51 protein-coding genes and 1 pseudogene (2 of these 52 running past the window's edge) are annotated in these 57,513 nt (G+C 64.3%); 33 read left to right on the top strand and 19 right to left on the bottom strand.

Annotated features, from left to right (window positions below; translation table 11 throughout):
• Positions 1-254, bottom strand: partial view of a type III PLP-dependent enzyme gene (locus tag E5675_RS11150; protein ID WP_136174578.1) — the beginning only. The gene continues 940 nt to the left of window position 1, outside the view; 254 of the gene's 1,194 nt are visible here — the first part of the coding sequence; the start codon lies at positions 252-254; its stop codon lies off the left edge, out of view.
• Positions 255-510: 256 nt separating this feature from the next.
• On the opposite strand from E5675_RS11150, the gene E5675_RS11145 reads away from it, so the two are divergent.
• Complete coding sequence (locus E5675_RS11145) at positions 511-2,169, top strand: FAD-dependent oxidoreductase (protein ID WP_136174577.1); 1,659 nt, start codon at positions 511-513, stop codon at positions 2,167-2,169.
• On the opposite strand, the gene E5675_RS11140 is transcribed toward E5675_RS11145, so the two are convergent.
• The 4 genes from E5675_RS11140 to E5675_RS11125 form a co-directional block, all read right to left on the bottom strand.
• Positions 2,150-3,322: a carboxynorspermidine decarboxylase gene (locus tag E5675_RS11140; protein ID WP_136174576.1), complete on the bottom strand. Its 1,173-nt coding sequence runs from the start codon at positions 3,320-3,322 to the stop codon at positions 2,150-2,152. The genes E5675_RS11145 and E5675_RS11140 overlap by 20 nt on opposite strands.
• Before the next feature lie 14 nt (positions 3,323-3,336).
• Complete coding sequence (locus E5675_RS11135) at positions 3,337-3,690, bottom strand: DMT family protein (protein WP_136174575.1); 354 nt, start codon at positions 3,688-3,690, stop codon at positions 3,337-3,339.
• Positions 3,687-4,775 carry an alpha/beta hydrolase gene (locus tag E5675_RS11130; protein WP_210727514.1) on the bottom strand — a complete coding sequence of 363 codons (1,089 nt, stop codon included), beginning with the start codon at positions 4,773-4,775 and terminating at the stop codon, positions 3,687-3,689. Before E5675_RS11130 ends, E5675_RS11135 begins: the two co-directional genes overlap by 4 nt.
• A gap of 101 nt (positions 4,776-4,876) precedes the next feature.
• Positions 4,877-6,085: a saccharopine dehydrogenase family protein gene (locus E5675_RS11125; protein ID WP_136174573.1), complete on the bottom strand. Its 1,209-nt coding sequence runs from the start codon at positions 6,083-6,085 to the stop codon at positions 4,877-4,879.
• Between the two features lie 63 nt (positions 6,086-6,148).
• Here E5675_RS11125 and E5675_RS11120 point away from each other — a divergent pair, with 63 nt between their 5' ends.
• The 4 genes from E5675_RS11120 (at position 6,149) to E5675_RS11105 (ending at position 9,678) form a co-directional block, all read left to right on the top strand.
• Positions 6,149-7,138: a pyridoxal-phosphate dependent enzyme gene (locus E5675_RS11120; protein ID WP_136174572.1), complete on the top strand. Its 990-nt coding sequence runs from the start codon at positions 6,149-6,151 to the stop codon at positions 7,136-7,138.
• Positions 7,139-7,191: 53 nt separating this feature from the next.
• The gene (locus E5675_RS11115) at positions 7,192-7,650 is read left to right on the top strand and encodes a hypothetical protein (RefSeq protein WP_136174571.1); all 459 of its coding nucleotides are present in this window, start codon (positions 7,192-7,194) and stop codon (positions 7,648-7,650) included.
• Between the two features lie 144 nt (positions 7,651-7,794).
• Positions 7,795-9,012: a DUF3419 family protein gene (locus E5675_RS11110; RefSeq protein ID WP_136174570.1), complete on the top strand. Its 1,218-nt coding sequence runs from the start codon at positions 7,795-7,797 to the stop codon at positions 9,010-9,012.
• Positions 9,013-9,015: 3 nt separating this feature from the next.
• A complete protein-coding gene (locus E5675_RS11105) occupies positions 9,016-9,678 on the top strand; it encodes a class I SAM-dependent methyltransferase (RefSeq protein ID WP_247594580.1) in 663 nt (220 codons plus the stop codon).
• Here E5675_RS11105 and E5675_RS11100 read toward each other — a convergent pair whose 3' ends face one another.
• From E5675_RS11100 to hemA, 3 genes are all read right to left on the bottom strand, one after another.
• Positions 9,679-10,941: a YceI family protein gene (locus E5675_RS11100; protein ID WP_136174569.1), complete on the bottom strand. Its 1,263-nt coding sequence runs from the start codon at positions 10,939-10,941 to the stop codon at positions 9,679-9,681.
• Between the two features lie 75 nt (positions 10,942-11,016).
• The gene (locus E5675_RS11095; RefSeq protein WP_136174568.1) at positions 11,017-11,706 is read right to left on the bottom strand and encodes a nitroreductase family protein; all 690 of its coding nucleotides are present in this window, start codon (positions 11,704-11,706) and stop codon (positions 11,017-11,019) included.
• A complete protein-coding gene (hemA, locus tag E5675_RS11090) occupies positions 11,703-12,923 on the bottom strand; it encodes a 5-aminolevulinate synthase (RefSeq protein ID WP_136174567.1) in 1,221 nt (406 codons plus the stop codon). The genes E5675_RS11095 and hemA overlap by 4 nt, the downstream gene beginning before the upstream one ends.
• 230 nt (positions 12,924-13,153) lie before the next feature.
• On the opposite strand from hemA, the gene E5675_RS11085 reads away from it, so the two are divergent.
• Positions 13,154-13,675 (top strand): hypothetical protein, encoded by a 522-nt coding sequence (locus tag E5675_RS11085; protein WP_136174566.1) that lies wholly within the window; start codon positions 13,154-13,156, stop codon positions 13,673-13,675.
• 1 nt (position 13,676) lies between these two features.
• On the opposite strand, the gene murI is transcribed toward E5675_RS11085, so the two are convergent.
• A complete protein-coding gene (murI, locus tag E5675_RS11080) occupies positions 13,677-14,483 on the bottom strand; it encodes a glutamate racemase (RefSeq protein ID WP_136174565.1) in 807 nt (268 codons plus the stop codon).
• A gap of 152 nt (positions 14,484-14,635) precedes the next feature.
• On the opposite strand from murI, the gene plsY reads away from it, so the two are divergent.
• From plsY to E5675_RS11050, 6 genes are all read left to right on the top strand, one after another.
• Positions 14,636-15,238 carry a glycerol-3-phosphate 1-O-acyltransferase PlsY gene (plsY, locus tag E5675_RS11075; protein ID WP_136174564.1) on the top strand — a complete coding sequence of 201 codons (603 nt, stop codon included), beginning with the start codon at positions 14,636-14,638 and terminating at the stop codon, positions 15,236-15,238.
• A complete protein-coding gene (gene dprA / locus E5675_RS11070) occupies positions 15,235-16,320 on the top strand; it encodes a DNA-processing protein DprA (RefSeq protein ID WP_136174563.1) in 1,086 nt (361 codons plus the stop codon). The genes plsY and dprA overlap by 4 nt, the downstream gene beginning before the upstream one ends.
• Positions 16,321-16,510: 190 nt before the next feature.
• Positions 16,511-18,016 (top strand): vWA domain-containing protein, encoded by a 1,506-nt coding sequence (locus E5675_RS11065; RefSeq protein ID WP_247594579.1) that lies wholly within the window; start codon positions 16,511-16,513, stop codon positions 18,014-18,016.
• A gap of 130 nt (positions 18,017-18,146) precedes the next feature.
• The gene (locus E5675_RS11060) at positions 18,147-19,145 is read left to right on the top strand and encodes a hypothetical protein (protein ID WP_136174562.1); all 999 of its coding nucleotides are present in this window, start codon (positions 18,147-18,149) and stop codon (positions 19,143-19,145) included.
• A 103-nt stretch (positions 19,146-19,248) separates the two neighbouring features.
• Positions 19,249-21,801: a type I DNA topoisomerase gene (topA, locus tag E5675_RS11055; protein WP_136174561.1), complete on the top strand. Its 2,553-nt coding sequence runs from the start codon at positions 19,249-19,251 to the stop codon at positions 21,799-21,801.
• A 177-nt stretch (positions 21,802-21,978) separates the two neighbouring features.
• Positions 21,979-23,103 (top strand): lipase family protein, encoded by a 1,125-nt coding sequence (locus tag E5675_RS11050; RefSeq protein WP_136174560.1) that lies wholly within the window; start codon positions 21,979-21,981, stop codon positions 23,101-23,103.
• A 2-nt stretch (positions 23,104-23,105) separates the two neighbouring features.
• Here the strand turns inward: E5675_RS11050 and E5675_RS11045 are convergent, their stop codons facing one another.
• The 4 genes from E5675_RS11045 to lepB are packed head-to-tail and all read right to left on the bottom strand — an operon-like array spanning position 23,106 to position 26,033.
• Positions 23,106-23,519: a hypothetical protein gene (locus tag E5675_RS11045; RefSeq protein ID WP_136174559.1), complete on the bottom strand. Its 414-nt coding sequence runs from the start codon at positions 23,517-23,519 to the stop codon at positions 23,106-23,108.
• A gap of 53 nt (positions 23,520-23,572) precedes the next feature.
• Positions 23,573-24,466 (bottom strand): GTPase Era, encoded by an 894-nt coding sequence (gene era, locus E5675_RS11040; RefSeq protein WP_136174558.1) that lies wholly within the window; start codon positions 24,464-24,466, stop codon positions 23,573-23,575.
• Positions 24,463-25,143 carry a ribonuclease III gene (gene rnc, locus E5675_RS11035; RefSeq protein WP_136174557.1) on the bottom strand — a complete coding sequence of 227 codons (681 nt, stop codon included), beginning with the start codon at positions 25,141-25,143 and terminating at the stop codon, positions 24,463-24,465. Before rnc ends, era begins: the two co-directional genes overlap by 4 nt.
• On the bottom strand, positions 25,140-26,033 hold the full coding sequence (lepB, locus tag E5675_RS11030; protein WP_136174556.1) for a signal peptidase I: 894 nt from the start codon (positions 26,031-26,033) through the stop codon (positions 25,140-25,142). Before lepB ends, rnc begins: the two co-directional genes overlap by 4 nt.
• A gap of 124 nt (positions 26,034-26,157) precedes the next feature.
• Between lepB and pgi the strand changes: the two genes are divergently transcribed.
• Positions 26,158-27,663 carry a glucose-6-phosphate isomerase gene (gene pgi / locus E5675_RS11025; RefSeq protein ID WP_136174555.1) on the top strand — a complete coding sequence of 502 codons (1,506 nt, stop codon included), beginning with the start codon at positions 26,158-26,160 and terminating at the stop codon, positions 27,661-27,663.
• Between the two features lie 107 nt (positions 27,664-27,770).
• Positions 27,771-29,117 carry a glutathione-disulfide reductase gene (gene gor / locus E5675_RS11020; protein WP_136174554.1) on the top strand — a complete coding sequence of 449 codons (1,347 nt, stop codon included), beginning with the start codon at positions 27,771-27,773 and terminating at the stop codon, positions 29,115-29,117.
• Between the two features lie 28 nt (positions 29,118-29,145).
• On the opposite strand, the gene E5675_RS11015 is transcribed toward gor, so the two are convergent.
• Positions 29,146-30,555, bottom strand: a complete 1,410-nt coding sequence (locus E5675_RS11015; RefSeq protein WP_136174553.1) for a helix-turn-helix transcriptional regulator — start codon at positions 30,553-30,555, stop codon at positions 29,146-29,148.
• A gap of 211 nt (positions 30,556-30,766) precedes the next feature.
• Here E5675_RS11015 and E5675_RS11010 point away from each other — a divergent pair, with 211 nt between their 5' ends.
• The 8 genes and pseudogenes from E5675_RS11010 to E5675_RS10975 all read left to right on the top strand — a co-directional run bounded on the left by E5675_RS11010 (position 30,767) and on the right by E5675_RS10975 (position 39,945).
• Positions 30,767-32,299: an acyl-CoA carboxylase subunit beta gene (locus tag E5675_RS11010; protein WP_136174552.1), complete on the top strand. Its 1,533-nt coding sequence runs from the start codon at positions 30,767-30,769 to the stop codon at positions 32,297-32,299.
• A gap of 151 nt (positions 32,300-32,450) precedes the next feature.
• On the top strand, positions 32,451-33,200 hold the full coding sequence (locus tag E5675_RS11005; protein WP_136174551.1) for a hypothetical protein: 750 nt from the start codon (positions 32,451-32,453) through the stop codon (positions 33,198-33,200).
• A gap of 10 nt (positions 33,201-33,210) precedes the next feature.
• A complete protein-coding gene (gene mce / locus E5675_RS11000; protein ID WP_136174550.1) occupies positions 33,211-33,651 on the top strand; it encodes a methylmalonyl-CoA epimerase in 441 nt (146 codons plus the stop codon).
• A gap of 193 nt (positions 33,652-33,844) precedes the next feature.
• Positions 33,845-35,992: a methylmalonyl-CoA mutase gene (scpA, locus tag E5675_RS10995; RefSeq protein ID WP_136174549.1), complete on the top strand. Its 2,148-nt coding sequence runs from the start codon at positions 33,845-33,847 to the stop codon at positions 35,990-35,992.
• Positions 35,989-37,095, top strand: coding sequence for a biotin synthase BioB (gene bioB, locus E5675_RS10990; RefSeq protein ID WP_247594578.1), 1,107 nt, complete (start codon positions 35,989-35,991; stop codon positions 37,093-37,095). Before scpA ends, bioB begins: the two co-directional genes overlap by 4 nt.
• Positions 37,092-37,463, top strand: a complete 372-nt coding sequence (locus E5675_RS10985) for a hypothetical protein (RefSeq protein ID WP_136174548.1) — start codon at positions 37,092-37,094, stop codon at positions 37,461-37,463. The genes bioB and E5675_RS10985 overlap by 4 nt, the downstream gene beginning before the upstream one ends.
• Positions 37,463-39,469 (top strand): annotated as a pseudogene (locus E5675_RS10980) (acetyl/propionyl/methylcrotonyl-CoA carboxylase subunit alpha). Before E5675_RS10985 ends, E5675_RS10980 begins: the two are co-directional and overlap by 1 nt.
• A 104-nt stretch (positions 39,470-39,573) precedes the next feature.
• Entirely contained in the window at positions 39,574-39,945 is a 372-nt protein-coding gene (locus E5675_RS10975) for a tRNA-binding protein (RefSeq protein WP_136174547.1), read from the top strand.
• 90 nt (positions 39,946-40,035) lie between these two features.
• On the opposite strand, the gene rlmJ is transcribed toward E5675_RS10975, so the two are convergent.
• Positions 40,036-40,866: a 23S rRNA (adenine(2030)-N(6))-methyltransferase RlmJ gene (gene rlmJ / locus E5675_RS10970; RefSeq protein WP_136174546.1), complete on the bottom strand. Its 831-nt coding sequence runs from the start codon at positions 40,864-40,866 to the stop codon at positions 40,036-40,038.
• 171 nt (positions 40,867-41,037) lie between these two features.
• Positions 41,038-41,805, bottom strand: a complete 768-nt coding sequence (locus E5675_RS10965; RefSeq protein WP_136174545.1) for a cyclase family protein — start codon at positions 41,803-41,805, stop codon at positions 41,038-41,040.
• A gap of 115 nt (positions 41,806-41,920) precedes the next feature.
• Between E5675_RS10965 and E5675_RS10960 the strand changes: the two genes are divergently transcribed.
• Entirely contained in the window at positions 41,921-43,546 is a 1,626-nt protein-coding gene (locus tag E5675_RS10960; protein WP_136174544.1) for an MFS transporter, read from the top strand.
• A 43-nt stretch (positions 43,547-43,589) separates the two neighbouring features.
• A complete protein-coding gene (locus E5675_RS10955; RefSeq protein WP_136174543.1) occupies positions 43,590-44,636 on the top strand; it encodes an alanine racemase in 1,047 nt (348 codons plus the stop codon).
• Between the two features lie 86 nt (positions 44,637-44,722).
• Here E5675_RS10955 and E5675_RS10950 read toward each other — a convergent pair whose 3' ends face one another.
• The gene (locus tag E5675_RS10950) at positions 44,723-47,713 is read right to left on the bottom strand and encodes a TonB-dependent receptor (RefSeq protein WP_136174542.1); all 2,991 of its coding nucleotides are present in this window, start codon (positions 47,711-47,713) and stop codon (positions 44,723-44,725) included.
• Between the two features lie 530 nt (positions 47,714-48,243).
• Here E5675_RS10950 and phaR point away from each other — a divergent pair.
• The 5 genes from phaR (at position 48,244) to E5675_RS10925 (ending at position 53,659) form a co-directional block, all read left to right on the top strand.
• The gene (phaR, locus tag E5675_RS10945) at positions 48,244-48,780 is read left to right on the top strand and encodes a polyhydroxyalkanoate synthesis repressor PhaR (protein ID WP_136174541.1); all 537 of its coding nucleotides are present in this window, start codon (positions 48,244-48,246) and stop codon (positions 48,778-48,780) included.
• A gap of 42 nt (positions 48,781-48,822) precedes the next feature.
• Positions 48,823-50,349, top strand: coding sequence for a proline--tRNA ligase (proS, locus tag E5675_RS10940; RefSeq protein ID WP_136174540.1), 1,527 nt, complete (start codon positions 48,823-48,825; stop codon positions 50,347-50,349).
• Between the two features lie 70 nt (positions 50,350-50,419).
• On the top strand, positions 50,420-50,770 hold the full coding sequence (locus tag E5675_RS10935; protein WP_136174539.1) for a DUF6152 family protein: 351 nt from the start codon (positions 50,420-50,422) through the stop codon (positions 50,768-50,770).
• A gap of 10 nt (positions 50,771-50,780) precedes the next feature.
• The gene (locus tag E5675_RS10930; RefSeq protein ID WP_136174538.1) at positions 50,781-51,266 is read left to right on the top strand and encodes a DUF6644 family protein; all 486 of its coding nucleotides are present in this window, start codon (positions 50,781-50,783) and stop codon (positions 51,264-51,266) included.
• A gap of 62 nt (positions 51,267-51,328) precedes the next feature.
• Positions 51,329-53,659, top strand: a complete 2,331-nt coding sequence (locus E5675_RS10925) for a VacB/RNase II family 3'-5' exoribonuclease (protein WP_136174537.1) — start codon at positions 51,329-51,331, stop codon at positions 53,657-53,659.
• A gap of 1 nt (position 53,660) precedes the next feature.
• Here the strand turns inward: E5675_RS10925 and E5675_RS10920 are convergent, their stop codons facing one another.
• Entirely contained in the window at positions 53,661-54,449 is a 789-nt protein-coding gene (locus tag E5675_RS10920) for a helix-turn-helix domain-containing protein (protein WP_247594577.1), read from the bottom strand.
• A gap of 112 nt (positions 54,450-54,561) precedes the next feature.
• On the opposite strand from E5675_RS10920, the gene E5675_RS10915 reads away from it, so the two are divergent.
• The gene (locus E5675_RS10915; protein ID WP_136174536.1) at positions 54,562-54,951 is read left to right on the top strand and encodes a hypothetical protein; all 390 of its coding nucleotides are present in this window, start codon (positions 54,562-54,564) and stop codon (positions 54,949-54,951) included.
• On the opposite strand, the gene E5675_RS10910 is transcribed toward E5675_RS10915, so the two are convergent.
• On the bottom strand, positions 54,948-55,403 hold the full coding sequence (locus E5675_RS10910) for a universal stress protein (protein ID WP_136174535.1): 456 nt from the start codon (positions 55,401-55,403) through the stop codon (positions 54,948-54,950). The two genes, E5675_RS10915 and E5675_RS10910, sit on opposite strands and share 4 nt — an antisense overlap.
• A 159-nt stretch (positions 55,404-55,562) precedes the next feature.
• Between E5675_RS10910 and E5675_RS10905 the strand changes: the two genes are divergently transcribed.
• The 3 genes in view from E5675_RS10905 to lpdA are tightly spaced (at most 1 nt apart) and all read left to right on the top strand, a layout consistent with a single transcriptional unit that may run on beyond the window.
• On the top strand, positions 55,563-56,855 hold the full coding sequence (locus tag E5675_RS10905; protein ID WP_136174534.1) for a pyruvate dehydrogenase complex dihydrolipoamide acetyltransferase: 1,293 nt from the start codon (positions 55,563-55,565) through the stop codon (positions 56,853-56,855).
• A gap of 1 nt (position 56,856) precedes the next feature.
• Entirely contained in the window at positions 56,857-57,384 is a 528-nt protein-coding gene (locus E5675_RS10900; RefSeq protein WP_247594576.1) for a DUF559 domain-containing protein, read from the top strand.
• Positions 57,377-57,513: the 5' portion of a dihydrolipoyl dehydrogenase gene (gene lpdA / locus E5675_RS10895; protein WP_136174533.1), read on the top strand. 1,261 nt of this gene lie beyond the right edge of the window; the window shows 137 of its 1,398 coding nt (coding positions 1-137); it begins with the start codon at positions 57,377-57,379; its stop codon lies off the right edge, out of view. The genes E5675_RS10900 and lpdA overlap by 8 nt, the downstream gene beginning before the upstream one ends.

Below are 57,513 nucleotides of genomic sequence, written 5' to 3'. Positions count from 1 at the left end.
GCCTGCGGCAGCGTGCGCGCGACGAGGCGAACCTCGGCGATCGACGCGACGTCATAATGGGTGACACCCGAATCCCACAGTACGCGCAGCAGGTCGGGCGATGGATTCGCCTTGACCGCATACATGGTCGTGCCGGGAAATCGCTCGATGAAGAAACGCGCAGCGCGCCGCGCGGCATGCGGGCGGACAAGCGTAACAGGTTCGACCGGCGAAAGTGCCTGAATCAGCCCGTGGGCGCTATGATGCTGGTGCAATGCAAGGGACCCCCAAAGGTAAAGTTAAACATCCAAGGCTGCCTTGCGGTTATTGGAAGTCCCCCTGGGGCAGCGGAAAGCGCATATATGGAGGGGGGTCCCCCCTGTAAAGGCCCTATCGCGCAATTTTGTAACGCGGGCGTGGCGCGCGCGCCGAAGCGGGGTCTCTTCGCGCCGAGCGGGGCAAATACGAGACAAAGGCCCGCGGCGACGTTAGGGATAATCGACAAGCTACAGCCGAAAGGACTCACCCGTCATGGTTTCCCGCGCCGAGGTCAATCACACATTTTCCGACGCGGAGCTGGTCGAGTTGCGGGCGTTCGGCACGGTCGAATCGCGCGCGGCGGGCGACCTGATCGTCGAAGAGGGTGAGATGGCGCCCGACTGTATCGTCACACTGTCGGGCCATACCGACATTTTCGCGTCGACCGACGAAGGACGCAAGCGCGTCGGCTGGATGGAGCGTGGGCAGTTTGCAGGCGACCTGTCGGTGCTAACCGGGCAGCGTCACCTCTCGCGCGTCGAAATGGGCGCAGACGGGGAAATTTTGCGGATCGCCCATGCCGATTTCCAGCGGCTGATCGCGGGTAACAGCCATTTCTCTGATATCTTCATTCGCGTGCTGTCGGCGCGGCGCGAGTTCAGCAAGCATCGCGGCTTTGCGGTCACGATCATCATCGGCGCGGCGATGGACCGCAGCGTCTATGCGATGCGCGACCTGCTCATGAAGCATGGCGTTGCGCATCGCTGGTTCGACCCCGCCGACGGCCCGGTGGCGGCGCATCTGCTCGCCGAACGCGGGCTGACCGAGGATCAATTGCCGGTTGCTATTCTTGGCGCGGCCGAAGTGCTGGTCCAACCGACGCCCGAGCAGCTTGCCGCGGGGCTCGGGCTCGACCTTCTCCCCGATGGCGCGACTGCCGACGTGCTGGTCGTCGGAAGCGGGCCGGGCGGCTTGGCGGCCGCCGTCTATGCGGCATCCGAAGGGCTGACTGTCATCGCGCTCGACTCGCTCGCGCCCGGCGGGCAGGCGGGCACGTCGTCGAAGATCGAAAATTACCTCGGCTTCCCGACCGGCATTTCGGGAAACGAGCTGGCGCGCCGTGCGACGGTGCAAGCGCAGAAATTCGGAGCGCGGCTGGTATCGCCCGTGCGTGCGGCATCGATCAACCGCGACGGCGACGCCTATTGCCTCCACCTCGCCGATGGGCGCCAACTGCGCAGCCGGGCGGTGGTCGTCGCGAGCGGCGCCAAATATCAGACGCTGCCGATCGACGGGATCGAGGCGTATGAAGGCCGCGGTATCTATTATGGCGCGACGCCGATGGAAGCGCAGCTGTGCAGCGACGCCGAGGTGACGATCGTCGGCGCGGGCAATTCGGCGGGGCAGGGCGCCATCTATCTCGCCGGCGTCGCGAAGAAGGTCTACGTCATCTTCCGCCGGTCGAGCCTGCGCGACACCATGTCCGAATATCTCGTCAAGCGGCTGGAAGAGCACCCGAATATCGAGATCATCCCGTCGACCGACGTCATCGCGCTACACGGCGAAGAGCATCTGGCGGGCCTGACCTATCGTTGCCGCGATACCGGCGACGAGGGGCATTGCGATTGCGGTTTTCTGTTCCTTTTCCTCGGCGCCAGCCCGAATACGAGCTGGTTGCCCAAGGAGATGGTGTGCGACGAGCGCGGTTTCGTAAAGACCGGCACCGACATCGCGCCGCTGGAGCTCGTCAAGGCGGGCTGGTCGCTCGACCGCATGCCGACGCGTTACGAAACGAGCTGGCCGCGCATCTATGCCGTCGGCGACGTTCGTAAAGGATCGGTGAAGCGCGTCGCCTCTTCGGTGGGCGAGGGATCGGTTGTGGTCAGCGACATCCACCAGGCGCTGGCGGAGATCACCCCAGCCGCGTCTTGAAATCCTCGTAACCGAATTCGCGGATCAGCGTCAGTTCGTCGGTGTCGCTATCCCACAGCCAGATCGACGGCAGCGGAACTCCGTTGAATGTGTTGGTCTTTACCATCGAATAATGTGCCTGGTCGAGAAAGGCGAAGCGCTGGCCGATTCGCGCGCCGCCGGGCAGGCGATAGTCGCCGATCACGTCGCCCGCGAGGCACGACGGGCCGCCGAGACGCGTCGGCATGCCCTCGCTCCCTTCGTCGAGCATCGCCGGGCGATAGGGCGCCTCGATCACGTCGGGCATGTGGCAGGTCGCCGAAATGTCGGTGATGCCGATCGGCATGCCGTTATCGAACAGGTCGAGGATTTCGCCGACGAGGATGCCCGCGTCGAGCGCGATCGCCTCACCGGGTTCGATCATCACGTCGCAATCGGTCGCGGCGCGCACCTGCTTCAGAAAGGCAATCAGGTCGTCGACCTGATAGTCAGCGCGCGTCACATGGTGCCCGCCGCCGAAATTAATCCATTTAAGCTGGCTGAAGAAGGGACGCAGCATCGGTTGCACCGCGTTCCAGGTGCGTTGGAGCGGCGGGAAATCCTGTTCGCACAGGCTGTGCATATGGACGCCGTCGACGCCCTCCATATGTTCGGGCAGCAACTGGCTGATCGGGAAGCCGAGGCGGCTGCACGGCGCGGCAGGGTCGTATTTCGCGACCTCGCCCTCGCTGTGCATGGGGTTGATGCGGAGGCCGATGTCGAACCTCGCGCCCTGCGTACGAAGCTGATCGAGCAGCGGACGGAAACGCGCGATCTGACCGGGCGAGTTGAAGATGAGATGATCGGACAGCGCCGCAATCTCGGGCAGGTCGGCTTCCTTGTAGCCCGCGCAATAGGTGGCGACTTCGCCGCCATATTCGCTGCGGCCGAGCCTCGCCTCGTAAAGGCCGGAAGCGCATACGCCGTCGAGATATTTGGCGACGGTCGGCCCGAGCGACCACATTGAAAAGGCCTTGAGCGCCGCAAGCACGCGCGCGCCCGACGCGTCGCCGATGTGGCGCAGCAGCGCGAGGTTCGCGCGCACTTTCGCTGCATCGACGACGAAGGCGGGAGAAGGAACGCGGGTCAGGTCGAAGCGGGCAAAAGCTCCGGGGTCGCCGGCACGGGTTTCCATGTCGCTGTGATATCCTATGTGACCGCAATCGGTCCCTTGAAGATGAAGAACGCCCCCGCCGCGATCAGACCGAAGCCGACGAGATGGTTCACCGTCAGCTTCTCACCGAGCCAGAAGACCGCGAACCCCGCGAATATGATCAGGGTTATGACTTCTTGCAAGGTCTTGAGTTCGGCGGCGCTGTAAGCGCCATAGCCGATGCGGTTCGCGGGGATGACAAGGCAATATTCGAAGAAGGCGATGCCCCACGCGACCAGCACGGCAAGCCACACGGGCCGCGACACCGCGCCAAGCTGCCCATACCAGGCAAAGGTCATGAAGATGTTCGAGACGAACAGGAGGCCGATCGGCGCGAGATAGGCGGTCATTCGGGGTCTTTCGTCAGCGGCAGAACGTCGCGGAACAGCGCGGCGAAGAAATGGCCCGGCTCCTCGACCATTGGCATATGCGCCGAATGTTCGAGCCAGATAAGCTTCTTCGAGGGGGCCTGGACTTGTGCGAACCAGTTAGCCGCCACTGGCGAAGGAACAGTATAATCGTGCCGCCCGAGCAGGAAGATGATCGGTACGTCCATCTTGCGCACCGACTTGAAGCTGACGTCGGCGAGACGCGGCCAGAGCGTGGTGACCGAGAATTCGCTACCCTTGCCCCACGCCTGCACGTCGGCGGGTCCATATTCGGGCGAGAGGCGCGGCGTCTGGAAATAATATTTGAGGTCGGGCTTGTTGTAGATGAGCGAACCGTAAGGGATCGCATATTTGCGCCAGCCGTCGGCCTTTGCGATCGTGAACTCACCCTCTGGATAGGGCGCGAGCGCGTCGATCGCGGCGACGGCTTCGGCGTTGCCCGCGGCCAGCGCTTTCGCGCGCGTCCACGCCATGCCGGCCTTCTCGCCGTCGCGAAAATCGATGCCTTGGCCGACACCGACATAGGCGTAGAGGAGGTCGGGGCGCTTCACCGCGACCGACAGGCCGACGATCGAGCCCCAGCTGTGCCCCATCAGCACGACCTTGCGCTTGGCGTAGCGCTTCTTGAGCAACTCGATCAGCTCGATGGCGTCGTCACGGTAGCGTTCGGGGGTCATCGTCGGGGCGAGCTTCGCGGGATCGTTCAGCGGATAGCTGCGTCCTGCGCCACGCTGGTCGTACTGGACGACGGTGAAGACATCTTCCCATGGCCGCTGGAAGACCCATGCGAAGGGCATCTCGACCGCACCCGGACCGCCGTGGACGAAGATCAGGATCGGATTGTCGCGGTCCGATCCGCGGACATTGACGACCTGCCGCGCGCCGCCGAGCGTGACTTCGAATGTCTCCTGCACGCCGTTCGGGGCGACGATCTTGCCGATGTCGGCGACAATCGCGCGGGCAGGGGCGTAGGGGTCGTCGGTTTGCGCGGTGGCGGGGGTGGAAAAGGCCGCGAGCAAGGCAAGCGCGGCAATATGGAGCTTCATGATCTCAAACTACCCTTCGTCATCCCGCGAAAGCGGGAACCCAGTTCTACCGTCGCTACTGGGTTCCCGCTTTCGCGGGAATGACGAAAAGAGAATAGCGATCAGAAATCGAGCGGACCGTCCAGTTCCTTCACCTGCCAGGGCAGTCCGTGCTTGTTGAGCATGTCCATGAAGGGATCGGGATCCATCTGCTCCATGTTGAATACGCCGTCGCCCGACCAGGTGCCCGTGACCATCATCGCGGCGCCGATCATGGCGGGGACGCCGGTGGTGTAGCTCACCGCTTGGTTACCCGTTTCGGCGAACGCGTCCTCGTGATCGCAAATATTGTAGAGATAGAGCGTTTTTTCCTTGCCGTCCTTGCCGAGGCCGGTCGCGATGACGCCGATATTGGTCTTGCCCTTGGTGGTTTCGCCAAGGCTCGACGGTTCGGGGAGCACCGCTTTCAGGAACTGCAGCGGGACAATCTCGCGGCCTTCGTAGATGACCGGATCGATCCGCGTCATGCCGACATTTTGAAGCACGGTGAGGTGCTGGATATAGGCGTCGCCGAAGGTCATCCAGAAACGGATGCGCTTGATCTCGGGCAGGTGGGTCTTCAGGCTTTCGATCTCCTCATGATACATGAGGTACATATTCTTGGGGCCCACCGCCTCGAAGTCGAACGACTGCTTCACCGACATCGGCGGGGTTTCGACCCAATCGCCGTTTTCCCAGTGGCGCGCGACCGCGGTCACTTCGCGGATATTGATCTCCGGGTTGAAGTTGGTCGCGAAATGCTGGCCATGGTCGCCGCCGTTGCAGTCGAGAATGTCGAGCGTGTCGATACGGTCGAAATGATGCTTGCGAAGCCAGGTGGTGAAGACGCTCGTCACGCCGGGGTCGAAGCCCGAGCCGAGCAGCGCCATCAGCCCCGCCTCCTTGAAACGGTCCTGATAAGCCCATTGCCAGTGATATTCGAACTTCGCCTCGTCGCGCGGTTCGTAGTTCGCGGTGTCGAGATAATGCGCGCCGGTCGACAGGCACGCCTCCATGATAGTGAGGTCCTGATAGGGAAGCGCGAGGTTGACGACATGCGTCGCGCCGATCGAGCGGATCAGCGCCGCGGTCGCGTCGATATGGTCGGCGTCGACCTCGGCGGTCTTGATCGTGACGCCGGTGCGTTCCTTCACCGACTCGGCGATCGCATCGCATTTGAACTTGCGGCGGCTCGCGAGCGTGATGTCGGGAAAGATGTCGGGGTTCATCGCCATCTTGTGCACCGCGACCGAACCGACGCCACCCGCGCCGATCACCAATACCTTGCTCATGAAAAATCTCCTGCCCGCTATGCTGCGGCTTGTGTTGTATGCCCGGCCCTATAGGACGAAGCCATGACACAGCAAAGCCCCGATACCCTGATCGATCCGACACGCGCGCCGACGCTCGCAGGGGTCGAACGCGCGGCGGCGAAAGTCGCTGCATTGCTGCCGCAGACGCCGCTGTTGCCGCTCGAGGTCGACGGCAGGACGGTCTGGTGCAAGGCCGAATGCCTGCAGCCCGTCGGCGCGTTCAAGATCCGCGGCGCGTGGCACCGGCTGACCGACCTCAGCCCCGAACAGGCGAATGAGGGCGTCGTCGGCGTATCGAGCGGCAATCACGCGCAAGGCGTCGCTTGGGCTGCAAAGCGGCTGGGGATCAAGGCGACGATCGTGATGCCGAGCAACGCGCCGGCGATGAAGCTCGCCGCGACACGCAAGCTCGGCGCCGAGGTGGTGCTCTACGACCGCGTCACAGAATCGCGCGACGCGGTCGCTGCGAAGCTGCTCGCCGAGCGTGGCGGAACTCTGGTTCACGCCTATGGCGACCCGTGGATCATCGAGGGGCAGGGCAGCGCCGGGATCGAGGCGGCGGCGCAGATGAAAGCGCGCGGCATCGACGGTCCCGACAAGGTGATTGCCTGCTGCGGCGGGGGCGGTCTGTCGGCGGGGCTCGCGCTCGCCTGTCCCGATGCCGAGATCGTCGCGGTCGAGCCCGAGGGCTGGGACGATGTGACGCGCAGCCTTGCCGCCGGCAGGATCCTGTCGGTCGAAGACATGGCTTTCCCGACCGAATGCGATGCGCTCCAGACGCCCGAGACCTGGCCGATCAACTTCGCGGTCCTTCAGGCACGCGGCGTGAAGGGCGCGGCCGTGACGCGAAGCGAGGTGCGCGACGCGATGCGGCTGGCGTTCGAGAAGCTGCACCTCGTCGTCGAGCCCGGCGGTGCGGCGGCGCTCGCGGCGGTACTCGCCGGGAAGGTATCTGTGACCGACGCGACACTCGTCACCCTGTCGGGCGGCAATGTCGACCCGCTGAAATTCGCCGAGATCATCACCGAATAGGCCGGCGGAAACTTATCCGCCGGCATGCGTTTGGACGGGGAAGGAGAAGCAAGATGCAGAAAAGCGTGATTTTGGCGAGCGCTGCGGCGCTGGTGCTGCTGGCCGGCTGCGAAAAGGCCGAAGCGCCCGCGCCCGCCGAGCCGACGACCACCGAAGAGGTGCTGGTCGAAACGATGCCGAGTGAGACCGCCGGCACCGGCAATGCCGCTGCCGATCCCGCCACCGCGCCCCATCGCTTCGCAAGCTGGGCGGGTAAATGGACCGGGGTGGAAGGCATGTACGTCACCATAACCACCGCGGCGCCCGAGAAATACAAGCTCGAGATGCAGTCGGACCTTGATACCAAGGGCACCTATGATGGCTGGGACAGCGAGCATGGCATCAAGTTCAAGCGCGGCGACGAAGAGCTGTCGCTGCACCGCGGCAACGGCGACGATACCGGGCTCAAATATCTTGCGGGCAAGAAGGAATGCCTGATCGTCAAGGAAGGCGAAGGTTACTGTCGCGATTGATTTGCGCCGCGCGTGATTTCGGCGGCGGCGGGATGGGGGAAGTTTTTTCGCTCCTGTCGCCGATTTGTCACCGAAACGTCGCGGGAATCGCACCTAGTCCTGCCATGCGCGGCCCCGGATCCTTCAGTTCCGGAGTCGCGTTACATGGCCAGCCAGCCTAACCGCAAGATCGCCGCCGCCGTTGTGCGCGAGGATGCCCACCAAAAGCAGCGCCTGCTCGACCGCGCTTTCGCTCTTGCATTCAAAGGACTTGTTTACGCCCAGATCTGGGAAGACCCGGTCGTCGATATGGAGGCGCTGGCGATCGAGCCGGGCAACCGGATCGCGACCATCGCGAGCGGCGGCTGCAACGTCTTTTCCTATCTGACCGCCGACCCAGCCGAGATCGTCGCGGTCGACCTCAACACCGCGCATGTTGCGCTGAACAACCTGAAACGCGTCGCGATACAGCGGCTTCCCGACTATCTCAGCTTCCGGCGCTTCTTTGCCGATGCCGACAGCAGCGCGAATATCGCCGATTATCGCGCGTTCGTCCGGCCTTATCTCGACGAGACGAGCCGCCGCTATTGGGAAGGCCGCGACCTTGCCGGGCGCCGCCGCATCAACGGCTTCGCGCGCGGGCTCTACAAAGGCGGACTGCTCGGAAACTTCATCGGACTCGCGCACCTTGTCGCGCGGATGCACCGCGTCGATCCGCGGCAGTTCCTCGAAGCCAAGACAATCGCGGAACAGCGGGCGATCTTCGATGCCAAGTTCGCGCCCTTTTTCGACCGGAAATTCATCCGCTGGGTGACCGATCAGCGTTCGTCGCTGTTCGGGCTCGGTATCCCGCCCGCGCAATATGACGCGCTCGCCGCCGGCAAGCCGATGGCCGATGTGCTTCGCGCGCGGCTCGAAAAGCTCGCGTGCGATTTTCCGCTCGAGGAGAATTATTTTGCGTGGCAGGCATTCGGGCGCGGATATGGGAAGGGCGTGACGATGCCGCTGCCGCCCTATCTGCAGGCGGCGAACTATGCCGCGGTGAAAGCGCGCGCCGACCGCGTAACGATGCTGCATGCCAACATGACCGATATGCTTGCCGCTGCCGACGCGGCCAGTTTCGACCGATATATATTCCTCGACGCGCAGGACTGGATGAGCGACGCGCAGCTCGCCGCGCTGTGGACCGAGGTGACGCGCACCGCGCGGCCCGGCGCGCGCGTGCTGTTCCGCACGGCCGCCGAGCCGAGCCTGCTGCCCGGACGGCTTCCCGACGATTTGCTAAGCCGCTGGGCGTATCGCGAACAAGCGTCGCTCGACTATACGCGTCGCGACCGATCCGCAATCTATGGCGGGGTCCATCTTTATGTTTTGAAGGGCTGAAGCATGCACCGGGGGGAGGGGCATGCCGCGCTGATGGACGGCGTCTATCGGGGACAGCGTCATATCTATGACCTGACCCGCAAATATTATCTGCTCGGCCGCGACCGGCTGATCGACGAGCTGACACCGCCGGTCGGCGGCCGGGTGCTCGAAATCGGCTGCGGAACCGGGCGCAACCTGATCGCGGCCGCACGTTGCTGGCCGGGTGCGCGATTCTATGGCATCGATATTTCGGAAGAAATGTTGGAGAGCGCGCGCACGTCGATCGCCCGCGCCGGTCTGGCTAAGAGGATTCGCGTCGCGCGAGGCGATGCCACCGATTTCGATCCGACCGCGCTATTTGGTATCGACACTTTCGATCGTATCTTCCAAAGCTACACGCTGTCGATGATCCCCGATTGGCAGGGCGCGATACGTGAAGCCTTTCGCCGCCTGTCGGCCCATGGGTCGCTTCATATCGTCGATTTCGGCCAGCAGGAGGATTTGCCGCGCTGGTGGCGCGCGGCCCTGCTCGGCTGGCTCGCGCGTTTTCATGTCGAACCCCGCGCGATGCTGATCGAAGCCGCGCGCGAAGTCACGAACGATGCCGGAGCGCGAATGTCGGTAGCGCGCCTCCATCGCGGCTATGCCTGGTCGCTCAGGATCGACAGGCGGCCGCCGCGCTGATCAGGGTGCAGGGCGGGTGGCGTTGAACGAGAAATCGACGTCGACCGCGGCGGCGATTGCGTCCGTCGCGGCCCATTCGCCCTGGCCTACACCGAAGGCCGTGCGGTCGATGCGCGCGGTGCCGGCAACGCGCGCCTTGTCGCCGTCGATGCGCAGCGTGAAGCGCACGGTCGCGGGCTTGCTGGCGCCGCGCAGGTCGAGCGTGCCACGCGCTTCGTAACGGTCGCCGCCAAGATGCCGGACGTCGCGCGCCGTGAAGGCCGCATTCGGGTGGGCCGAGACGTTGAAGAAATCGCCGCCCTTCAGTGAATCGTCGCGCTGCCCGTCGCCGGTGTCGGTGGAGGCGAGGTCCACGGTGACGCGAATGGTCGACCTGGCGAGCTCGTCGGGGCTGAAGCGGATGGCGGCGCGCCAGCGGTCGAAGCTGCCGTTAACCGCTTCGCCGTTCCAGCGCGCGGTAAAGCCGAGGCGGCCGCCCGGTGCGACGGTCCAATCGGCGAGCGGTTCGACCGTGTCCGCGGGAACCTCCTGGGCGACATCCTCGACAGGAGCCTTGGTATCCTCGGTCGCGGAAGCAGCTGGCGCCACAGGCGGCGCGACGGGCGCGGCGGTCGGCGCCGGCGCCGCGTTTTCCGCGACAGTCCGGCTCCGCTCGGGATAGACCATCTGTCCCACGGCGAATGCGCCCGCGACGAGCACCAGCGCCCCGATCGCAGCGCCGACGGCCTTGCCTCGCGCAAAGGGTATCATCCGCTGGAGTTCGGGCTTGCCGAGCAGCCACTGATGGCGAAGCGCGCCCGCGATATGGAGCGCGAACAATCCAATCGCGAGCCATGCCATCGCGCCGTGGATGCTCTCGGCGAGTTCGTGCCAACTGCGCCCTACGGGCAGATGAGGCCACGGAACGATGCCATAGAGCAAAGTCGGCACCTGTACGCGCGCGGTCGATACGAGCAGCCAGCCGGTGAGGGGGCCGAGAATCATCACGAGGTAGAAGAGCCAATGGACGATGGCGGCAAGCATACGCGCCCACGCCGGACCGTCGGATGCGGGCGGGCGCGGAAGGACGAACCGGATTACCAGCCGCGCGAGGCTGAGCAGCAGGATCGTGATGCCGATCGATTTGTGGAGCTGGTATCGGGCGAAGAGTTCGGGGCTGTTGTTCCCTTCGAGCGCCCAGCCGAGCGCAATCTGGAACGCCAGCAACAGCGCGATGAGCCAGTGCAGCGCGATTGCGGTGTAGCTATAACGCGTTGCGGGCATGGCAATCTTTCGTGATCGTCGGCGTCGGATTCGCGCCTTAGCCTATCGCCTTGTCAATCGGCTGTCGCCCGGGAATCAGTCGTCGAAACCGACAAACCGCACCGCCTCGTCAACGCCCTTGCGGTTCGACACCACGGCATTCGCCGGAAAGTCGTCGTCGGGCCAGCCCATCGCGACACAGATCATGATCACCTGATCGTCAGGGATGCGCGCATGTTCGCGCACGACGGGGCTCTGCATGATCCCCTGGCTGTTGATCACGCAGCCGAGCCCACGCGACCAGGCGGCGTTGACCAGCGCGTTGGTCACCGCGCCGCAGTCGAAGGGCGCGATGTCGCTGCCGAGCAGGACGCGGTCATAGGTGACGACGATGCTGACGGGCGCGTCGAACTGGCGGAAACCGCGCAGCACCCAGTCTTGCCGCGCACCCTTGTCCTCGCGCGCGATGCCCATCGCACCGAAGAGTTGCTTGGCGATCTCGATCTGGCGCGCGCGATGGTCGTCGGCGATGCCGTCGAAGCGGCGGAATTCGCGGCTGTCGGGCTTGCCCGCGAGAATGCCGTCGGTATTACCTTGGCGGATCGCTGCAAGCGGCGCGCCGGTGACGACCGAGAAGTTCCAGCACTGGTTGTTGAACGACGAGGGCGCGCGCATCGCGACCTCGAGGATCTCGGCGATCAGCGCCTTGGGTACGGGCTTGTCGAGGAACCCGCGGATCGAGCGGCGTCCGACGACAACGTCGTCATAGCCGGGCGCGGTCCTCACGCCGCCTTCAGAAGCTGCAGTTCGAGCCGGTCCCAGATTTCGACGAGCGCTTGCGTCAGCTCGCGCATCATCGCTTCGTCATGCGCCGGACCCGGCGTGAAGCGCAGGCGTTCAGTGCCGCGCGGGACGGTCGGGAAATTGATCGGCTGCACATAGACGCCATATTCGGCGAGCAATATGTCGCTGATCTTCTTGGCGCGCACCGGGTCGCCGACCATCAGCGGGACGATGTGCGTCGTCGAATCCATCACCGGCAGGCCAGCATCGCGAAAGCTCTGCTTGAGATAGGCGGCCGCCTCCTGCTGCGCTTCGCGCTCGACGCTCGATTGCTTGAGATGGCGGACGCTGGCGAGCACGCCGGCGACGAGCACCGGCGACAGGCTGGTCGTGAAGATGAAGCCCGGCGCATAGCTGCGGATCACGTCGATGATGTTCTTGTCGGCGGCGATATAGCCGCCCATCACGCCGAACGCCTTGCCCAGCGTGCCTTCGATGATCGTCACGCGGTGCGCCGCCTCGTCGCGGTCGGTGATGCCGCCGCCGCGCGGGCCGTACATGCCGACCGCATGGACTTCGTCGCAATAGGTCAGCGCGTTATATTTTTCGGCGAGGTCGCAGATCGCGTGGATCGGCGCGACGTCGCCATCCATCGAATAGACGCTTTCGAACGCGATCAGCTTCGCCGCTTCGGGGTCGTCGGCGGCCAGCAGCTCCTCGAGATGCTCAAGGTCGTTGTGGCGCCACACGCGCTTTTCGCAGCCCGAGTTACGGATGCCGGCGATCATCGAGGCGTGGTTGAGCTCGTCCGAATAGATGATGCAATTCGGCAGCAGCTTGCCGAGCGTGCCGAGCGTCGCTTCGTTCGAGATATAGCCCGACGTGAAGAGCAGCGCGCCTTCCTTGCCGTGCAAATCGGCGAGTTCGGCCTCGAGATCGATATGATAATGGGTGTTGCCGCCGATGTTGCGGGTGCCGCCCGAACCGGCGCCTACATCGTGCAGCGCCTCTTCCATTGCGGCGACGACCTTCGGGTGCTGACCCATTGCGAGATAGTCGTTCGAGCACCAGACAGTAATCGGCTTCGGACCGTTGTGGCCGGCGAAACAGCGGGCGTTCGGAAAGGCACCCTTGTTGCGCAGGATGTCGATGAAGACGCGGTAGCGCCCCTCTTCGTGCAGCCGGTCGATGGCTCGTGCGAAAATATCGTTGTAGTTCACGTATCAGCCCCGCAGTCAGATGCGCTCAAGCGTTCGGTGCCGCTCCCCCGGCGGCTATTAACATGCGGGCCAATAACGCTGAAAAGCGCCGAAGGCCAGTGCGAACGATTCGCAGCACTGGGGCAAATTGTCCTATCGCCTTGATATCGCCATCGCTGTGATCGATCGCACCTCCGATTCGATCCGCGACGGCTAGTTGCGAGTCCAGTGGAAACGGAAAGGATGCCGCTATGCGTCTCGTCATGACCGTCATCGTGCCGATTGCGGCAGCGCTTTGGGCGTCGAACCCGGCCCCCGCGCAGGCACCAGCGCCTTTCGATGGGAGCTGGATGAGCTGCGACACCTATCAGGGCGCGGAAATCTGTGAATATAAGATGCTCGCCCAGCGCGGCGACCGGCTTTGCGGCGTCCAGCGCTATTTCGCGACCAACGCTTATTATGAACAACGCTTTGTCGGCAAAGTGAATGCCAATGTCGCGCATATCGAGAAGATTTGTGGCGACCCGGGGTCGGAAACCGACACCTATTGCAGCGGGCGCGCGCCTTCGGGCGCGGCGAAGGTGGGTTGGCAGGCTATCGACCGGAAGCTGGGTCTGTGCGGCGGACGGCTGGTCGAAGGTGGGCGCGATTTTCACTCCTGCACCAGCGAAGGCCGGCACTTGGGAATGCCGCGCGCGGACGAACTGGGCGAGCAGGGACCCGGGCCCGAGGATCGTGCATGGCTGACGTCGTGCGCCGGTGGCGCAGAGTGAACTAGATCGTTTCGATTGCCCCAATACCATAGGGCGTAAGCGCGGCGAGGAGCGGGGGCGGGCGGTCGTCGCAGCGGGTGAAGACGGCAACGCCGGGCGGCGGCGTGTCGGGCCAAGCCTGGCCATCCGTGAGATAGGCGATTCGCTTTGCGATGCCCGCGGCGCCGTCGATCAGGTTGACGTCGAGGCCCGCCGCCGCCTGCAATTCGTCTTTGAGCAGCGGGAAGTGGGTGCAGGCGAGGACGATGACGTCGATCGCATCGCCACCCGGCTGATCGCGCAGGCCCGCGATCGCGCGCGCTATGACGGAGGGATCAACGGCGTCGCCGCGCAGCTTGGCCTCGGCGCCGGTGACGAGCCCGGGGCTGCCGTGGCGCAGCACGGTCTTTCCGCCGGCGAACCGCACGCTCAGATCATCGACATAGGGTTGGCGGACCGTCGCTTCGGTGCCGAGCACACCGATCACGCCGGTCTTTGTCATCTCGGCGGCGGGTTTGATCGCCGGCACGGTGCCGACAATCGGCAGGTCGAGCGCGGCGCGGACGTGGCCAAGTGCGATCGTCGAGGCGGTGTTGCACGCGATGACGGCGAGCCGGGGTTGATACCGCTCGACGAGGCGGCCGAGCAGCGCCGGGACGCGAGCGGCGAGTTCCTCGTCGCTTTTCCTGCCATAGGGCAGCCCGGCATAATCGGCGGCATAGACGATGGGTGCGGTCGGCAGTAGCGCGCGTGTCGGGCCGAGCACGGTGAGCCCGCCGAGGCCGCTGTCGAAGAAAAGGATAGGAGCGCTGGCGAGCGGCGATTGCATATGCGTCGCCTAGCAGGCGGCGGTGGCAGGTCAATGCCCGTCGCCCCGCCTTCTCGGACACGACGGATTTGTCCATTTCGGCGATCGTCTGTCCGAATCCGTTGATTGCTTTTTCCAACCCCGGCAAAAGGGGCCGAACGGAGCGGGGATTTATGACGATATTTTTGCTGATCGCTGCGGGTTACCTGCTGGGTTCGATCCCCTTCGGCGTTATCCTGACCCGGCTGTTCGGTGCGGGCGATCTGCGCCAGATTGGGTCGGGCAATATCGGCGCTACCAATGTGCTGCGCACGGGACGGAAGGAACTGGCGGCGGCGACCCTGATCCTCGACGGCGCGAAGGGCGCCGTCGCGGTGTTGCTCGCACGGCATTTCGTTCCTGCACTCGGGGATCATGCCGCGATGATCGCGGGCGCGGCGGCAATGATCGGCCACTGTTATCCCGTGTGGCTGAATTTCAGGGGCGGAAAGGGCGTTGCGACAATGCTTGGGCTGGCGCTGGCGCTCGCCTGGCCCATCGGGCTGATATTCGCGGTCGTCTGGCTCGGCGCGGTCTTGCTTCTACGCATCTCGTCGCTGGGCGGAATGCTCGGCGCGGTATCGGCACCGATCGCCGCGCTGGCGTTCGGCTATCCGGTCTATGCGATCGGGCTCGCAGGGCTCGCGGTGATCGTGCTGTGGCGGCATCGCGAAAATATCGCGCGGCTGCGCGCCGGGACCGAGCCGCGCGTCGGCGCCAGCAAGGAGCGTGCGTGACCCACGCCGAACGGCTGGCGCGGCTGCGATTGATCCGCACGCCGCATGTCGGACCGGTCAGCTGGCACCAGCTGATGGCGCGGTTCGGGTCAGGCGAGGCCGCGCTCGACGCCCTGCCCGACCTTGTGCTGCGCGGCGGAGCGGGACGGGCGCGGATCGCGCCGCGCGAAGTCGCCGAGCGCGAGGTCGAGCGCGTCGCGTCGCTCGGCGCGCGGCACGTCTTCAGTGACGAGGATGATTATTCGCCGATGCTCCGCGAAGTCGAAGGCGCGCCGCCCGTGGTCGTCGTGCGCGGCGACACCGCGATGCTCCAGCGGCCGTGCGTCGCGATCGTCGGCGCGCGCAACGCATCGGCGATTGCGTGCCGCTTCGCGCGCCAGCTCGCCGCCGATCTCGCCGCGCGCGACGTCACGGTGGTCAGCGGGCTGGCGCGCGGGGTCGATACCGCGGCGCACATCGGCGCGCTCGGCGGCGCGACGGCGGGGGTGATTGCGAGCGGGATCGATGTCGCCTTCCCACCCGAAAACGCCGCGTTGCAGGAAAAGATCGCGAGCGACCAGCTGCTCATCGCCGAGCAGCCGCCCGGCACCGAACCGCTCGCGCGTCATTTTCCCTCGCGCAACCGGATCATCGCCGGTGTTGCGCACGGCACCGTAGTAATCGAGGCGGCGCCGAAATCGGGGTCGCTGATCACCGCCCGGCGCGCCGGCGATTATGGCCGCGAGGTGATGGCCGTGCCGGGATCGCCGCTCGACCCGCGCGCGCAGGGCTGCAACCTGCTGATCCGGGAGGGTGCGACCTTGATCCAGACGGTCGACGATGTGCTGGAAGCGGTCGGACCGATCGACACGCGCATGGTCCGCGAGCCCCCGTCGCGATATGCCGGCGCGCCTCCATCGTCCGACGCCGGGGACGGCGAGCGCCGCGCGCTGATCGACCTGCTCGGGCCGACCCCGGTCGCGGTCGACGAGTTGGTTCGGCAGTCGGGACAGGCGGCATCGACAGTGCAGTTGATCCTGCTCGAACTCGAACTGGCGGGGCGGGTCGAACGCCATGCAGGGGCAAAAATTTCGATCCTGTGATCCGCCGCATAGCATCGTAACTCGCCGTAAATAGGCGCTTCATCGCGGTTCAGCCACGGTTCAGCGGCCGGGCGACAGCTTGATGTTATTGTATCACATGGCGGGGAGATTGATGATGCGTAGCCGTTTCATGACGAGCGTTACGATGGTCGCGGTTATAGCCGCCGCGCCGTCCCCAATACCTGCCGCGATGGCATATAGCTCTCCGACCGGCGACCAAGGCTATTGCCGCAATGCCGGTCCCTTGCCGCAACTCGGGCCCGAGGCGCGGCCGCAACAGCAGCAATCGAGCGGCGGTATCAAGACGAAGGGCAGCAAGCGTACGCGCGCCGAGGCGATGCCGACGATGGCTCCTCCTCCTCCTCCTCCTCCTCCTCCTCCTCCGCCGCCGCCCTCACCGTCACCGATTTACGAGGAGTCGGCGCGCGATGTCGTGATGACCGGTTCGCGGGTTGACGGCGAGGCCGGCGATGCCGGCGCCGAGGCGTCCGCGCCGCCGGCGGGCTCGTCGTCTGACTTTTCGCGCGTTGTCCCCGGCGTCGTGCCGCCGCGTCCCTATCCGCGGCCGCAACCGCAGTCGGGCGTTTTGACCGCGGGCGAGCATGACGACCTGCTCAACCCCGAGCTTTATGCCGCCTACGTGGGGCGCAGCGGCGATCTGGGGCAGGAGGTGCGCAGCCTGCCACGCGTCGACACCACGCGCGTCGTGACGGTCAAGGTCAATGATCGCAACGGCCAACCGATCCCTTTTGCCGACGTTGTCGTGACATGCAGCGACGGCAACAGCATCACGATGGCGACGCAGGCCGACGGCAGCACGGTCTTTTTTCCTGGCCTCGACCGGTTGAGCGAGCGCATCACCGTTTCGGCGCGCAAGGCCGGGCGGAGCATCGCCGACGCGCGGCCCGTGCTCGTCTCCAACGCCGCCGGAGGGCAACTCGTCGGGCTCACCGCAAACCAGGCGGCGACAAAGGTGACCAAGCTCGACCTGATGCTCGTTGTCGACACGACCGGCAGCATGGGCGACGAGATCAATTATCTGCAGGCCGAACTGCGCTCGATCATCGGCGCGATCACTGCGAAGCATCGCGATCTCGACATCCGGATCGGCTTTGTCTTCTACCGCGATCTGGGCGACGATTATGTTACGCGGACCGTGGCGTTCGATCGCGACATCGGGCGCGTGCAGGGCGCGCTGGCGCGGCAGGATGCCAATGGCGGCGGTGATTATCCCGAAGCGATGGACCAGGCGATGATCCGCGCGGTCGGGCAGGACTGGCGCCCCGATGCGGTGAAGTCATTGCTGCTCGTCGCCGATGCGCCGCCGCACGACGACCGGTTCGGGCGGGCATGGGCCGCGGCGGAAGCGGCGCGCGCGAAACGCATCCATATCACCCCCGTCGCTGCGTCGGGCGTCGCCGACAAGGCCGAATATGCGATGCGGGCGATGGCCGCGGCGACCCAGTCGCGCTACCTGTTCCTTACCGACGACAGCGGGGTGGGCAATCCGCACGCGCCGCCGGCGGTCGACTGCTATCTCGTGACCAAGCTCGATGCGCTTGTCCGCCGCGTGATCGATAGCCAGATCAGCGGCCGCCGGATCGAGCCCGAAGATCGGGAGATCATCCGCAGCGTCGGCAAATATGATGCGGGCAAATGTATCCTTCCTGCCGATTTCAAATGGCAGAATAGCTGACGCGATGAGGTCCCAGGCTTGACACGCCCCCCGCATCTGGCCGATGCGGGGGGCGTGGGTTGCTTCGATAACTCCCTTTTCCGGTCGGGTGGGTCGACCGGCGGGGCGGGGAGTCGGAGGGGAAAGACCCATGAAAAGATTATTGTCGGGCATCGCCATGGTCGCGCTGCTGGCACAGCCCATCGCCGTTGCTGCAAAAGAAAAGGAACCGGTCAAGATTGCCGGGCCGTCGAATGCCAAGGGTGTGACGACGGTCGCGATCGGCGCGTTCAACGTCGGCTTCATCTTCGAATCGACCGACAGCAAGGCCGCTACCGGCGGGTTGATGGGCGCGTTTGGCGGGGCGACCAAGGCGAAGAGCGAACTGGTCGGCGTGACGCCATCGATGATGCAATCGATCGCCGATGCCGCCTATGCCGACTTTGTCGGGCAATTGTCGGCGCAGGGCTATGCTGTACAGCAGCCCGACGCCCTGTTCGGCCACAGCGCCTTGGCAAAGACAAAATCGCTCGGCGTGCCGCTGGAGCTTTCGGTCCAGCTGGAAAAGGGCAGCAAGGGCAAGGCGACCTATTTCAAACCCTCGGCGCTGCCGTCGCTGTTGATGATTCCGGGCGACCATTCGGGCGGCGGCGGCTTTGGCGGTATCGGCATGAACATGTCGATCGGGCAGGCAAGCATGGCGCTGGCCAACTATGCGAGGGATGCCGGCGTCGGCGTGATCGATGTGACCTACCTTATCGACTTTTCGAACCAGAAACGTCCGGGCGCCTTCAGCTTCGGCGGCGGGATCGAGGTCAACAGCGGCCTGTCGGTCACCGCTGACTATTCGCGCGTCACGCTGATTGCTCCGAACGGGAAACAATCGATCATCACGGTGAAGGCGCCGGTCGCGGTCGAGGGCGAGTTTGTCGAAAAGGCCAACGCCTCGACCGGCACCGAAAAGGCGGTGCAATCGACGGCGAATGTCGTAGGCGGATTCGCGGCCGCCGCCAATATCGGGCTGCCGCGCTTCGGAAAGACGCGCAAATTCCAGTTCACGGCCAAGCCCGAGGCTTATGAAGCAGGCGCGGTGAAGGCCGCGAGTCTGGCAAATACATTGCTGGTCGGGCGGCTCGGCGCGCTTCGCTGAAGATCTCCGGCGCGGGCGCTCCGATATCCTCTTGACGGAGGGGCAGGGCGCCCGCCACCTTCGCGCGTACGTACGTAAGAGTTTTCGGGGAACGAATTTTTCAATGCAATTGGTAATTGTGGAATCGCCGGCAAAGGCGAAGACGATCGAGAAATATCTCGGCCGCGATTTCAAGGTTCTGGCCAGCTATGGTCATGTCCGCGACCTGCCGCCCAAGGACGGCTCGGTCGATCCCGACGACGGCTTTGCGATGCAGTGGCAACTTTATCCCGACAAGGCGAAGCGGCTGAAGGAAATTTCGGACGCAGCCAAGGGCGCCGATCGTCTGATCCTCGCGACCGACCCTGACCGCGAGGGCGAGGCGATCAGCTGGCATGTGCAGGAATTGCTGCGAAGCAAGAAGGCGTTGCCGCAGTCGGTCGATCGCGTGACCTTCAATGCGATCACCAAACAGGCGGTGACCGACGCGATGGCGCATCCGCGCGAACTCGATACCGACCTGATCGATGCCTATCGCGCGCGCCGCGCGCTCGACTATCTTGTCGGTTTCACCCTGTCGCCGGTGCTGTGGCGCAAGCTGCCAGGCGCCAAGTCGGCGGGCCGCGTGCAGTCGGTCGCGCTACGCTTGGTTGTCGAGCGCGAGCGCGAGATCGAAGCCTTTGTTGCGCAGCAATATTGGTCGGTGACCGGCCTGTTCGAGATGGGCGGCACGCCGTTCAAGGCGCGCCTGTTGCGTTGGAAGGGCGACAAGATCGAGCGGCTGTCGATCACGAACGAAGCCGACGCGCGCGCCGCCGAAGCCGATGTGAAGGCGGGCCATTTCACCGTCGACACGGTCGAGACCAAGCCGCTGACGCGCAACCCGCCGCCGCCCTTCACCACCTCGACGCTGCAGCAGGAGGCGGCGCGCAAGCTCGGTTTCTCGGCGAGCCACACGATGCGGATCGCGCAGGCGCTCTACGAGGATGGCGCGATCACCTATATGCGGACCGACGGCGTCCAGATGGACGGCAGCGCGATCAGTGCGGCCCGCAAGGCGATCGCGACGCGCTACGACGGCGGCTATGTCCCCGACCAGCCGCGCCAGTATCAGACCAAGGCGAAGAATGCGCAGGAAGCGCACGAAGCGATCCGCCCGACCGATTTTTCGAAGGACAAGGCGGGAAGCGGCGATCATGCGCGGCTCTACGAACTGATCTGGAAGCGCGCGCTCGCGAGCCAGATGGCGTCGGCGCGGCTCGAGCGCACGAGCGTCGACCTTTCGGACGGCACCGGCAAGACGGTGATGCGCGCGACCGGACAGGTCGTGAAATTCCCCGGTTTCCTTGCGCTCTATGACGAGGGCCGCGACGATAGTGCGGAAGACGACGACGCGCGCCTGCTCCCGGCAATGGCGAAGGGCGATGCGCCGGCGAAGACCGGCGTCGAGGTCGAAAGCCACGAGACGCAGCCGCCCCCGCGCTATTCGGAAGCGAGTCTCGTCAAGAAGATGGAGGAGCTCGGTATCGGGCGCCCGTCGACCTATGCCTCGATCCTGCAGGTGCTGAAGGATCGCGCCTATGTGACGGTAGAGAAGAACCGCTTCATCCCTGAGGAAAGTGGGCGCTTGCTGACGGCGTTCCTCGAACGCTTCTTTGAACGCTATGTCGGTTATGACTTCACCGCGGGGCTCGAGGAAGAACTCGACGACGTCTCGGGCGGCCGCGCGCAGTGGCAGGCGGTGCTCGAACGCTTCTGGCGCGATTTCAAGCCACGCACCGGCGAGGTGATGGAGCAGAAGCCGTCGGAGATCACCGCGGCGCTCGACGAATTCCTCGGCCCCTATCTCTTCCCCGACAAGGGCGACGGCAGCGATCCCAGGCTTTGCCCCAATTGCGGCACGGGGCGGCTCGCGCTGCGCGGCGGCAAATTCGGGCCGTTCATTGCGTGCAGCAACTATCCCGACTGCAAATTCACGCGCAAGTTCGCGCAGCCGGGCGGAAGCGACGGTGCGGACACCGGTCCCGAGACGCTGGGTACCGATCCCGACAGCGGGTTGGAAGTGACGAAGCGCAGCGGGCGTTTCGGCCCGTACATCCAGCTTGGCGACGGCAAGGAGGCGAAACGCTCGTCGATCCCCAAGGATATTCCGGCCGAGGATTTTGACCTCGACTATGCGCTGCGGCTGCTGAGCCTGCCGCGCGAGGTCGGGATGCATCCCGAAAGCGGCAAGCCGATCATGGCGGGGCTGGGGCGCTATGGCCCCTATCTGCTCCATGACGGCAAATACGCGAAGCTGACGGGCACCGCCGAAATTTTCGACATCGGGATGAATGCCGCGGTCGTCCGCATCGCCGAAGCGGCGGCGGGCGGTGGGCGCGGGCGGACCAAGGCCGAACCGCTCAACACCTTCGGCCCACACCCGACGAGCGGCGGCGAGATGAAGCTGATGGAAGGGCGTTTCGGCCCTTACGTGACCGACGGCACGACCAATGCGACGCTGCCCAAGACCGCCGACCCAGCGACGCTCACGCTCGAAGAAGCGATCGCGCTGATCGACGCGCGCGCCGCGAAGGGGCCGGCGAAGGGCAAGAAGAAGGCCGCGCCGAAGAAGAAGGCGGCGGCGAAAAAGCCTGCGGCCAAGAAGGCACCGGCAAAGAAGAAGGCTGCCGAATAGTCGAACCTGAAGCGGCACGCCCTCTAATCTCGTCATTCCCGCGAAAGCGCGAACCCGCAGTCGTCGCAACCGGGTTCGCGCTTTCGCGGGAATGACGAGGATTGGGGAGGGGTGACGCCCGGCGTTCCAGACTTCCCGAACCCATGATAAGAGTGGTGGCACCGGGGAGACATTTCCATGCGCCACCTCTTTGCTGCCGTCCTGCTCGCCGTCCTGTTTGCGCTGTCGCCGCCCGTTGCGGCACAGCAGGTTCGCCACCTCATCTCGGCCCAGCCGATGACCGACACACCGCCGGGCACACAGGCTTGGCGCGTGCAATATTGGACGACAAACGGTAACGGCCAGCGCCTAACCGTCACAGGCATCGTTGCCGCGCCGATGGAGGCGATCCCACCGCGCCCGCGCCGTGTGATCGCATGGACGCATGGCGCTTGGGGTGTGGCGGAGAAATGCGCGCCTTCGCTCAGCCCGAATTTCTTCGAATATTCGGCTGGAATGAACGCCGTTCGCAGCGGCTATGTTGTCGTCGCGCCGGACTATATCGGCCTTGGCGGCCCGACGATGCACCCTTTTCTCGTCGGTCCCGATACCGCGAATGCGGTGCTCGATGCGGTGCGGGCAGCGAGAGAGATTCCGGGCGCCGCCGCCGGAAACCGCTTCGCCGTGTGGGGCGAATCGCAGGGCGGGCACGCCGCATTGTGGACGGCCGTGCTGGCTCGTTTCTACGCGCCCGACCTGATGCTCGTCGCGACCGCAGCCGCGGCGCCGCCGACCGATCTCGCTGCCAACCTGCGCGAAGGCGGCGACAAAAATGCCCGCGCGCTGCTCCTCTCATTCGCGCTGCACAGTTGGTCGACGCTCTACGGCTATTCGATGGACGGGGTCACCAATCGCACCAATCAGGGGATCATCAACCGGCTTGCGCAGAATAATTGTGTTGCGTTCAACAAGAAACCGAAGCTCGGCACGATCCTCGGCATCCTCACCGTCGCCCGCGCGACGCGGAACAAGGATATCGGCAAGATCGAACCCTTCGGTTCGTTCGCGCGCAGCAATAGCGTCGACCCGGCGCGCGTGCCGGGGCCGCTGCTCATCGCACAAAGCAGCAAGGATATGATCGTGGCCCCCACGGTCACCCGCAAGTTTGCCAAAGCCGTTTGCAAGCGCGGTACGCCGACCCGCTGGATTGAGATGACCGGCGATCATGGCGCGAGCGCCAAGGACAGTACGCAAGAGACGATCGACTGGATCACCGCGCGCTTCGACGGCAATTCTCCGCCGAATGACTGCCGGCGGATTTAGCCCTAGCTGAAGGTTGCGGGGTCGACCTGTCGCTTGTTCTTGAACCAATCCGAGGCATCGGGGCGGAACAAAAAGAAGATGGCGAGCGCAGTTAGCGCGGTCGACACCAGGCTGGTAATCTGGGAAATGCCGCCCGGCATCGCAGGGTTGCCGATTGTAGCTATCGCCGAAATAATGCCGAACGCCATCAGCACGACGTAAATCCAGCGCATCACATTGCTACCCTTGCGGGCAATCAGATACCAGAACAGCAGCTGGAAGGCTAAGCTGATACACCACATGGCGATCAGAAGCCCACTGCCAAATCCCATCGCAGCGATCGAGGGTTCGCGTTGATACATCTCCAGAAGGTCGTTCCAGCCGAGAACGCCCCCCAACAGGCCAACAGCAACAGACGCCCAAAAAAATGCGCTCAAATGCGATGATCGATTTCGGCCGTTCCATATACATCTTCGCCCGTAATTTTGGATCAATCGACCCAGTCGAGCCCCATGTCGCGATAGACGCTGCGGTCCTCGTCCCAATTTTCCTTGACCTTGACGTGCAGGAACAGGTGGACCTTGCGGCCCATCAATTCGGTCAGCTCGGCCCGCGCGCGGGCGCCGATTTCCTTGATGCGCGCGCCGCCCTTGCCGAGCACGATCGCGCGCTGGTTGTCGCGCGCGACGAAGATCTGCTGGTGGATTTCGGCGCTGCCGTCGGGGCGCGTCTTGAACAGCTCGGTCTCGACGGTCGACTGATAGGGCAGTTCCTCGTGAAGCTGGCGATAGAGTTGCTCGCGCGTGATTTCGGCGGCGAGCATGCGTTCGGGCGCGTCGCTGACCTCATCCTCGGGGAAGTGCCACGGTCCCTCGGGCATCAAATCGGCGAGGTGCGCCTTGAGCTCGGGAACGCCATCGCCGCTGCTTGCCGAAATGAAGAAGGTTTCGTCGAAGGCGACGCGGCCGTTGAGCTCGGTCGCGATCGTCAGCAGCTTGTCCTTCTTCGTCAGATCGACCTTGTTGAGCACCAGATATTTCTTCTCGGCCCGGTTCGCGATCCCTTCGAGCACGCGCTCGACGCGGCCCGTTAGCTTCGCCGCGGCATCGATCATCACGAGGATGGCCTCGGCCTCCTCAAGGCTGCTCCACGCGGCGGCGACCATCGCGCGATCGAGCCGGCGCGTCGGCGCGAAGATGCCCGGCGTGTCGATCAGGATGATCTGGGTTTCGGCTTCCATCGCGACGCCCATCAGCCGCGTGCGCGTCGTCTGCGCCTTTGGGCTGACGATCGCGACCTTCTGGCCGACGAGCGCATTGACGAGGGTCGACTTGCCCGCGTTGGGCGCGCCGACGACGGCGACGAAACCGCAATGCTGGGTCATTTTTCCTGTCCTTCGAGTTCGGCGAGCAGCGCCGCCGCCGCGGCCTTTTCTGCCGCCTGTTTACTGGCGCCCTCGGCCTCGGCGCGGGCGAGCTTGCCGACGCTCACCGCGACGCGGAAGCGCGGCGCATGGTCGGGGCCTTCGCGCGAGACGATTTCATATTCGGGCGGGCGGCGCTTGCGCGCGAGTGCCCATTCCTGGAGCGCCGCCTTGGGGTGCTTCGGCGCGGCCTGCTGCCCGTCGATCATCTCGTTCCAATGGGTCAGGATGAATTGCCGGGCCGCCTCCGCTCCCTTGTCGAGATAGAGCGCGCCGATCAGTGCCTCGATCGCGTCGGCGGCGATATTGTCGCTGTAGCGGCCGCCGTCGTTGCGCGCCTGCGCGCCGAAACGGATCAGCGCGGTGAGGTCGAGCTTTTGCGCGATCGCGGCGCAGGTCGCCCCCGATGCGAGCACATGCAGCCGCGACGACATCTCGCCCTCGCTCGCGGCGGGAAAGCGCGTGTAAAGCTCCGACGCGATGACGAGCCCAAGCACGCGGTCACCGAGGAATTCGAGCCGCTGATAATCGGCGCGCCCGGTGCTGCCGTGCGTCAGCGCGAGGTCGTAGAGTGCGATATCATCCGGGGTGCAGCCGATGATGTCGGCGAGCGCCCCGGTGTCCAGCGTATCGCTCAAAAACCGTCCCCGATACGGCCCCAGCGCGCGGCGGTGAACCAGCTGATCGGGTTGATCCAGCTCGCCGAACCATCGGTCGAGAACATGCCGACGAGCGCGTGGCCGACCAGATTTTCCTCGGGGACGAGGCCGATGCCCTGATTTTCCATCGCGGGGAAACGGCTGTCGGCGCTGCGGTCGCGGTTGTCGCCCATCAGGAACATATGCCCCTCGGGAACGACGACGAGCGGGGTGTTGTCCTCGGCGATCGTCGTGATGTCGAGGATCGCATAACTTTTGCCGCTGGGCAGCGTTTCCCTGAACTGCTTGTAGCGGCACTGGCGCGTCCCGTCGGCGGCGATTTCCTCGAACTCGGGCGCGTAGCAGGGCAGGGTGCCCGTCGCGCGCGATGCCTCGATCATGTTCGGCGTCACCGGGATGACGAAGTCAGGCATCGCTTCGCGCTTCAGCGGCTTCCCGTTGAGCCAGACGATGCCGCCCTTCACCTGCACGCTGTCGCCGGGCAGGCCGATCACGCGCTTGATATAGTCATTGTCGTTGACCGGCGGCGCCTTGAACACGACGACGTCGCCGCGCTCGGGCGTGCGCGGAAAAATGCGGCCCGGGATCAGCGGCGCGCTGAACGGCAGGCTGAACTTCGAATAGCCATAGGCCATTTTGTTCACCAGCAGATAGTCGCCGATGAGCAGCCGCGGCTGCATCGATTCCGACGGAATGTTGAAAGGCGACAGGAAAAAGCTGCGGAAAATCAGCACCGCGATAGCGAGCAGCGCGAGGAAGCGGACGGTATCGACCGCCTCTTCCTTCGCGGATACCGGCGCGGGAGTTGGAGCAGGCGGCGTTGGCCCCGTCGGGGGCGTCACATCGGCGGTAAAGCTGGCATTGGTCATGCTGCGGCATTGGCGATGAATAGGTTGCCACGTCAAGCGAATATCGGCGGACGCCACTGGCGCCGCGCGGGCGGCGGGCCTAGAGAAAGGTCGCGATTCACTCCCCCTTCGAGGATATAAAACGATGACGACCGCATCAGACGCTTGGCAGGCGCTTTCCGACTGGCAGCCCGAGAAACTCACCGATCTGGTCGCCGCCGACCCCGAAGCGCGGCTCCAGGTGCTGGTGCGCAATGTCGCCGACATCCGCTTCGACTTCGCCAAGACGCATCTCGACGGTTCGGCTCTCGCGATCCTGTCGGGTCTTGCCGAAGCACAGGATTTCGCGGGGCGGCGCAAGACGCTCTTTTCGGGCGGCATCGCCAACCCGACCGAGGATCGGGCAGCGGAACATAGCGCCGAGCGCGGCGACGGCGCACCCGAGTCGGTGCATGTCGCGCAGGCGCTGCATCAGCGGATGCGGATGATGATCGATGCGATCGAGGCAGGGGCGTTCGGCGAGATCCGCCATTTGCTTCACATCGGCATCGGCGGATCGGCGCTCGGCCCCGACCTGCTCATCGACGCGCTCGGCCGTCATAGCGACAGATACGATGTCGCGGTGGTGTCGAACGTCGATGGCGCGGCGCTCGACGAAGCCTTCTCCAAATTCAGCCCCGAGCACACGCTCGTCGCGGTCGCATCGAAAACCTTCACGACGACCGAAACATTGCTCAACGCCAATTCGGCGCTGCAATGGCTCGACGAGGCGGGGGTCGAAGATCCGGTCGGCCGTTTCATCGCGCTCACCGCCAAGCCCGAGCGCGCGATGGAATGGGGGATCGACGAGACACGCATCCTGCCGTTCAGCGAAACCGTCGGCGGCCGCTATTCGCTCTGGTCGTCGATCGGCTTCCCCGCGGCGCTTGCCTTGGGCTGGGACGCCTTCGCCGACCTGCTCGAAGGCGCGGCCGAAATGGACCGCCATTTCCGCCTCGCCGACGGCGCCGACAATATCTGTCTGCTCGCGGCCTTCGCCGACCAGATTTACGCCAATCGCCTTGGCTGCCAGACGCGCGCTGTTTTCGCCTATGACGAGCGGCTGCGGCTTCTGCCTTCCTATCTGCAACAGCTCGAAATGGAATCGAACGGCAAATCGGTGACTTTCGAAGGGCAGGCGGTGGCGCAGCAAACCGCGCCGATCACCTGGGGCGGGGTCGGCACCGATGCGCAGCATGCGGTGTTCCAACTGCTCCACCAGGGCACGCATCTGACCCCGGTCGAGTTCGTCGTCGCGCGCGAGCCCGATCACCTGCTCGACGATGCCCATCACGAAACGCTCGTCGCCAACTGCATCGCGCAGGGCGCCGCACTGATGACGGGGCGCGCGAGCGAGGACCGCGCACGCAACTATCCGGGCAACCGTCCCTCGACTACGATCCTGCTCGACCAGGTGACGCCGCGCAGCCTCGGCGCGTTGATCGCTTTCTACGAACATCGCGTCTTCGCCAACGCCGTGCTACTCGGCATCAATCCGTTCGACCAGTTCGGGGTCGAGCTGGGCAAGGAGATGGCAAAAGGCCTTGCCGAGGGCACGGTCGAGTTCGATGCCGCGACGCAGGCGCTGATGCAGGCGGCGCTCGGCGACTGAAGGCCTCGTCGCTGACTCTGAGTGCAAATTTCGATTGGCAAGCCGCGCCCGTGTAACCACATAGGCGCCGGGCGCGAATGCCTGCCTGTCCAATTCAGGGGTAATCCATGAACGATTTCGACTATGATCTCTTCGTCATCGGCGCCGGTTCAGGCGGCGTCCGCGCCTCGCGCATCGCCGCCTCGTACGGCGCGCGCGTTGCGGTGGCGGAGGAGTATCGGGTCGGTGGGACCTGCGTGATCCGCGGCTGCGTGCCCAAGAAATTGCTCGTTTACGGCGCCCATTTCGCCGAAGACATTCACGATGCGCGCAAATTCGGATGGGATGTCCCCGACTGCAAATTCGACTGGTCGGTGCTGAGCGACAATGTGCTCGCCGAGGTCGACCGGCTTGAGGGCCTCTATGGCCAGACGCTCGACAACCACAAGGTCACCGTGCTCAAGACGCGCGCGACGGTCGCCGGCCCGCAGAAGATACGCCTTGCCGACGGAACCGAACTCACCGCCGAGCGCATCCTGATCGCGACCGGCGGCTGGCCGCACGTTCCCGAATTTCCGGGCAGCGAACATGCGATCACCTCGAACGAGGTCTTCCATCTCGAAAAGCTGCCGAAGCGGGTCGTGATCGCGGGCGGCGGCTATATCGCCAACGAGTTTGCCGGCATCTTCAACGAATTCGGCAGCAAGGTGACGATCGTCAATCGCGGCGACACGATCCTGCGCGGCTATGACGAGCAGATCCGCGACCGGCTGCTCCAGATTTCGATGACCAAGGGCATCGATTTCAAGTTCAACGCCCCGTTCCAGTCGATCGAGAAGATGGACGACGGGACGCTCACGGTCCATCTAGAGGGCTGCGATGCGATCGAGGCCGATGCGGTGCTGATGGCGACCGGGCGCACGCCGAACACCAAGGGGCTGGGACTCGAAGAGGTCGGGGTCAAGCTCGACGAGAAGGGTGCGATCAAGGTCGATGAGCGCAACCAGTCTTCGGTGCCGAGCATCTTCGCGGTCGGCGACGTCACCGATCGTATTCAACTCACGCCCGTGGCGATCCGCGAGGGGCAGGCCTTTTCGGACACCTTCTACGGTGAAAAGCCGACGGTGGTCGACTATAGCAATGTTCCGAGCGCGGTGTTCAGCCACCCGCCGATCGGTGCCGTCGGGATGACCGAGGCCGAGGCGCGCAACAAGCTCGGCAGCATCCGCGTCTACACCAGCGATTTTCGCGCGATGAAAAATGTCCTCGCGGGGCGCAACGAGCGCGCGCTCTACAAGATGATCGTCAACGCCGCGACCGATCAGGTCGTCGGCCTCCACATGATCGGCCCCGATGCTCCCGAAATCCTGCAAGCGGCGGCGATCGCGGTGAAGGCTGGGCTGACCAAGGCCGATTTCGACGCCACCGTCGCGCTGCACCCGAGCATGGCCGAGGAACTGGTGCTGCTGAAATAACCGCGAGCTTCGTTTTGGCGGACTACAGCTAGCCGATCCGATAAGGCACAACGTCTCGCCGATCAGGATCGACGAGGATTGGGCGGTCGCTCGGCGGAAAGGCGCGCTGGTCGCAATCGTCGCGCGGACAGATGCGGCACGACGGGCCGATGCGCGTCGCGGCTTGCGGCGCCGTGACATCGACCCCGTCCGCATAGACGAAATCACCGGCATATTGCGCTTCGCACCCCAGCGCGACGGCGTAGCGGCGCGGGCTCCGCGCATAGCTGCCCGAGGGTTTCACAAGTCCTTTCGCCATCGACACATAGCGGAGGCCATCGGGCGTCTCGGCAAGCTGGAACAATATGCGGTCGGGAATCGCCGCCGCCTCGTGGACGATCCACAGCGGGCAGGCGCCGCCGAAGCGGGCGAATTGCAGGCGCGTCGCGCTGTGCCGCTTGGTGATATTGCCCGCCATGTCGACGCGGCAAAAGAACATGGGAATGCCGCGCGCTCCGGGGCGCTGGAGGGTCGAAAGGCGATGGCACGCCTGCTCGAAGCTCACGCCATATTCGAGGCGCAGCCGGTCGATATCGTGCCGCACTGCGCGGGCGCTGGCCCGAAAAGGCGCATAAGGCATCAACACCGCGCCCGCGGCATAATTGGCGAGGCCAACGTGGAGCAATTGGCGCGCGGCGGCCGTGCGCAGCGGCGAAGCTTCGACCACCGCGGCGATCTCCTTCGCGAGCGCGAGAGCGGCAAGCTGGTGCGCGAGCTGGAAGCGCCGGGTTTCGGCAGGTTGCGACGGGTCAATGACGAGGTGGCGCATCGTTGCGTCGAAATCGCGTAGCACCTGGCTTTGCTGATAGACGATCGAAATGCCGAGCGCGTCGCGGAGCCGCCGCTCTATCGTCTCGATCGCGGGCGAAGACTCCTTGCCGCGCAATTGCCCGGCGAGCGCCTCGGCCGCGCGGTCAATGCTGTCGACATAATTGCCGGCGTCATGGAACCAGTCGCGCACCTCTTCCCACGGCAGGCGGCTGCCTTCGGCGGTGCCGCCGGTCAGCGCCTCGTCGATGATCTGCAGCCGCTGCCCCGCGCGGCGATATGCGGCGTGGAGTGCGACGAACTGGTCGGCGAGTTGTGGTTGCTGGAGCGCCGCGCGTTCGAGTTGCTCGGGCGGCAGCGGCGCCGAAGCGAACAGAGGATCGGCGGCGGCTTCGCGCAGCGCACCCGCCCGGCGATCGCCGGCATCGGCCGCGACCTCTTCCCATTCGAGCGGGAACAGGCGTTGCAATCGCTCAAGAAGCGCGGGGGTCAGCGGGCGGTCGTCGTGCTCGATCTGGCTGAGATAGGAGGTCGAAATACCAAGCTGCTGCGCAAAAGCAGCCTGCATCGTGCCGCGCTCGACGCGTAACTGCTTCAGCCGGGTTCCGGCAAAAATGCGTTGCCGAGCCATCGCATTCCTTCCTCGAGTTTTTCGGCGGGTTGCCGAGGCGCAATCGATTTGAGACGTAATCGATTGCGTCTCGACGCTGTCCCAAAGGATGAGGAGCTTATACGCGCGCAACAAATTTTGCAAAATCGGACTTCGCAATTTTGCAAATTCGCATTTGCCTCCGCGATGCGAAGCGGGCAGACGACGCTTTCGAATTTGATGGAGAGCCGCTTTGTCCGCCAATATCGCCGAAATGGAACGCCGCCGCGCCGCCGCAGCCCTTGGGGGCGGTCAGAAGCGCATCGACGCGCAGCACGCCAAGGGCAAGCTGACCGCGCGCGAGCGGCTCGACGTGCTGCTCGACGAAGGCTCGTTCGAGGAGCTCGACACCTATGTCGAGCATGACTGCGTCGATTTCGGGATGCAGGACCAGAAGATTCCGGGCGACGGCGTGGTTACCGGCAGCGGCACGATCAACGGCCGCCTCGTCTATGTTTTCAGCCAGGATTTCACGGTGTTCGGCGGTTCGCTTTCGAAGCGCCATGCGGAAAAAATCTGCAAGGTGATGGAAAAGGCGATGCTCGTCGGCGCGCCGGTGATCGGTTTGAACGACAGCGGCGGCGCCCGCATCCAGGAAGGTGTGGCATCGCTCGGCGGCTATGCCGACGTGTTCCAGAAGAATGTGCTCGCATCGGGTGTCGTTCCGCAGATCAGCCTGATCATGGGTCCGTGCGCGGGCGGGGCGGTTTACAGCCCCGCGATGACCGACTTCATCTTCATGGTGAAAGATTCGAGCTACATGTTCGTCACCGGTCCCGATGTCGTGAAGACGGTCACGAACGAGGTTGTGACGCAAGAGGAGCTTGGCGGCGCCATCACCCACACGACCAAAAGCTCGGTCGCCGATCTGGCGTTCGAGAATGATATCGAGGCGCTGCTCGCCGCGCGCGATTTCTTCGACTATCTGCCCGAGAATAACCGCAGCGGCGTGCCGGCGCGCCCGACGAGCGATCCCTACGACCGTGCCGAGGACAGCCTCGACACGCTGATCCCGCCCAACGCGAACCAGCCGTACGACATGCACGAGTTGATCCGCAAAACCGTCGACGAGGGCGACTTCTTCGAGGTGCAGCCGGCGCATGCCGCAAACATCATCTGCGGTTTCGGGCGTATCGAGGGGCGCACGATCGGCATCGTCGCGAACCAGCCGATGGTGCTCGCGGGCGTGCTCGACATCAATTCTTCGAAGAAGGCAGCGCGTTTCGTCCGCTTCTGCGATGCGTTCGAGATCCCGATCATCACCTTCGTCGACGTCCCGGGCTTCCTGCCCGGCACCGCGCAGGAATATAATGGCATCATCAAGCATGGCGCCAAGCTGCTCTTCGCCTATGCCGAGGCGACGGTGCCGAAGATCACGGTGATCACGCGCAAGGCCTATGGCGGCGCATACGACGTGATGGCCTCGAAGCATCTGCGCGGCGATTTGAATTATGCCTGGCCGACCGCCGAGATCGCGGTGATGGGCGCAAAGGGCGCGGTCGAGATCATCTTCCGCAGCGACATCGGCGACCCCGAAAAGATCGCCGAGCGCACGAAGGAGTATGAGGATCGCTTCGCCAATCCGTTCGTCGCGGCATCGCGTGGCTATATCGACGAGGTCATTCACCCGCACAACACGCGCAAGCGGATCGCGCTCGGCCTTCGCAAGCTCCGCAACAAGAGCCTCGAAAATCCGTGGAAGAAGCACGACAATATCCCGCTGTGATCCCTGTCGTCACCCCGGATCAAGTCCGGCACGACGAAATTGGTGAGTTCGATATTGTGACGCCCGGCACATCGCCGTTGCCGGGGTGGAGGCAAGAGCAGGATGCGGCTAACCTGCCGCGATGGTCTTGATTTTCCAATGAGGTTTGAAAATGCGTAAGCTTCTTTTCCCCCTGTCGATCCTGCCGCTGCTGGCCGCGGCCCCCGCCGCATGGGCGTTCGATCCCGACACGCCGGTCGATGCGAAGAAGGAAGTCTTTCCGATCACGCTCGGCAGCGATGAGGATGAAACGATCGATCTGGCATTCCGCGCCGCCTTCGGGCTTTCCAAGGCGGCCGAGCCCGAGGCAGCGCGGACGATCGACGAACGGGCCTATCGTTTCCGCCCGGTCGCTATCCACCTTCTGCCGAATGATGTCGGCGTGCTGTTGAGCGCGGGATCGCTCGACGATGCGGGGCACAGCGAAGGCGGATTGAACGCGATCCATTATCTGAAGTCGAGCGCTGCGGGCTGGGTCAAGCAGGGCGAATGGATCGGGATCGGTGCCACCGGCACGGTAGGAAACGCCGCGACGAGCTGGGCCTTCACGAACCTCCTCGGGCGCAATCCCTATCTGATCACCGCCGGCGGCGGCGTGTGGCAGGGCTGCGCGATCGGATCGGCCGTGGTGACCGAATTGACGCCCGACGGGCCGGTCGACCGTGGTGGCTTTACCGACGGGATGAGCTCGGGTGCCGGGATCGGCCAGAAAGAACAGAGCTACGACGGGCGGATCGCCGCCGCGGTCCCCGACAAGAGCTTTACCGTCGCCTACACCGGCACGCGGTCCTTCAAACAGCAATATGTGCTGAATAACGGCAAATATGAACCGGTCGGCAAGGACCAGGTTCCGGGTTGCTGAGGAGAATGGAATGAAACTGGGCCGCCTCAACCATATCGGCGTCGCGACGCCGTCGATCGCCGAAAGCATCATCTTTTACCGCGATGTGATGGGAGCGACGAAGATTCACGAGCCATTCGATCTGCCCGAACAGGGGGTCAAAGTGTGCTTTGTCGACACACCGGGCGCCGATGGTGCGCTGAACGGCACGCAGATCGAACTGGTCGAGCCGCTGCCCGGCAACACTTCGATCGCGGGCTTCCTCGAAAAGAACCCCGCAGGAGGGCAGCATCATATGTGCTATGAGGTGCCCGATATCCACGCAGCCAAAGCCGCGTTCGAGGCGCTGGGCAAGCGCGTGCTTGGCGAGCCGCGCATCGGGGCGCATGGGACGCTGATCTTCTTCCTGCACCCCAAGGATATGGGCGGGGTGCTGACCGAGATTATGGAGACGCCGAAAGAGGCGCACTGAGTTTTCGTTCCTCCCCCCTTGCGGGGGAGGAAAGTGGAGGTTGGGGACTTGTCCCCTACCGGAACTTGGTGAGGGGTTGGTTGGCGAGCCTGCGGCTCGCGACCCCTCTCCCAGCTACGACTAGCCAGCAAGCTGGCAAGTCTTTGCATCCCTCTCCCGCAAGGGGAGAGGGGAATGAGGTTGAGATACGCATATGACCGACAAGCCGACGATCGACCAATGGGCTGCCGCCGCGGAGAAGGAAGTGAAGGGCAAGGACCTCACCTGGCACACTGCCGAGGGGATCGACGTCAAGCCGCTCTACACCGCCGAGGACGTCACCGCCGATCCGGGCCTGCCCGGCTTTGCGCCCTTCACGCGCGGGGTGCGCGCGTCGATGTATGCGGGGCGGCCGTGGACGATCCGGCAATATGCGGGCTTCTCGACAGCCGAGGAATCGAACGCCTTCTATCGCCGTAACCTTGCCGCGGGTCAGAAGGGTCTGTCGGTCGCTTTCGACCTTGCGACGCACCGCGGTTATGACAGCGACCATCCGCGCGTTGTTGGCGACGTCGGCAAGGCGGGCGTCGCGATCGACAGCGTCGAGGATATGAAGATCCTGTTCGACGGCATCCCGCTCGACCAGATGTCGGTCAGCATGACGATGAACGGCGCGGTGATCCCGATCCTCGCCTTCTTCATCGTCGCCGGTGAGGAGCAGGGGGTCGATCGCAAATTGCTCGACGGGACCATCCAGAACGACATCCTCAAGGAGTTCATGGTCCGCAACACCTATATCTACCCGCCCGAGCCGAGCATGCGGATCATCTCGGATATTTTCGGCTATACGTCGCGTGAGATGCCCAAGTTCAACAGCATCTCGATCTCCGGCTATCATATGCAGGAAGCCGGCGCGACGCAGGTGCAGGAGCTGGCCTTCACGATTGCCGACGGCGCCGAATATGTGCGCTATGGCGTCGCCAGCGGCCTCGACATCGACAAGTTCGCCGGGCGCCTGTCCTTCTTCTTCGCGATCGGCATGAATTTCTTCATGGAGATCGCGAAACTGCGCGCCGCGCGCGTGCTGTGGCACCGCGTGATGACCAACCTCGGCGCCAAGGACGAGCGCAGCAAGATGCTGCGTACGCACTGCCAGACCTCGGGGGTCTCGCTCACCGAGCAGGACCCCTACAACAATGTCATGCGCACGACGATCGAGGCGATGGCGGCGATGCTCGGCGGGACGCAGTCGCTCCACACCAACGCGCTCGACGAGGCGATCGCGCTGCCGACCGATTTCTCGGCACGGATCGCGCGCAACACCCAGATCGTCATCCAGGAAGAGACCGGGATGACCAAGGTCGTCGATCCGCTCGGCGGCTCTTACTATGTCGAGGCGCTGACGCAGGAACTGGTCGACAAGGCGTGGGAGATCATCGAGCGCGTCGAGAAGGAGGGCGGCATGGCGAAGGCTGTGGCCGCGGGCTGGCCCAAGGCGATGATCGAGACGGCGGCCGCAGCTCGGCAGGCGCGGGTCGATCGCGGCGACGATGTGATCGTCGGGGTGAACAAATATCGCCTCGCCAACGAGGATCTGCTCGAAACGCTCGAGGTCGACAACACGAAGGTCCGCGAGGCGCAGATCGCGCGGATCAACAAGACCAAGGCAGGACGCGACGAAGCCGCGTGCCAGGCGGCGCTGAAGGCGCTGCGCGATGCCGCGGCGGGCGAGCAGTCGATCGAGAACAACCTGCTTGCCCACGCGGTCGAGGCGGCGCGTGCGCGCGCGACGCTCGGCGAAATTTCGTCGGCGATGGAGGAAAGCTTCCAGCGCTATGGCACCCAGCCGACCCCGGTGAAGGGCGTCTATGCCGCACCTTACGAGGGCGATGCCCGCTGGAGCCAGGTACTCGAAGGGGTGAAGGCCGTCGAGCAGCGCCTGGGACGCAAACCCAAATTGCTCGTCGCCAAGATGGGGCAGGACGGGCACGATCGGGGCGCCAACGTTATCGCCTCGGCCTTCGGCGACCTGGGCTTCGACGTCGTGTCGGGACCGCTGTTCCAGACGCCCGAGGAGACGGTGGTGCTGGCGCTGGATTCTGACGTCGATGTCGTCGGCGCGTCGAGCCTGGCCGCAGGGCACAAGACACTTATCCCCGAACTTATCCACAAGCTGAAAGAAGCCGGGCGCGGCGATATCAAGGTGATCGCGGGCGGGGTGATCCCGCCGCAGGATTATCAATATCTGCGCGACGCGGGGGTGCAGGGCATCTACGGCCCCGGTTCCAACGTCGTCGAATGCGCGGCCGATGTGCTGCGCCTTCTCGGCCACAATATGCCCCCTCTTGGAGAAGCCGCATGACCAACGCAAAACCCTCAACTCCGTTCGTGTCGAGCGAAGTCGAGACACCCATCAACCGTCAGCCCGGCGCGAGGGGCATCTCGACTTCGCTCGACACGAACGGCGTAGGGGAGTGCCGCACAGACTGGACGCGCGAGGAAATTGCCGCACTGTTCGACCTGCCGTTCGACGAACTGATGTGGGAGGCGCAGGGCGTCCACCGCCGCCACCACGCGCGCGGTGAGGTGCAGCTTTGCACCTTGCTCAGCATCAAGACCGGCGGCTGTGTCGAGGATTGCGGCTATTGCTCGCAATCGAAGAGCGCCGATAGCGGGCTCAAGGCCACGAAGCTGATGGACGTGCGCGCTGTGCTGCAATCGGCGGCGCAGGCGAAGGATGCGGGGTCGAAGCGTTTCTGCATGGGCGCCGCCTGGCGCAACCCCAAGGACCGCGATATGCCCGCGATCGTCGAGATGATCGAGGGCGTGCGCCAGATGGGTATGGAAACCTGTATGACGCTGGGGATGTTGACGAAGGAACAGGCGCAGACGCTCGCCGTTGCGGGGCTCGACTATTATAACCACAATATCGACACGAGCCCGGAGAATTACGAGAATATCATCTCGACGCGGACGTTTCAGGACCGGCTCGACACGCTCGACGAAGTCCGCAATGCGGGGATCAACGTCTGCTCGGGCGGGATCGTCGGGCTGGGTGAGACGCGGGCGGATCGCGTCGGCTTCATTCACGCGCTCGCGACGCTCGAACGCCATCCCGAAAGCGTGCCGGTCAATGCGCTGGTGCCGGTGAAGGGCACCGTGCTGGGCGACATGCTCGCGGACACGCCGCTCGCGAAGATCGACGATATCGAATTCGTCCGCACGATCGCGGTCGCGCGCATCACCATGCCCAAATCGATGGTCCGCCTGTCGGCCGGGCGCGAGAGCATGTCGGAGGCGACGCAGGCGCTCTGCTTCATGGCGGGCGCGAACAGCATCTTCACCGGCGACAAGCTGCTCACCACCGGCAATCGCGGCGACAATGCCGATGCGGCGCTGTTCGCGAAGCTGGGGTTGCGGCCGATGGTGAGCGATGAGCCGATGCGGATGGAGGCGGCGGAGTGAAAAATTTCAGGGTGTTGTGGCTTGCAGCATTGGTCGCCGGAAATTTGTCGGTGGCGGAAGCGGTGGCATGTATCCCAACATCGTTGGAAACGACCAGGAAGTTCAGCGACGTTATCGTCGAGGGCACTTTCATTGTCGACTCCAAGGTCCGCGGCGAAGGCCATATCGTGCCGGCGCGGACGCTAAAAGGCGCGCGCAAGAAGACGTATCCTGTTCGCTGGAACCCGGACATTTTGCCCGAAAGTCTTCCCGATTGTGGGGTGGAAATTCCCGCGTCCGGTTTGTTCGAGGGCCTTAGCTTAAAGAAGCGGGAGGATGGCACATACCAACTCACCGGTAGATGGCAGCCCGCAAGGAAAGATCACTGATGTTCAAGAAAATCCTGATCGCCAACCGCGGCGAAATCGCCTGCCGTGTCATCAAGACCGCGCGGCGTATGGGCATCGCAACCGTCGCCGTCTATTCGGACGCCGATGCGCGCGCGCCTTTCGTGCAGATGGCCGACGAGGCAGTGCATATTGGCCCGTCGCCCGCATCCGAATCCTATCTGATTGCCGACAAGATCATCGCCGCGTGCAAGCAAACGGGCGCCGAGGCGGTGCATCCGGGCTATGGCTTTCTGTCGGAGCGCACCAGCTTTGCCGAGGCGCTGGCCAAGGAAAATATCGCCTTCATCGGCCCGCCGGTGAACGCGATCGCCGCGATGGGCGACAAAATCGAGTCGAAGAAGCTTGCGAAGGAAGCGGGGGTCAACGTCGTCCCGGGCTTCGTCGGCGAGATCCGCGACACCGAGCATGCGGTCGAGATTTCGAACGAGATCGGCTATCCGGTGATGATGAAGGCGTCTGCGGGCGGCGGCGGCAAGGGCATGCGGCTTGCCTATGACGAAAAAGACGTCCGCGAAGGCTTCGAGGCGACGAAACGCGAGGGGCTCAACAGCTTCGGCGACGACCGCGTCTTCATCGAGAAGTTCATCCTCAACCCGCGGCACATCGAAATCCAGATCCTCGGCGATCAGCACGGCAACACGCTCTATCTGAACGAGCGCGAGTGCAGCATCCAGCGCCGCCACCAGAAGGTGGTCGAGGAAGCGCCGTCGCCGTTCGTCTCGCCCGAAATGCGCAAGGCGATGGGCGAGCAGTGCGTCGCGCTGTCGAAGGCGGTCGGCTATTACAGCGCGGGCACGGTGGAGCTGATCGTGTCGGGCGCCGATCCGACGGGCGAGAGCTTCTACTTCCTCGAAATGAACACGCGCCTGCAGGTCGAGCATCCGGTGACCGAGGCGATCACCGGCATCGACCTGGTCGAACAGATGATCCGCGTTGCGGCGGGCGAGAAGCTCGAGATGACGCAGGACGACATCAAGATCGACGGCTGGGCGATCGAGAACCGCGTCTATGCCGAGGATCCGTATCGCGGCTTCCTGCCCTCGACCGGGCGGCTCGTGCGCTACCGCACGCCAGTTCCCGCGTGGGAAGGCGACGAGCGCGGCGTCGACGGCGTACGCGTCGATGCGGGGGTCGAGGAGGGCGGCGAGGTTTCGATCTTCTACGATCCCATGATCGCCAAGCTGGTGACGTGGGGCAAGACGCGCGACGAGGCGGCCGATTTGCAGGTCGCGGCGCTCGACCGCTTCGAGCTCGAAGGGCTGGGCCACAATATCGATTTCGTCTCGGCGATCATGCAGCACCCGCGCTTCCGCTCGGGCGAGCTGACGACGGGCTTTATCGCCGAGGAATATCCCGAGGGGTTCCACGGCGCGCCGGCGGATGAAGCGGTGACGCGCGCGCTTGCCGCGATTGCGGGCTTCATGGCGAGCGCAGAGGCCGATCGCGCGCGCCGCACCGACGGCCAACTCGGCGACCGGCTCGATCCGCCCGCGAAGTGGCAGGTGACGATCGGCGGGGTAAGCCACAAGGTCAAGATCGGCCACAAGCATGTCAAGGTCGATGGCGACAAGGTCGACATCGCGCTCGAATATACGCCGGGCGACCGGCTGGTGGTGGCGGAGATCGACGACAGCGAGCTCGCGGTGAAGGTCGCCAAGACGCGCACCGGCTGGAAGCTGACGACGCGCGGGGCCATCCACGATGTCCGCGTGCTGCCGTGGCATGTGGCGCCGCTTGCCACGCATATGATCGAGAAGATCCCGCCCGACCTGTCGAAATTCCTCATCTGCCCGATGCCCGGCCTGCTCGTCGCGCTGCATGTGGGTGAGGGCGACGCGGTCGAGGCGGGGCAACCGCTGGCGACGGTCGAGGCGATGAAGATGGAAAATATCCTCCGCGCCGAAAAATAGGGCGTCGTGAAGACGGTCAACGCCGCGCAGGGCGACAGCCTTGCGGTCGACGCGGTGATCCTCGAGATGGAGTGAACCCAAACACGTTGTGCTGAGCTTGTCGAAGCGCCGTCCTTCCTTCTACGGCACTGAAGAAAGAATGGCCCTTCGACAGACTCAGGGCGAACGGAGTTGGAGACATGCACATCAACCATGATCAGGATGCGCCGGTAGCGGAGGAAATCACCTTCGACGATTTCCTCCGTGTCGACATCCGCATCGGCACGATCGTCGAGGCAGAGCCATTCCCCGAAGCGCGCAAGCCCGCGTTCAAGCTGAAGATCGACTTCGGCCCCGCGATCGGAGTGAAGAAGAGCAGCGCGCAGATCGTCGACCGCTATGCGCTGGAGGAACTGGCGGGGCGACAGGTAGCTGCGGTCGTCAACTTCCCGCCGCGCCAGATCGGTAAATATATGTCCGAAGTGCTGACGCTGGGGTTTGCCGACCAAGAGGGTGCAGTAATCCTTTTCGCGCCGGACCGCCCGGTGCCAAACGGCTCGCGCCTGTTCTGAAGGGGGCGTCCTTACCGGGGGGACCAGATTTGTTTGCAAGCTGAAGCGCGACCAGTCCTCCTTGGGAGAAGGGGAAGGCGAGGGTCTATTTTAATCGTCCAACCAGTCGGCCCTGATCTCTCCCCTATGCCCATCCGGCGCCAGCGCGGCGCGGAGGGCTTCCAGCAGAGGCAGCAGCGCCTGCGTGAAGGCGTAGGGCGGGTTGATGATAAAGAGGCCCGCGCCGTTATAGATGTCGGGCTGGTCGCTATCATACAACCAATGCTCCACCATCAGGAATTTCGGGATGCCGAGCTTGCGTAGCTGTGCCTTCCACCGCACATGCGCGGCGCGATCTTTCAGCGGATACCAGATCACCGTGACGCCATGCGCCCATTTTCGGGTCGCCACGGCGAGGGTAGCGGTGATACGGGCGCGTTCGTCGGTCTGCTCATATGGCGGGTCGACCACCACCACGCCGCGCGCGGTGCGGGGCGGCAGCATCGCCAGCCAAAGCTCGTAAGCGTCGCGCTGATGCACGGCGGCGGATGTGCCGCGCATCGCGCCGCGCAGGGCATAGGCGTCGTCGGGATGTTTCTCGTTCAGGATCAGAAAATCCTGCGGACGCAGAAGCTGGGCCAGGAAGCGCGGCGATCCGGGGTAGAAGCGAAGTTCGTCCCCGGCATTCACCGCCTGTACGGCGGCGCGATAGTCGTCGAGCAAGGGGTTCGTGTCGGCCAAGGCCCGCAGCACGCCCTGTGTGGCCTCGCCGGTGCGCCTCGCCTCCTCGCCACCAAGGTCGTACAGTCCGCAACCGGCATGGGTGTCGATCAGGGTCAGCGCGCCCGGTTTTTGCTGCAAGGCTCGCACGAGAGCGATCAGCAAGCTGTGCTTTACGACATCGGCGCTATTGCCCGCATGAAAGCTATGGCGATAATTCATCGCAATTCAAACATCCTGGTGATCTGCCTTATACGAACAGCTGGGCGCGGAAGCCGATCGCGAGGCGATGGAAGCACGCAATCCGGTGCCCGTACAGAGTCGGGCGGAAACCTTCAAACCATACCGGCACAATGTCGAATGACATGGATCGGTCGTCAGCAGTCGTTCGGTTCAGCCGTCCACCAACGCCACCGCCCTGATCCACCCCGCGCTCGCGCGCTCGATCTTCACCGGGAAGCAACTGAAGGTGAAACCCGTCGCGGGGATCGCGGCGAGGTTGGTCAGCTTTTCGATCTGGTAATAGGGCCGGATGCGTCCGGCCTTATGGCCTTCCCAGATGATCGACGGATCCCGCGTTTCGGCCCAGCGCCGCGCGGTGTGGCTGAACGGCGCGTCCCAGCTCCACGCGTCGGTGCCGACGACCTGCACCCCGCGCTCCGTCAAATATAGCGTTGCCTCCGCGCCCATGCCGCAGCCCTGATCGGTAAAATTGTCGGTGCCGTAGATCGCGCCCGACTGGACGAGCACGATGTCGAGCGGCTGGAGGTCGTGGCCGATGCGCGCGAGTTCGGCCTCGACCTCGGCGGCGCTTACGACATGGCCGTGCGGGCGATCCGAAAAGTCGAGCTTCACACCCGGGCGAAAGAAGAGGTCGAGCGGCGCTTCGTCGATCGACGGCGCGGGCGAGGCGCCGCTGTCGGTCGTCGAATGATAATGCCAGGGCGCGTCCATGTGGGTGCCGTTGTGCGTGCTCAGCGACAGCATCTCGACCGCCCAGCCTTCGCCGTCGGGCAAATCTTCGCGCGTCAGGCCCGGAAAGAACATCGCGATCTGCTCCCATGTGTTTTCATGGGTCATATAGGTGATGTTGGGGCGCATCACCGGCGGGTCGGACACGACATCATTGGTGATCGGGATCGATAGATCGATAAACTGCATGGTGTCCAGTCTGCCACCGGAATGACGCTACGCCAAGAAGGCTTGCGCGGCGTCCGGCGCGCCCGCTAGAGATGGCGCAAAGCCCCGCCAACGAAACCGGGGCAGGGGAGAGTATATGACCGACGCAGCCGCCGTCGCCGACCATGGCGCGGACTATCAGCCGACCGCGAAAGATATCCGCATGGTCATCGCTGCATCGTCGGCGGGCACGGTATTTGAATGGTATGATTTCTTTATCTACGGCACGCTCGCGGCGATCATCGGCAAGGCTTTTTTCCCCAGCGACAACGCAACGCTCGAAATATTGCTCGTCTGGGCGGGATTCGCGGTCGGTTTCGGTTTCCGCCCGTTGGGCGCCGTGCTGTTCGGCTTCCTCGGCGACCGGCTCGGGCGCAAATATACCTTCCTCGTCACCGTCACGCTGATGGGCATCGCGACCGCCGGGGTCGGGATGATCCCGTCGGCGGCGACAATCGGCATCGCCGCGCCGATCATCGTCATCCTGCTCCGCGTGCTTCAGGGCCTTGCGCTCGGCGGCGAATATGGCGGCGCCGCGATCTACGTCGCGGAACATTCGCCGCCCGGAAAGCGCGGCTTCTACACCAGCTTCATCCAGGCGAGCGTCGTCGGCGGTTTCGTGCTCAGCCTGATCGTCGTGCTTGGCTGCAAGGCGCTGATGCCCGACGCGGTGTGGGAAAGCTGGGGCTGGCGCGTGCCCTTCCTGCTATCGCTGATCCTGCTCGCCATTTCGCTATGGATGCGGCTCAAGCTGTCCGAAAGTCCGGTGTTTCAGGCGATGAAGAAGGAAGGCGAGCTTGCCAAGAACCCGCTGAAGGAAAGTTTCACCTATCCCGGCAATCCGCGCCGCATCTTTATCGCGCTGTTCGGCATCGCGGCGGGGCTGACGGTCATCTGGTATACCGCCATGTTCTCGGGCCTCTCGTTCCTGAAAGGGCCGATGAAGATCGAGGATACCGCCGCCGAGATCATCGTCGGCGTTGCCGCCGCGCTTGGCATGGGCTTTTTCATTTGGGCCGGGAAGCTCTCCGACCGGATCGGCCGCAAGAAACCGATTGTCTGGGGCTATGCCACAACGCTGGTGCTGCTCTTCCCGCTCTTCTGGTGGATGGGCAGCGTCGGCAATCCCGCGCTTTCGGCGGCCGCCGAGCGCGCGCCCGTGACCGTCACTGGCTCGCAATGCAGTTTCGATCCGTTCGCGCAGCAACAGGCGACCGCGTGCGGCCGCACGCTCGGCGAACTCACAAAACTCGGCGTGCCCTATACGATTGTTCAGACCGGCAGCGCCTTCGACAGCGTCAAGATCCGCATCGGAAGCCGCGAAGTCGCAAGCGAGGACCCCGAACTGCTCCGGCCCGCACTCGAAGCGATGGGCTATGATTTCGCCAAGCAGGTGCCGAATATAGGCGGCATAACCGTCATATTCCTCGCGCTGCTCGGGCTGAGCGCGCTGTCGGGCTTCACCTATGGCCCGGTCGCGGCGCTGTTGTCGGAGATGTTTCCGCCGCACGTCCGCTATTCGTCGCTGTCGATCCCCTATCATCTCGGAACCGGATATTTCGGGGGCTTTCTGCCGCTGATCGCGAGTTTCATCGTCGCGAAAACGGGCAACGCCTATGCCGGGCTCTGGTACACTTGGGTCGTCGTCCTCGTCGCCTTCCTCGTCACGGCCTTCATGCTGAAGGACCCGGTCGAGGGGCAATGGGACAAGCCCCCTGGCTGATCGCCCCATTGGCGGAGCCAGCCAAGCCGTATAGGGGCGGGGAATGATCGCCATCGCCTCGCCGCTCCGCCTTCGCCTTTCGTCCGAAGCCCTTGTCGCCAACTGGCGCTGGCTCGCCAAGCAGAGCGGCGCGGCGGCATGCGGCGCTGCGATCAAGGCCGATGCTTATGGTCTCGGCGCGCGCGAGGTGATGCGCCACCTTGCCGCCGCGGGATGCCGCGACTTTTTCGTCGCGACATGGACCGAGGCCGCCGCGCTGATGCCCTTGGCCGAAGGCGTGTCGCTCTCGGTCCTCCACGGCGTCGGCGCATGCGACATGATCGCCGCGCGCACGCTCCCGGCGCGTCCAGTCCTCGGCAGCCTCGACCAGATCGCGCGCTGGCGCGAAGGGGGAGAGGGGCGGGCGTGCGACGTGATGATCGATACCGGGATGAACCGTCTCGGGCTTCGCGTCGAGGAAGCGACCGGTGGCGCGCTCGATGGCCTGAACATCGAAACGCTACTCAGCCATCTCGCCTCGGCTGACGAGGACAGCGAGCAGAATGCGCTCCAGTTGGAGGCGTTTCGCGCGATCCGGCAGGCGATCCCCGCACGGCGCTACAGTCTCGCGAACAGCGCCGGCATATGCCTCGGCGCCGACTATGCGTTCGATCTGACCCGCCCGGGCATCGCGCTCTATGGCGGCACGCCGCGCGGCGAGGCCGAAGGGTATATTCGACAGGTCGTATTTCCCGAAGCACGCGTGCTGCAGGTGCGCGACGTGTTTGCTGGCGAAACGGTCGGCTATGGCGCAACCTGGACCGCGAGGCAGAATAGCCGGGTCGTAATTGCGAACTTGGGCTATGCCGACGGTTATCTACGCTGCCACGCCGGATCGGGCTCGGCCACGTGGCGGTCGCGCCCGCTACCGCTGATCGGCCGCGTATCTATGGATCTGACCGCCTTCGACGCCAGCGGCGCCGGTGTGATCGAGGAAGGCGACTGGCTTGCGCTCGATTATGACCTGCCATCAACTTCGGCAGGCAGCGGCCTGTCGCAATATGAACTGCTGACGGGGCTGGGTCGGCGGTTCGAGAGATATTGGGTCTAGCCGCGCCGAACCAGCAGCTTGAACAGGACAAAAAAAGGCCCCGAACTTGCGTTCGGGGCCCAATTTTCTTGTCCGATCGGTAGGGATCAGAACTGGAACGACGCGTTCGCGAAGAACGTGCGGCCGCGATAGTCGTAACCCGAGTACAGCGGCGCATTGCCGATGGTCGTGTAACCGACTGCCGAGATACGCGGCGGCGCTGTGTCGAACAGGTTCTGGACGCCAACCGTCAGCTCGTACTTCTCGGCAATATTGAACTGCACCGAAGCCGAGTGGAGGAAGTAGTTAGCCGCTTCGAGATAATAGTTATCGCGATACAGCTGAACCAGGTCCGGGTCCGAGACGCCGGTCAGTTCGTCATAGGCGAAGAACTCGTACGTCCGGTCACGATCGCCATCGATCCAGTCAATGCCGTAGCGCAGCGTGACATTGTTGAAACGATAGGTTGCATCGAAGCTACCGACCCAGTCGGGGTTCACCACCGTGCCATTCATGTCGGTCAGGAACTCTTCGGGGAAGAGGCGGCTCGACTGCTCGGTATATTTGGTGACGTTGGCGTTCAGCGTGAAACGACCGCCGAACAGGTCACGCGCATAACGACCGTTGAACTCGAAACCCTTGCGAATGTCTTCCGACAGGTTGACGAAGCTGCTCGTCACGGTCAGCGCATTGTTCGCGTCGCGTTCGACAAAGCGGCAGAAGCCGGCGTTGGGGTCGAAATTGGCGTCCCCATAGCAGCGGTTCAGGATCGTCCCGGCATCGAGATCGGCAACGCCGTTGCTGACCTTGATGTTGAAATAATCGAGCGACAGCGATAGCTGGCCGACCGATTCGGGCAGGACCGGGCGGATGACGACACCAACCGACCAGTTCTTCGAGGTTTCAGCTTCGAGACCCGCATCGGCGCCACCGACCCGGAAAGTCGTGATGCCGCTCGTTTGTTGGAAGTTGGCGGGCAGGCCGATCGAGGCGCAGTTCGCCGCGACAATCTGTTCGTTCGGGTTCTGGTCAGCCGGCGGCGGCAGGTCATCGCACGGATCGAGCGTGCTGCCGAGGAAGCCGCTGGTCGCGCCGAGGAACTGCTCGGCGAGAGCCGGCGCGCGATAGGAGGTGCCATAGCTCGCGCGCAGACCGAAGCCGCGGATCGGTTCCCATTCGCCTGCGATCTTGAAGGTCGTGTCCGAGCCATAGGACTTATAGTCCGTATAGCGCGCCGACGCCGTCAAGTTGAGGCGGTAGAAGCCGGGCGTATCGGCAAGGATCGGAACGAAGACTTCGCCATAGATTTCCTTGACGCTGTCCTTGCCGACCGTCGGCGTCGCGGCGGTGAGGCCGAGCAGATTGCCGTTCAGCGAGTTCACGTCGGGCTGATCGTTGATGCTTTGGCGACGATATTCGGCGCCCAGCGCAAGCTGGACGTCACCGCCGGGCATCGCGAACAGCGGATCATCGATGTTAAACGCAAAGGTCGTTTCACGGAACTGCGTCTTGCCGATCGTGTTGGCGAGAATCCAGTTCTTCCAATCCTCCGGCAAACGGCCGCCGATCACGTCGGCCGAAAGCGCAGGCGCGGCAACGCAGTTCGGGTTGGTCGCGGCGCTGGCGCAGCTGAAGGTGCCATCGCCATTGTCGACCGCGTCGAGCGAGGCGGCCATGCGATCGATCAGGAAGGATTCGATCTCGTAGGTGCCGTCGTTCCACGACTTGCCGACATAGGCGTCATAGCGCCACTGCGGCAGGAAGAAGTCGCCGCGAATGCCGCCCGACACGCGGGCATAATCGACCTGCTGGCGCGAGTCGGTGAGGCCGAAGCCGATGAATCCGCGCGCGGCAACGAGCTTGCCGCCCGACGTTTCGTTCGGGTTGAGGAAGGCACCATTCCGCAGCTCTACAGGAAGCAGCGGGCTACCTTGGACATAGTCGAGCGAGAGCTGACGATACAGCGGCGACGCCGACTTGCGGCGCGTGACGAGTGCTTCGCCATAGATTTCGGCGCTGCCTAGGATGTCGGTGCTGTAGGTACCCGACAGATAGCCGGTGTAGATTTCCGCCTCGGTGATCAGCGGCTCTTCTTCCTGAATCGGGTCGAGAGTGTCGCGGTCATAGAAACCAACTCCCAGGTAACCCGGGAATGGGCCGGTCGTCTGACCGGGCGCCGGGACGAAGCGGTTAAAATTGCCGACCGTGCCGCTGGTACGACCGATCGCCTGACGCGTTGGAAGGCCGAGCGTGTTGATCGTCACGCCGCCGTTGTCGAGCGTGAAGCAGGAGGTGCCGTCGAAACCGACGCCATCGCCCGAGCCGAATTCGCTGCCTTCGCCCGTTAGGAAGCCGCCCACCGGGCAGTCGAGCCACGACACGTCGTTGCGCGCCAGCTTGTTGCGCTTGCGATATTCGACCGAGCCGATGATGTTGAGGCGATCGCTTTCGAAACCGAACGAGGCCGCAACGCGCTTGTCGATGCCCGCGCCGACTTCGGGTACGTTGATCTGGCCTTCGATATGCAAGCCGCGAAGCTTGTTGTCGGTGATGATGTTGACCACGCCCGCGACGGCGTCCGAACCGTAAATCGACGATGCGCCGGCCTTCAGCACTTCGATGCTGCTGACGATCGCGGTCGGAAGGACGTTGAGGTCCGCCGCGAGGACCGAACCGCGCGTGCCGCCGGGCGCCAGACGGCGGCCATTGAGCAGGACCAGCGTGCGGCTGGGACCCAGGTTGCGCAGGCCCAGCGTGTTGGCGCCGGTGCCGCCGTCGGTGACGAAGCCGCCATAGAAGTTGTTGATCTGGCCCGAACCCTGCGTGACGGCGTTGCTCTGGAGCGCGTCTGCGGCGCTGTTGAAGCCCGCTTGAGTGATTTCTTCCGCAGTAATCACAGTGATCGGTTCGGCGACCGAAAATTCGTCGCGGCGAATGCGCGAGCCGGTGACGACGATTGCTTGCGTATCAGCGCCGCTGGTGGCCTCATCCGCCGGAGCGGCTTCCGCGGCTGCGGCATCTTGGGCGAATGCAGGCTGGCTCACGGATATCGCTACCGCAAAGGCGGTAGCACCCAAAAGCAGGTGCGACTTTTTCATCAGTGTAACTCCCCGGTTGGCCCGTTCGAAAATCTGAAAATGAACGGATTAGGTCGTAGAAAGACACAAAAAAACGGGAGCACAAGTCCCGCATGGCATTTTTATGTCACACTCTGCGGATGACGTGCCCCTTGTGTCATTTGGGCAACAGTGAGCAACGCAACCCGCCGATGTGCCGGGATAATATGCTTGTTCCTGCAAGACATTAATCTCTCAGCATGCAACGCAAATAGTATCACAATTTCGTAAATAACGTTTCCGGTGTAACTAAATTGCAAAAAGCTGCTCCCTTGCCTCGTCCGATGCCGTCGCGGCGGGCCGAGTGTTTTCATCAGACGAGATGCGCGCAGCGGTAACTCGCGACGTACAGGCGCAGATCGGATCGGGCGATGACGATTCGCGTCCCGATCGTCCGATAAGGCGGGGAAGCGCGCCAATGTTGCGACGCATCATAATTTGATGCTAATGCGGCAGCTTGTCCGGTGCGGCGCGGTCGCTAGGTTCCGGAAGTGCAGGGAGCGCGGGTGAAAATGGCGAAGTCCAAAGGGACATCGGAAGACGACGTCGTCACGATCAAGAAATACGCCAACCGGCGGCTCTACGACACCGAACGCAGCTGCTATATCACGCTCGACGATCTGGGCACGATGGTCCGCGATGGCCGCGATTTTCGCGTGGTTGATGCAAAAAGCGGCGAGGACATCACGCATAATGTGCTGACCCAGATCATCATGGACGAAGAGACGCGCGGCGAAACGCTGCTGCCGGTCAATTTCCTGCGCCATCTGATCGGCATGTACGGCGACAAGATGCAGTCGATGGTCCCGCAATATCTCGAAGCCTCGATGACGGCGTTCCGCAAGAACCAGCAGGATGTCCGCTCGGCGTTCGAAGGCGCGCTTGGCGCGAACCCGCTCGCCGAACTCACCCGCCGCAATATGGAAATGTTCCAGCAGGCGGCGGGGGCTTTCATGCCAGGCGCGGCGGGTAGTAAGGCAAAGGATGCCGAGATCGCCGCGCTGAAGGCGGAAATCGCCGAGCTCAAAGCCGAGCTCGCCAGGAAGTAATCGGGGCCGCTCTCCCGCCCCCAAGCACAGAAAACAGGACAGATGATCAAGCATGCGCTCAGCGTAACCCGTCAGGCCGACTTCGCGGCCTGGTATCAGGATGTCATTGCCGAAGCCGACCTCGCCGAGGAATCGGGGGTGCGCGGCTGCATGGTCATCAAGCCGTGGGGCTATGGCATCTGGGAACGCATCCAGACGGTGATGGACGCCGCGATCAAAGACGCCGGGGTTCAGAACGCCTATTTCCCGCTGTTCATTCCCTTGAGTTTCTTTGAGAAGGAAGCCGATCATGTCGATGGCTTCGCAAAAGAAATGGCGGTCGTCACCCATCACAGGCTGATCGCGGACGGCAAGGGCAAGCTGGTTCCTGATCCCGAGGCGAAGCTCGAGGAGCCGCTGATCGTCCGCCCGACTTCGGAAACGGTGATCGGTTCGGCGATGAGCCGCTGGGTGCAAAGCTGGCGCGATCTGCCGCTGAAGGTCAATCAATGGGCCAACGTCGTCCGCTGGGAAATGCGCACGCGAATGTTCCTGCGCACCAGCGAGTTCCTGTGGCAGGAAGGCCATACTGCACACGCCGACAGGGATGACGCGATGGCCGAAACGCTGCGCGCGCTCGAAATGTACCGCGCCTTTGCCGAGGACGTGCTCGCTATGCCGGTGATCGCGGGCGAGAAGCCCGAAAATGAGCGGTTTCCGGGCGCCGTCGCGACCTATTCGATCGAGGCGATGATGCAGGACGGCAAGGCGCTGCAGGCAGGCACCTCGCACTATCTCGGCACCGGCTTCGCCGAAGCGGCGAACATTCGCTATCAGGACAAGGACGGCGGCCACAGCCTGTGCCACACGACGAGCTGGGGCACGTCGACGCGCATGATCGGCGGCGTCATCATGACGCACGGCGACGACGACGGGCTGCGCTGTCCGCCGCGCATAGCACCCCACCAGATCGTCATCGTGCCGATGCTCCGCGACAATGAAGAGGACGCCGCGATCCTCGATTATTGCCGCGACCTTGAGAGTCAATTGAAGGCGCTCGATGCCTTTCGCGAACCCGTGCGCGTATTGTTCGACACCGGCGCGAACAAGGCACAGACCAAGCGCTGGGGCTGGGTCAAAAAGGGCGCGCCGATCATCGTCGAGGTCGGCCCGCGCGACGTCGCGGGCGGCAATGTCGCGGTGATCCGCCGCGACCGGCTCTATCAGGAGAGCGGCAAGCTCAACTCGGCGTTCATCGCCAAGGGCGATTTCGTTGCCGATGCGGTGGCGACGCTCGAGGATATCCAGTCGAGCCTTTACGGCGAGGCGCGCGAACGGCTCCATAGCAATATCCGCCGCGACGTCACCGACCTGAAGGCGCATTTCGCCGGCGACGACAAGTTCACCGGCTGGGCCGAAGTGCAATGGTCGCGCCCGAGCGGGGCTGCGCTCGACGAGATCGTCGAACAATTAAAGGCGCTCAAGCTGACGATGCGCAACACGCCGCTCGATGCCGCACCGGCCGACGGCGCCTGCTTCTTCACTGGCGACCCGGCGGTCGAGCGCGTGCTGATCGGGCGCACCTACTAACCGCGACACCCTTGCGCCGGGGGGTGGGGCGTTCTAGCCTTCACATCGAGGGGCTCGAAGGAGACTGTCGATGCGATTTCCTCTGTTAATCGCGGCGGCGACGCTGGCCCTGGCCGCGCTTCCCGCCGCGGCGCATCATGGCTGGTCGTCCTACGACGAGACCAAGCCGGTTACACTGACCGCGTCGTTCGCCGAATTGTCGTGGGGCAATCCGCATGGCAGCGCGAAGATGCGCTGGAAGGGCAAGGTCTGGGACGTGATATTGGCGCCGGTCGGCCGCATGGAAGCGCGCGGGCTGACGCGCGCCGAGATCGAGCCCGGCAAGCGCTTTCGCTTGACCGGCTATCTCCGGCGCGATGGCGCCACCGAAATGCGGGTCGAGCGCGTGATGATCGGCAAGAAGACGGTCGAACTGCGCTGAGGGAGGCGGCGTGGAGCCCGTTCTGACCGCCGCCGCCGCGTGGCTCGATACGGCCGGCGTCGGACCCTGGTCGCGCGGCTCAACACTCGTCTATCCCGTCGCCAATACGCTGCATCTGCTGGGCCTCATCATGCTGATCGGCGGAATCGGCGTCGTCGATTTGCGGGTTATTGGTCTGTGGCGGACGCTGCCGCTCGTGGAACTGTCGCGCGCGCTGACGCCCTTCGCCGTCGCCGGGCTGATCCTGATGGCGGCCAGCGGCGCGGTCCTCTTCGCCGCCGACGGCGCGGCGCTGGCGCGGTCGACCATTTTCGAACGAAAATTGATTATCGTCGCTGCGGCACTCGCGAACGCCGCTGCTTTTCGACGGATATGGAACCCGCACATGGCGCACTGGACCGACAGCGTGCCCCGTCCGGCGCGGATAATGGCCGGCGCATCATTGCTCCTCTGGCTCGCGGCGGGCGCATCGGGGCGCTGGATCGCCTATGGCTGACATCGTCCGATCGCGCGCTATCGCTTGGTAAAGGCGCCCGGCGCGCTTATAGCCTTGGACCAATGAAAAAACGTTCGAATATAGCCCCCGGCCTGCCGACCAGTGAGCAGATCCTCGACTTCATTACGGCGTCCGACCAGCCCGTCGGAAAACGGGAGATCGCGAAGCATTTCGCTCTCCACGGCAATGACAAGATCGCGCTGAAGGCGTTGCTCAAGGATATGACCGACGAGGGGCTCGTCGATCTGGCGCCGGGCCGCGCCTTTCACAAGCATGGCGGCCTGCCGCGCGTGACGGTGCTGCGCGTCGCGGCGATCGAGGGTAGCAACGTCTGGGCGGTGCCCGAACGCTGGGAAGGCGCCGGTCCCGCACCGCGGCTGCGCGTGATGGAGCAGGGACGGAAGGGCGCGCTCGGCGTCGGCGACCGCATCCTCGCGCGCACCGAGGAACGCGGCAGCGGCCATGTCGCACATCCGATGAAACGGCTGCAGGCAAGCGCAGAGATGGTGATCGGCGTCCTCGTCGAGGAAAGGTCGCCCGGCGGCAAGCCGATGATCTGGTTGCGTCCCGCCGACAAGCGCGCGCGCTTCGACTTCGCGGTCGTCGACAAGGGTGATGCCGAGATCGGCGATCTGGTGCGCGCCGAACTGACGGGGCGGGGCCCTGCGACCAAGGCGAAGGTTATCGACCGCATCGGCGATCCTTTCGCGCCGAAGTCGCTGAGCATGATCGCGATCGCGCGGCACGAAATCCCGCATGTCTTCGACGGCGAAACGCTTGCCGAAGCTGAAAAAGCGGCGAAACTGTCACTCACCCCCGACGGCCGCGAGGATCTGCGCGACCTGCCGATCGTCGCCATCGATCCCATCGACGCGCGCGACCATGACGATGCCGTCTGGGCGATCCCCGACGAAGACCCCGGCAACAAGGGCGGCTTTCAGGCGATCGTCGCGATCGCCGACGTCAGTTACTATGTGCGTCCCGACGGCGCGCTCGACCGCGAGGCGCGGCGGCGCGGCAATAGCGTCTATTTCCCCGACCAGGTCGTGCCGATGCTTCCCGAAACGCTTTCGGCGGGCGTCTGCTCGCTGAAAGCGGGGCAAGACCGCGCCGCGATGGCGTGCCACCTCGTCATCGACAAGCAGGGCAAGGTGACGTCATGGCGTTTCACGCGCGCGCTTGTCCGGCTGCGCGCTAACATCGCCTATGAACATGCGCAGGCGGCCTATGACGCCGATACGGCGCGCGACGAATGGGATGCCGATGTGCTCCCGACGCTCCGGAATTTATGGGCGTGCTGGGCGCTCCTCGCGAAAGCTCGCGCCGCCCGCGCGCCGCTCGACCTCGACCTGCCCGAACGTCAGGTCATTCTCGACGAGCAGGGCGGCATCGCGGAAATTCGCGTCCGCGACCGGCTCGATTCGATGCGGCTGATCGAGGACTATATGATCGCCGCGAACGTCGCGGCGGCCAAGGCGCTCGAGGCGAAGAAGTCGCCGGTGATGTACCGCATCCATGAACCGCCGAGCCGCGAGAAGCTCGTGAGCCTCAAGGATTATCTCGAAACTTTCGAACAGAGCTTCGCGCTCGGACAGGTCATCACCCCCGCGGTGTTCAACCGCCTGATCGATGGGTTTTCGGAAGACGACCGGCTGCCCGAGATCATGCAGGCAATTTTACGGAGCCAGACACAGGCTTATTATGGCCCCGCCAATGCCGGCCATTTCGGTCTCGCGCTCGGCTCTTATGCACATTTCACTTCGCCAATCCGCCGCTACGCCGACCTGATCGTCCACCGCGCGCTCGTCGACAGCTATCGCCTCGAAGTGCCGGGCAAGCCCAAGGGCCTGCCCGCGCGCACCGGGCTGGGCGAGGCCGACGCCAAGGGATTGTCGCGGATCGGCGAGGCGATCAGCGCGCTCGAACGCCGCGCGATGGAGGCCGAGCGCGAGACCGTCGACCGCTATGTCGCAGCTTACCTCGCGACCAGAACGGGCGAGATTCTCGTCGCGCGCATCACCGGGGTCCAACCCTTCGGCTTTTTCGCGACCGTCGACGGGCTCGGGGGCGACGGGCTCGTGCCGGTGTCGACATTGGGCAGCGAACGCTTCTTCTACGACGAGGCGGCGCGGACGCTCGACAGCGAGCATGGCCGCGTGAGCTATACGGTCGGGCAGCGGCTCGAATTGCGGCTGATGGATGCCAATCCGATCAGCGGTGCGCTGCGCTTCGAGTTGCCCGATGCGCCCGAGGGCGGCTTCCGGAATCGGCCGCCGCGCCGCGACGGGGTGAAGAAGACCGGCAAGGGCGCTGGGAAAGACAGGGCGGGCAAGCATATGGTCGGCAAGCGCGGGCGTCCGGCGAATATCAAGCACAAAGGACGCAAGCGGTAATTCAGGCCGCAGCCATCGCCTGCAACAGCGCCGCGCTCTCCGCATCGGCCGGGAAAAAGGCCTCGATCGCCAGTTCCGACAGGGTGATATCGACCGGCGTGCCGAAGATCGTCACCGTCGACACGAAGCGAATCTGTCCCATCGGCGTGTCCAGGATCAGCGGCACCGCGATCCCGTTCGCCGCGCTGCCGTCATGCGCGTGGGTGCCGCCGCCATAGCCCGCGAGTTCCTCGCGCAGTGCGATCAATCCAGCATCGGCGCTCGCATCGATCTGATGATCGAGCCGTTCGAGCAGGTGCGCGCGCCATTCGCCATGATTGACGATATTCGGCGCGAGCCCATTGGGGTGCATCGCGACGCGCAGCACATTGACCGGCGGCTCGAGCAATTCGGGCGCCACGAGTTGCATGAGCAGCGCGACGGCGGCGTTCGCTGCCATCATGTTCCAGTGGCGATCGACCGCGAGCGCTGGGTAGGGCTCATGCCCCTTCAGCACATGCTCGACGATCGCCCGCATCCCCGCCATTTCGGGGCTGTCGAGCGGTCGCTCCTGATAATCGGGGGCATAGCCGCCCGCGAGCAGCAGCGCGTTGCGCGCACGGTGCGGCACTTCGAGGCAATCGGCGAGCCGCTGCAGCATCGCCGCGCTCGGTTTCGAACGGCCCGTTTCGATGAAGCTCAGATGCCGGGTCGAAATCTCGCTGTCGAGCGCGAGGTCCATCTGACTCATCCGGCGCCGGACGCGCCATTCGCGGAGTTGTTCGCCAAGAGCTGCGGGCTTCATCATCATTCTCCTTCGTAACGTCCGCTATACCCTTGGCTTCTGCTTTTCCATTACCTCCAGCGTAATCGACGCTATTCCATTCGCGGTCCAATTGGGTTGGGTCGAAAGGAGAATCACTATGTCGATCCGCAATCTCAAGAATATCCTCATCGCCGACGCCGTCACCTGCACGGGCGTCTTCGCCATCGGTCTGCTCGCTGCCGCGCCGGTCGGCGCGCTGCTCGGCCTGCCCGCCAATGTCATTGCGATCGGCGGCTGGATCTGCCTTGCCGCCGCGCTGTTGATGGTCATTGCGGCGCTGCAGAAGATCCCGAGTGCCGCGCTGGTCAAACTGATCGCGGCCGGCAATCTCGGCTGGGTCGCCGCGAGCTTTGCGGTCGTCGCGACCTTTTCCGCCGGAATGACCGGAATCGGCATCGCGGTCGTCATCGCGCAGGCCTTTGGCGTGCTCGGTTTCGCGATCCTCGAATGGAAAGCGGTGGTGACGCCGCGCGTCGCGGCCGTCTAACTCAGCGCATCGAGCCGGGCGATATCGATCCCGCCCGGCACCAGCATCACCGGACAGGGGAGGGTTCCCGCATCCTGTCCGGTGAAATGCGCGACCAGCGGTCCGGGGGCACCCGCCGGAGCCGTTGCAAGGACGAGCGCGGCGATCTCGTCGCTTGCACCGATCAGCTCGCGCACGACCTCGACGGGCTTCCCCGACTTGATCAATATCTGCGGCGTCAGCCCCGCTTCCTGCACGACGGCATCGGCCGCCGCGGCGGTCAGCTCCTCGGCATGTTCGCGCGCTTCGGCTTCGATCGTCGCCTGGACGCCGCCAAAGGCGACGAAATCGTGCGGCGCGATAATCGCGAGCACGGTGACGCCGCCGCCCGTTCGCGCTGCGCGCCGCGCCGCGAAGCGCAGCGCCAGCGATGCCTCCGGGCTGTCGTCGATCACCACCAGATATGTCCGCATCACCCCGACCCCTCGTGTTTTTGCTTGGCCCAAAGAGTGCGTCACATTCGTATGAAACGCAAGCTGGCCCGCTGGACCTTGATCGGCACAGGGCTTATGGCGAAGAAGAATCCGTAGCGGCAGGCGCAGCCTGCAAGACTGACAGGGACAAGCCTAGACATGCCAATCGAACTGAAAATGCCCGCTCTCTCGCCGACGATGGAGGAGGGCACCCTCGCCAAATGGCTGGTGAAGGAGGGCGATGAGGTCAAGTCGGGCGACCTGCTCGCCGAAATCGAGACCGACAAGGCGACGATGGAGTTCGAGGCGGTCGACGAAGGCACGATTGCCCAGATTCTGGTCGCCGAAGGGACCGACAATGTGAAGGTCGGTACCGTGATCGCGACGATCGCGGGCGAGGGCGAGGATGCGTCGAGCGCGAAGGCTGCCCCGGCGCCTGCGCCCGCCGCCGAACCGAAGGCCGAAGCCGCGGCGCCAGCACCCGCTGCGGCTCCAGCGCCGACCCCGGCACCGGCGCCGGCAGCCGCTCCCGCCGCATCGGGCGACCGCATCAAGGCAAGCCCGCTCGCCAAGCGCCTTGCCGCCGAGCAGGGCATCGACCTCAAGGGCGTCACGGGCACGGGCCCCGGCGGTCGTATCGTCAAGGCCGACCTCGAAGGCGCCCCGGCGGGCGCCGCAGCCCCCGCCGGCGCAACCGCCGCGCCGGTTCCTGCCGCAGCCGCTCCGGCCCCGGCAGCCACCGGCGCGATCCCCGATTTCGGCATCCCGCACGAGGACGAGAAGCTCAGCGGCATGCGCAAGACGATTGCGCGCCGCCTCAGCCAGTCGATGCAGGAATCGCCGCACATCTACCTCACCGTCGACATCCGCCTCGACGCGCTCCTGAAACTGCGCGGCGAGCTCAACGCCAGCCTCGAAAGCCGCGGCGTCAAGCTCAGCGTTAACGACATGCTGATCAAGGCGCTTGCGGTCGCGCTCGAACGTGTGCCCTCGTGCAACGTCAGCTTCGGCGGCGACGTGATGCGCCAGTACAAGCGCGCCGACATTTCGGTCGCGGTCAGCATCCCCGGCGGCCTAATCACCCCGATCATCGTCGACGCGGGCGGCAAGTCGATGTCGAAGATTTCGACCGAAATGTCCGAACTCGCGGCAAAGGCGAAGGAAGGCAAGCTCCAGCCCAGCGAATATCAGGGCGGCACCGCCTCGATCTCGAACATGGGCATGATGGGGATCAAGCAGTTCACCGCGGTGATCAATCCGCCGCAGGCGATGATCATGGCGATCGGTGCGGGCGAGAAGCGCCCTTATGTGGTCGACGATGCGCTGGCGATCGCGACCGTGATGTCGGCAACCGGAAGCTTCGACCACCGCGCGATCGACGGCGCCGACGGCGCGCTGCTGATGAAGACCTTCAAGGAACTGGTGGAGAACCCGCTGGGGCTGGTGGCGTAAGATGCCCGAGGGGCCGAATAGCCCCTCTCCCCTTGCGGGAGAGGGGTTGGGGAGAGGGGGCCGCGCCGCGTCCGCGGCGCATAAGACTGTCTCCCAGCTTCTCGCCCGCAAAGTCATGTTGCTGGACCGTGCCCGCCAGATGCGATCGAACCCCACCGATGCCGAACGCCGGCTTTGGTCGATCCTGCGCGCGGGGCGGCTTGAAGGCCTCCGCTGGCGGCGTCAGGAGATCATCGACGACCGCTATATCGCCGACTTCATCTGCTTCGAACATCGTCTGATCGTTGAAGCCGATGGGGGCCAGCATGGCGAAAATGCTTATGATGCCGAACGCGATGCCTATCTGACCGCGCAAGGCTTTCGTATCCTGCGCTTCTGGAACAACGACATTCTCGCCAACAGTGACGGCGTCGTCGCGAGCATCCTGGATGCCATCGATTCGTCAAGCGCGCAGATGCGCGCCGACCCCACACCCCAACCCCTCTCCCGCAAGGGGAGAGGGGCTTTTGAAGGAGCCCATAATGGCTGACACCAACTACGACCTCATCGTCCTCGGCTCGGGCCCCGGCGGCTATGTCGCGGCGATCCGCGCGGCACAGCTGGGGCTGAAAACGGCGATCGTCGAGCGCGAGAATCTCGGCGGCATCTGCCTCAACTG

Origin of the sequence: Sphingopyxis sp. PAMC25046 (genome assembly GCF_004795895.1) — a bacterium.
In the GTDB taxonomy this organism is placed as follows: Bacteria; Pseudomonadota; Alphaproteobacteria; order Sphingomonadales; family Sphingomonadaceae; genus Sphingopyxis.
The sequence above is the reverse complement of the archived record's forward strand: the minus strand, read 5'-3'. Positions and strand labels throughout refer to the sequence as shown.

Coding starts and splice junctions, on each gene's coding strand:
- E5675_RS11100 (WP_136174569.1), bottom strand. CDS start 10,941: ATGCCCGCAACGCGTTATAGCTACACCGCAATCGCGCTGCACTGGCTC.
- E5675_RS11085 (WP_136174566.1), top strand. CDS start 13,154: ATGCGTCTCGTCATGACCGTCATCGTGCCGATTGCGGCAGCGCTTTGG.
- pgi (WP_136174555.1), top strand. CDS start 26,158: ATGACGACCGCATCAGACGCTTGGCAGGCGCTTTCCGACTGGCAGCCC.
- E5675_RS10935 (WP_136174539.1), top strand. CDS start 50,420: ATGCGATTTCCTCTGTTAATCGCGGCGGCGACGCTGGCCCTGGCCGCG.
- mce (WP_136174550.1), top strand. CDS start 33,211: ATGAAACTGGGCCGCCTCAACCATATCGGCGTCGCGACGCCGTCGATC.
- rlmJ (WP_136174546.1), bottom strand. CDS start 40,866: ATGAATTATCGCCATAGCTTTCATGCGGGCAATAGCGCCGATGTCGTA.
- E5675_RS11060 (WP_136174562.1), top strand. CDS start 18,147: ATGAAAAGATTATTGTCGGGCATCGCCATGGTCGCGCTGCTGGCACAG.
- plsY (WP_136174564.1), top strand. CDS start 14,636: ATGACGATATTTTTGCTGATCGCTGCGGGTTACCTGCTGGGTTCGATC.
- E5675_RS11140 (WP_136174576.1), bottom strand. CDS start 3,322: ATGGAAACCCGTGCCGGCGACCCCGGAGCTTTTGCCCGCTTCGACCTG.
- E5675_RS10920 (WP_247594577.1), bottom strand. CDS start 54,449: ATGATGATGAAGCCCGCAGCTCTTGGCGAACAACTCCGCGAATGGCGC.
- phaR (WP_136174541.1), top strand. CDS start 48,244: ATGGCGAAGTCCAAAGGGACATCGGAAGACGACGTCGTCACGATCAAG.
- E5675_RS11125 (WP_136174573.1), bottom strand. CDS start 6,085: ATGAGCAAGGTATTGGTGATCGGCGCGGGTGGCGTCGGTTCGGTCGCG.
- E5675_RS10960 (WP_136174544.1), top strand. CDS start 41,921: ATGACCGACGCAGCCGCCGTCGCCGACCATGGCGCGGACTATCAGCCG.
- E5675_RS10955 (WP_136174543.1), top strand. CDS start 43,590: ATGATCGCCATCGCCTCGCCGCTCCGCCTTCGCCTTTCGTCCGAAGCC.
- E5675_RS10905 (WP_136174534.1), top strand. CDS start 55,563: ATGCCAATCGAACTGAAAATGCCCGCTCTCTCGCCGACGATGGAGGAG.
- murI (WP_136174565.1), bottom strand. CDS start 14,483: ATGCAATCGCCGCTCGCCAGCGCTCCTATCCTTTTCTTCGACAGCGGC.
- E5675_RS11110 (WP_136174570.1), top strand. CDS start 7,795: ATGGCCAGCCAGCCTAACCGCAAGATCGCCGCCGCCGTTGTGCGCGAG.
- scpA (WP_136174549.1), top strand. CDS start 33,845: ATGACCGACAAGCCGACGATCGACCAATGGGCTGCCGCCGCGGAGAAG.
- E5675_RS11135 (WP_136174575.1), bottom strand. CDS start 3,690: ATGACCGCCTATCTCGCGCCGATCGGCCTCCTGTTCGTCTCGAACATC.
- E5675_RS11120 (WP_136174572.1), top strand. CDS start 6,149: ATGACACAGCAAAGCCCCGATACCCTGATCGATCCGACACGCGCGCCG.
- E5675_RS11130 (WP_210727514.1), bottom strand. CDS start 4,775: ATGAAGCTCCATATTGCCGCGCTTGCCTTGCTCGCGGCCTTTTCCACC.
- E5675_RS11005 (WP_136174551.1), top strand. CDS start 32,451: ATGCGTAAGCTTCTTTTCCCCCTGTCGATCCTGCCGCTGCTGGCCGCG.
- bioB (WP_247594578.1), top strand. CDS start 35,989: ATGACCAACGCAAAACCCTCAACTCCGTTCGTGTCGAGCGAAGTCGAG.
- E5675_RS10925 (WP_136174537.1), top strand. CDS start 51,329: ATGAAAAAACGTTCGAATATAGCCCCCGGCCTGCCGACCAGTGAGCAG.
- E5675_RS10950 (WP_136174542.1), bottom strand. CDS start 47,713: ATGAAAAAGTCGCACCTGCTTTTGGGTGCTACCGCCTTTGCGGTAGCG.
- E5675_RS10975 (WP_136174547.1), top strand. CDS start 39,574: ATGCACATCAACCATGATCAGGATGCGCCGGTAGCGGAGGAAATCACC.
- E5675_RS11145 (WP_136174577.1), top strand. CDS start 511: ATGGTTTCCCGCGCCGAGGTCAATCACACATTTTCCGACGCGGAGCTG.
- E5675_RS10965 (WP_136174545.1), bottom strand. CDS start 41,805: ATGCAGTTTATCGATCTATCGATCCCGATCACCAATGATGTCGTGTCC.
- E5675_RS11065 (WP_247594579.1), top strand. CDS start 16,511: ATGGCATATAGCTCTCCGACCGGCGACCAAGGCTATTGCCGCAATGCC.
- E5675_RS11015 (WP_136174553.1), bottom strand. CDS start 30,555: ATGGCTCGGCAACGCATTTTTGCCGGAACCCGGCTGAAGCAGTTACGC.
- gor (WP_136174554.1), top strand. CDS start 27,771: ATGAACGATTTCGACTATGATCTCTTCGTCATCGGCGCCGGTTCAGGC.
- E5675_RS10900 (WP_247594576.1), top strand. CDS start 56,857: ATGCCCGAGGGGCCGAATAGCCCCTCTCCCCTTGCGGGAGAGGGGTTG.
- topA (WP_136174561.1), top strand. CDS start 19,249: ATGCAATTGGTAATTGTGGAATCGCCGGCAAAGGCGAAGACGATCGAG.
- E5675_RS10910 (WP_136174535.1), bottom strand. CDS start 55,403: ATGCGGACATATCTGGTGGTGATCGACGACAGCCCGGAGGCATCGCTG.
- E5675_RS11050 (WP_136174560.1), top strand. CDS start 21,979: ATGCGCCACCTCTTTGCTGCCGTCCTGCTCGCCGTCCTGTTTGCGCTG.
- E5675_RS11105 (WP_247594580.1), top strand. CDS start 9,016: ATGCACCGGGGGGAGGGGCATGCCGCGCTGATGGACGGCGTCTATCGG.
- proS (WP_136174540.1), top strand. CDS start 48,823: ATGATCAAGCATGCGCTCAGCGTAACCCGTCAGGCCGACTTCGCGGCC.
- era (WP_136174558.1), bottom strand. CDS start 24,466: ATGACCCAGCATTGCGGTTTCGTCGCCGTCGTCGGCGCGCCCAACGCG.
- lepB (WP_136174556.1), bottom strand. CDS start 26,033: ATGACCAATGCCAGCTTTACCGCCGATGTGACGCCCCCGACGGGGCCA.
- E5675_RS10915 (WP_136174536.1), top strand. CDS start 54,562: ATGTCGATCCGCAATCTCAAGAATATCCTCATCGCCGACGCCGTCACC.
- E5675_RS11115 (WP_136174571.1), top strand. CDS start 7,192: ATGCAGAAAAGCGTGATTTTGGCGAGCGCTGCGGCGCTGGTGCTGCTG.